Below are 57,671 nucleotides of genomic sequence, written 5' to 3'. Positions count from 1 at the left end.
CAGCTCCTCGCGTGGTGGCGGTGGCGGTGTGTTGTCCACGAAGCACTCGGCGGCCACGCTCGGACCCACCCGCTTGACGATGATCCGCGACACCACGAGAACCCTGTCGAAGCCGTTGGCCCGGATCCGCACCTCGTCGCCGGGCTTGATGGATTGGGCGGACTTGGCCCGTTCCCCGTTCACCCGAACGTGCCCGGCCCGGCAGGCTGCAGTGGCCTGCGAGCGGGTCTTGTACATCCGCACCGCCCAGGCCCAGCTGTCCACCCGTGCACTGCTCAACTCCATGCCTAGACTCTACGCGGGCCAGGGCTCTGGGTCAGCGCAGCACGACCCAGAGGATGAGCAGCATGGTCACCAGGAACCCCGTGAAGAAATTCAGCCGCAGGAACCGTTTCCAGCCGTTGTTGGCCCGTTCGGACTCGGCGTCGCTGATCGACCGGTACGGCCAGGCGGCGAGAACGTAGGGGATCACCAGCAGTGCGGCGAGCGGCCCCGGCCAGTCGGTGACCAGCATCAGCACCCCGGCCAGCAGCCAGAAACCGATGGCCAGGCGCACGGTCTGCGCGGCACCGAACGCCGTCGCGATCGAGCTGATACCGCCCTGCCGGTCGGGTTCGACATCCTGCACGGCACCGAAGGCGTGGCTGGCGATGCCCCAGAAGAAGAACGCCGCCAGCACCGCGACGAGGTCTGGCGTGACCAGGGCGCCCGCCACGGCGAGCCCGTACACTGCCGGGCTCACGAAGTGGATGCTCGAGGTGACCGAGTCCAGCACCGGCCGCTCCTTGAAGCGCAGCCGGGGTGCCGAGTACGCGACCACGGCGAAGAGGCTGATCATCAGCACCAGCCAGGACCCGGGGTTCGCGCCGGCGAGCACGAGCATCAGCAGGAGTACCGGCACCGCCGTCGCGACGCCCGAGATCAGCACCGTGCGGTGCAGGCTCTGTTCGAGCATGGCGCCCTCGACGCCGCCCTTCCGGGGGTTGCGAAGGTCGGATTCGTAGTCGAAGACGTCGTTGATGCCATACATGAGCAGGTTGTAGGGAATCAGGAAAAACAGGGTCCCCACCACCAGCAGCGCGTCGATGCGGCCCGTCGTGACGACGTAGGCGGCGGCGAACGGGAAGGCCGTGTTGATCCAGCTCAGCGGGCGGGACGACAGCAGCACCTGCCGAAAGGTGTGGCCGAGTCCGGCCGCCGCGGCGCCGGTGGGGGGAATCGACTCGGTCATTCGTCCTGCTCCGATCGTGGGGTGGTCCGGCGGCGTATGGGCGGCCGGGTGTCGCCGCCGAGCAGCGACCAGACGGCCGGAAGCAGCAGGGCCGCTGCCACCGGATACGCAAAGTCTTCCACTGGCGCGATTCCCACGAACACTCCGGAGATCAGGGCCGGGTCGTACGCGACGAGCCCCACCCCGATCATGATGTTATCGAAGACCGCGGTGAGCACGAGCACAGCGACCAGGGCGAGCCCGGATGCGGCGTAGAGCCGTCTGGAGGCCGGCCGCCGCCACAGGGCCGCGGCAGCCGCCAGCACCGCGAGGCCGAGGAAGATCGTGTTCAGCGTCAGGTAGTTCACGCGGGGTGCCGCCGCTCCAGCAGCATCCGCGCGCCCTGCAGGGCATTCATGAACAGGTAGCAGAGGAAGGTCAGGAAGAAGACCTCTTCGATCGGCAGCTCGGGGGCCACCTGCAGACCGGTCATGAAGACGGTCTCGCCGCGGTAGAAGATGCCGGTACCGATCCCGACCAGGTCCCAGGCCAGGAAGAACAGCACCCCCGCCGCGAGCACGACGGCCGCGGCGCGGGGCGCCCGCCAGAAGAACAGGCCGAACCGGCGGTCGAGCACGACCATCCCGGTCAACGACACCAGCAGGGCAAGCAGATACGCGAAACCCGGCATCAGTGCAGAACGGCGGCCAGGGGCTCGGGCAACGGCCCGGTGCTCACGTCCCCACGAATCCGCTTGAGCAGGATCTCGGCGCTGATCAGGCACATCGGCAGGCCGATGCCGGGGATGGTGGTGCCACCGGCGTAGTACAGGCCGTCGATGTGCTTGGACACATTGGTGCCGCGGAAGAACGCGCTCTGCTTGAGGGTATGCGCCGGTCCCAGCGCCCCGCCCTTCCACGAGTTGAGGTCGTCGGCGAAGTCGGCCGGCCCGATGGTGCGCCGCACCAGGATGCGCTCGGCGAGGTCGGGGATGCCGGCCCACTCGGCCAGCTGGCCGATCGCGGCATCCGCGATGCCCTCGACAGCGGCCGAACCGGCGCCGTCGATGCCACCGTGGCCGATGCCGGTGTCGGCGGGCACCGGGATGAGTAGGAACATGTTGCTGGCACCGTCGGGCGCCACCCCGGGGTCGGTAGCGCTCGGCAGGCAGGCGTAGAACGACGCCGGGTTGGGCACCGAGGTCTCCTTGCCGAAGATGCGGTCGAAATTGTCGGCCCAGTCCTCGGTGAAGAACAGGGTGTGATGAGCGAGCTTGGGCAGCTCGCCGCTCACGCCGAGCAGCACCAGCACGGCGCCGGGGCCCGAGGTGCGCTTCTGCCACCAGCGCTCCGGGTAGGTCTGCTTGGCCGGTTCGACCAGCTCGGTTTCGGTGTGGTGCAGGTCGGCGGCCGAGACGACCAGATCGGCATCCAGTCGCACCGTCGCACCGGCCGCGTTGGTGTATGTGACACCCTCGACGGCGGCCTTGGCGCGCCGGCCGGCAGGGGTGGGCCCGCTGCGGATGGCCTGCACGGTGGCACCGATTTCGATGGTGACGCCCTCCGCTCGGGCCAGATCCACGATGCTCTGGATGAGCCGGCTGAAGCCGCCCTGCGGGTAGAGCACACCGTCGGCCAGGTCGAGGTGGCTCATCAGGTGGTACATCGACGGGGTCCGGTCGGGCGAGGAGCCGAGGAACACAGCCGGGTAGCCGAGGATCTGGCGGATGCGCGGGTCGCGGAAGTAGCCGGCAACGAATTTGTCCAGCGGCTGCAACAGGAGGCGGCCGAGCCGGCCCATCCTGGAGAGCACGTCTTGCACCAGCAGGGGCTTGAACGAGGCGAAGCTCGTGTACAGAAACCTGTCCACGGCCATGTCGTAGGTTTCCTTGGCGCTGGCCAGGTACTTCTCCAGGCGGGCGCCGGCACCGGGTTCGAGGCTCTCGAACAGACGGATGTTGTCGGCCCGCTCCGTGCGCACATCCACGGGCTCGGTGTCCGATTCGAAGAACACCCGATAGCCGGGGTCGAGGCGGGTCAGCTGAAACTGCTCGGCCGCGCTCGTGCCCATCAGCCGGTAGAAGTGCTCGAACACCTCCGGCATGAGGTACCAGGACGGACCGGTCTCGAAGCGGAAACCTTCGGCCTCCCAGAAGCCGGCCCGGCCGCCGAGCGTGTCGTGGGCCTCCAGCAGGGTGACCTGGTGGCCCTCCCTGGCCAGGAGTGCCGCGCTGGCCAGGCCCGCGATGCCGCCCCCGATCACCACAGTCCTGGTCGGCGCGTGTGTGGCCGGCGCTGTTCTGGTCGGGGCGGGGCGGGGCTGGCCGGTCTGGCCGCTCACCGTCGCCACGCCTGCGGGCCGAGCGAGGACGAGAGGGCGATCATCAGTTTCTCCGGATCCGGCACCCGAACGCGGGTGCTCATCAAACTCTGGGCGGGGGTCTCCCGCAGTTTCGCAGACAACCGGGCGAATAGCCGGTGGGCGGCGGTGACGGCGCGGCGGCTGCCAGGAGGCAGGAGCGGCAGCACCCGCGCGGCGGCGTCGAGGTCGGCATCCATGTCGTCCAGCAGCAGGTTCTTCTGCGATTCGGTGAGCCGGGTGAGGTCGATACCCGGGAAGTAGTTGCGCCCCAGCGCATCCCGGTCGGCGGCCAGATCGCGCAGAAAATTCACCTTCTGGAACGCGGCGCCGAGGCTGCGGGCACCGTGTTCGAGGACGGCCCGCTCCTGCGGTGTCCGGGGGGACTCGCGCAGAAAGCTGCGCAGGCACATCAGCCCGACGACCTCCGCGGACCCGTAGATGTACTCGGCGACACCCGCCTCGGTGAACGGGGCCGGGTCGAGGTCTCGACGCATCGAGGAGAAGAACGGGCGGGTCAGGGCCGGGTCGATGCCGACCCGGCGGGCGGTGACGGCGAACGCGTGCACCACCAGGTTGGTGCTGAAGCCGCGCGCCATCGCGCGCTCGGTTTCGTGCTCGAGATCGTCGAGCAGCTCGCGCTGTCCGGCCAGGTCGATGCCTGCCCCGCTGGCGGCGCCGTCGACAATCTCGTCGGCGATGCGCACGAGCGCGTAGATGCTGCGCACCTCGTCGCGCCGTGCCGGGGCGAGCAGTCGGGCGGCCAGGCCGAACGAGGTGGAGTACTGGGCGATCACCGTATTCGCGCTGGCCAGCGCGGCGGCGTTGTAGCTGTCCAGGCCCGTAGTCTCCGCGCCGACCAGGGAACCGGCCGTGTCGCGGCTCATTTCTGCCGCGTCACGGCGCTGAGGGCGAGCTGGGTGAGGGTGGCGCGCAGCTCGTCGGGCATGAGCGGGCCCTGCAGAGCCTCAACCGCACGGCTGGCGTACTCCCGGGCGAGAGCATCCGCGGTGTCAGGGGCTCCGCAGTCGCGGAGGTGCCCGCGCACCAGTTCGGCCTCGGCCTCGGTGAGGTCGTCCTTGCCCAGGAACGGCGCGATCAGGGGCCACCGGTCGGTGGCGCCGGCGTGCGCGATCAGGGCGGTCTGCTTGCCCTCGCGGAGGTCCGCGAGAACGCTCTTGCCGGTCCTGGCGGGGTCGCCGAACACGCCCAGCAGGTCGTCGGTGAGCTGGAAGGCGACACCGATCAGGCGGCCGAACCGGCCGAGGGCGTCGATGGCCTCCTCCGGCGCGCCGGCCAGGACCGCGCCGGCCTGCAGGGGAGCCTCGAAGGAGTAGATCGCCGTTTTGTGTTCGAGCGTGGTGACGACCTGGTCGATCGTGAGGGGGTCCCGGCTGACGGTGTTGGTCACATCCGCGAGTTCGCCGGCTGCGGAGACGAACACGGCCCGGTCGAGCAGATCGAGCAGCCGGCCGCGCAGTTCGGCGGGAACCGGCAGCAGGGCCAGAGCGCGATGCGCCTCGCTCAGGGCCAGGTCGCCGGCGAGGATGGCCGCTGTGGCGGCCCAGGCCTCGGCCTGCCCGGTTGCCGCACCGTGCGCGATGGCACGTTCGGTGAACCGGCCGGCGATGTTGGCCATCCCGCGGCGGGACAGGTCGCGGTCGATCACGTCGTCGTGGATAAGGAACGCCGTGTGCAGGAGCTCGAAGCTCACCGCGACGGGTGTGGACAGGGTGCGGTCGGTGCCGCCGAAGCCGTCGTAGGCGGCCAGCACCAGGGCGGGCCGGACCCGTTTGCCGCCGCGGCTGGCCTGGTCCAGGGAATCCCAGAGCGCGACGTAGTGGTCGCCGTAGTCGCTGGCGCGCAACCGGGCCGCGGCGAAAAACCTGTGCAGTTCGGTTTCGACGCCCAGCGTCGCGATCTCATGCACGGAAGGTCTCCAGTTCGCGCATCTGCAACACCATCCAGGGACTGAAAGCGAACGGACTGGCCAGCACCGAGCGCCGCAGGGTCTCGGGCTGGGTCCAGGTGAATTCCATGACCTCGTCGGGGTTGGGCACCGGATCCGCGGATGCCCGCGCCAGGTAGACCGGGCACACCTCGTTCTCGACGATGCCGCTGCTGTCGGTCGCGCGGTAGCGGAACAGGGGCAGGGCCAGGTCGATGCGGTCGATGTCGAGGCCGAGTTCGAAGTCGGCGCGCCGGTGCACGGCGTCGGTGAGAGTCTCGGCCGGGGCCGGGTGGCCGCAGAAGGAGTTGGTCCAGACGCCGGGCCAGGTCTTCTTGGCCAGTGCCCGCCGGGTCACCAGGACCTCACCGCGAGCGTTGAACACGTAGCAGGAGAACGCCAGGTGCAGGGAGGTGTCGGCGCCGTGCACGCTGCTCTTGGCGGCGGTGCCGATCTCGCGACCCTCCTCGTTCAGCAGAACAACCAGATCGTCGGCAGGGGCGGCGTGCCGAGATTCGATGGTGTCGAATTCGATCGTGTGTTCTGCTGTGTGCATCACGGGACTTCCTCTCGTGCAGCCAAGATACCCGAAAAAGTACCTAACCGAGTTAGCGATATTCGAGGCTAGCATGGTGCCTATGCCTCCCGCCGTCATACCCGCCGCGGAGCCGAGTCGAGTCGGTTCCGACGCGTACTGGTACCCGGATGCCGCCGCCGGTGCCGGCCCGGAGCCGGTCACCGCGGTCGACGTGCTCCGCGCCGTGCGCAGGTTCCGCGCGGCCGACGTGGCGATGCGCATCCGGGCGCGCTCCGACATGGACATGAACGACTCCGACCTGGTCGCCCTGCGGCACCTGATCGCGGCAGAGGAGCGCTCGGAGCCGATCGGCCCGAAGGACCTCAGTGCCGTTCTCGGCATCACCTCGGCCGCCACGGCCAAGCTGCTCTCGCGGCTGGAGGCATCCGGTCGGCTGCGCCGGGAGCCGCACCCGAGCGACCGGCGTGCGCAGGTGCTGCACGCCACCCGGCGCGCTCACGACGAGATGCGGCGAACCCTGGGAGCGGCACACCAGCGGATGCTGGCCGCCGCCGAGAAGCTCACCGCGCCGGAGCAGCTCGCCGTGGTGCGTTTCCTCGACGAGCTCAGCGGAGCGATGGACGAGCCGGCCGACTCGGCCGCGCCCGACACCGACGCCCCCACCGCACCCTGACTCGCGGGTTTGCGGCGGCTGCCGGTGGCCGAGGGGCTAGGAAGCCGGGCGGTACCCTTGAGTACGTGATTATTCCCGCCGCCCAGCACGTGCACACCCTCCTCGCCTCGTATCCGGACTTCCCCCAACCCGGGATCCTGTTCCGTGACCTCAACCCGGTTTTTGCCGATGCCGTGGCCTTCCGAGCGATCATCGACGACCTGAGTGAGCGCTACCGGGGCCAGTTCGACGCCGTGGCCGGCATCGAGGCCCGCGGGTTCCTGCTCGCGGCCGGGATCGGTTACGCCGCCCAGTGCGCGGTCCTCGCGGTGCGCAAGGGCGGAAAGCTCCCCGGCACGGTGCTGACGGAGGAGTACGACCTGGAGTACGGCTCGGCACGCCTCGAACTGGAGGTCGGGCAGCTGCCCGCCGGGTCCCGGGTGCTCATCGTGGATGACGTGCTGGCCACCGGCGGCACCGTCGCGGCCACCGCGCGCCTCATCGAACGGGCCGGCTACCTGACGATCGGTGTCGGCGTGGTGCTTGAACTGGCCGAGCTCGACGGGCGTAGCCGTATCGGCGACGCACCCGTGCACACCATCGTCTCGGTCTAGCCGCGCGCTTTGTGACCCGTGTCGCACGGTTCCTTCGGCACGGGTCGTCTCCGATGGCACAGTTGTTGCTCGCGGCACGTGGTATTTCCGGCGGCCCGGGATAGAACGCAGGCCGCCGCGATTGCCACGTGCCGCCGGGGCTAACCCGCGCCACGACGCTCGTGGCGGGGTCAGGCTCGGGTACCGCTAGTAGGCTGCGGGGTTGGCCGACGGCTCGACGGCTGCGCCGGAGAGCACGGCCTTGCTGCCGGACACGCCGAGACGGCTCGCGCCGGCCTCGATCATGGCGAGGGCGTCGGCGTGGCTGCGCACCCCGCCGGAGGCCTTGACGCCGAGGGCATCGCCGACGGTTTCGCGCATCAGGCGCACGGCGTGCACGGTGGCGCCGCCGGCCGGGTGGAACCCTGTCGAGGTCTTGACGAAATCGGCGCCGGCGGCCACGGCCGCGCGGCACACGCCGACGATCTCGTCGTCGGTGAGGGCGGCGGACTCGATGATCACCTTGAGGATCAGGGGTGCGGGGATCTCGGCGCGCACGGCGCTGATGTCGGCTTCGACGAGATCGAACCGGCCGGCCTTGGCCGCACCGATGTCGATGACCATGTCCACCTCGTCGGTGCCCTGCGACACCGACAGGGCGGCCTCGGCAGCCTTGATCGAGCTGGCGTGCTTGCCGCTCGGGAAACCGCAGACCACGGCGACCTTGAGGTCGGCATCCGCGGGAAGGGTCAGCGGCAACATCGACGGCGACACGCAGACCGAGTAGACGCCAAGCTCAACGGCCTCGGCGATGAGGCCGGCCACGTCGGCCTGGGTGGCCTCGGGCTTCAGCAGGGTGTGGTCGATATAGCGGGCGAGGCCGGCGGCGTCGAGTGCGGGGGCGGGTGTGGAAGAGGTCATGCTCGTAAGTCCTTTGGGAGGGGCGGCGAGGTGTCCGCCTGGCTCGATCTTACCCGGCGAGCGGATGATGTTCCCTGGCGGGTGCGGCATGCTTGAGTTATGAGCGGGAGCGGTGATGCGTGGGTCTACGGCCCCGACGGTGCCAGGTTCTGGGGCCGGTACGGGGCGGCCGGTCTGCTCGTGCACCATCCGGACCTCGGGGTCCTTCTGCAGCACCGTGCCCTGTGGAGCCATCAGGGCGACACCTGGGGAGTCCCGGGCGGCGCCAGGCACGAGAACGAGAGCGCCCTCGACGCCGCGATCCGGGAGGCCGGTGAAGAGGCCGGTGTTCCCGCGCACCTGCTCAGGCTGAGCTTCAGTTCGGTGGTCGACCTCGGCTTCTGGTCGTACACCACGGTGGTCGTCCGAGCGCTGGAACCGTTCGACCCGATCATCAGCGACACCGAGAGCATCGCGCTGCGCTGGGTGGCGCCGGCCGAGGTGCAGCAGCTGCCGCTGCATCCGGGTTTCGCGGCCAGCTGGCCCGCGCTCAGGGACCGCCTGGTCTGACCGGGCCGTCGCCGGCGGATGCGCCCACCGAGTCGGGCGCCGGTCGGCGCGGCGGCCACGGCACGAGGGCGGAGACCTCGCGCTGATAGGCCCGATAGCCGGGATGCCTGGAGACCGAGATGCTCTCGGTGAAGGCGGTCGATCCCGCGAAGAGCAGGGTCAGCAACACCGCGCCGAGTGCACCCGGCTGCAGCCAGGTGCCGGCGGCGATGGCGCCGAAGCCGGCGATCACCCACCACTGGGCGATCTCGCAGAAATAGTTCGGATGCCGGGTGAACCCGAAGAGTCCGCTCCGCAGAAACCCCGGGTCGGCCCCGCCCCGCGCACGGAGCACGGTGCGGGAGCGTTGGAAGTCCCACTGCTGCTGATCGGCCACGGTCTCCCCGGCGAGGAAGGCGAGGAACAGCACGGTGGCGACCAGGTCGGCGGCGCCGAACGGTGTCTGTGGGTGCTGCAGCCCGATCCACGCGGGCAGGGTGATGAGCAGCAGCAACAGATTCTGGTAGCCGGAAATGAACGCCAGGTTGAACAGGGCGAACTGGCGCCGGCTCATCCTGCGCCCCAGCGCCACCCACCGATAGTCCTCGCCGCCGGGCCGGTAGCCGCCCTTCCGCGCGAAATTGAAGGTCAGTCGCAGGCCCCACAGCGTGCCGAGCACGGCCATGACGACCAGCCGGGGATCGGTGAGCCCGCCGGCGACGGCGAACACCCACAGATAGACCGGCGGCAGCACCGACCAGGCCCGGTCCACCCAGGAGTACTCCCGGGCCAGAACCGATAGCAGCCAGGTTGTGGCGATGGCGGCCGCACACAGGCTCAGGCACACCAGCAGGGCGGATGCGGCGGCGGTCATCGGGGCGCCGTCCCCTCCGGCACCGCGTCCGCCGGCATCGCCTCGTCGAGCACCACATCGCTGGGCGCTTTGTCTGGGCGCAGGCCCCGCCAGCTCGGGTGCCGCAGCCGGCCGGCCGGTGTCCACCCGGCGAACTCCACTTCGCCCACGAGCACCGGGCGCACCCACGCGGCGTCGGACGCCTCCTCCGACGGAACGTCGTCGAACGGGGTGTCCGTCGTGGGCAGCTCGTCGAGCCGGCGGCGCAGGCTCGTCAGGTCGCGGTCGCGGAAGCCGGTGCCGATCCGCCCGGCGTACCGCAGCCGGGCTGTGTCGCCGGCCGTTGGCACGCCCACGAGAAGCGAGCCGAAGGTGTCGCCGCGGTGCCCGTTTCCGGGCCGCCAGCCGCCGATCACGACCTCCTGTGCCCTGACGTGTTTGATCTTCACCCACCGGTCGGTGCGGCGTCCGCTCCTGTAGGTACTGCCGGTCTCCTTGGCGATCAGTCCCTCCAGGCCGAGTTGCCGGCTGGTGGCCAGCACCGTGGCGGCGTCGCCGGAGAAGGACGGCGGCACCTGCACGGTTCCGGTGGCCGTCACACCGGCCTCCAAGGCCGCCCGGCGCTCCGCGTACGGCTGGTCGACCAGAGCCGCGCCGTCATTCTCGAGCAGGTCGAAGACGAAATAGTGCACGGGGGCCCGCCGCTGCGCCCGGCGCACATCACCCTCATCGGTGAGCCCGAGCCTGGTCTGCAGCAGTGAGAAGTCGGGCCGGTTCGTGGTGTCCAGGGCCACGACCTCCCCGTCGAGCACGGCGCCGCCGGTTCCCACGGCCGTTCGCAGGTCGTCCACGAGCTCGGGGAAGGATGCCGTGACGTCGTTGCCGTTTCGGGTGAGGAAGCGCACCTTTCCGCCGCCGTCGAGGTAGGCCAGCATCCGGATGCCATCCCACTTCATCTCGTAGGCCCAGTCGGACTCCGCAGACAGCTCGCGCAGGCTGCCCAGCCTGGCGAGCATGGGGGAGTATCGGGCCTCGGCAGGACCCCCGCCGGCCGGGATCGATCGTTTCGGTTTCATCAGGTGGATCAGCCAGTTGCGCGACTCCGCACCGCCGGTCCGGATGAGCGCGAACTCGTGTTCGGCACCGCCCAGACCGCCGTCCGGTTTGCCGTGCAGGGTGACGATCACCTCATCGTCCCGCCATTTCTGCAGCGAATAGGTGCCGGAATCCCAGATCGACATGGTGCCGGCGCCGTACTCTCCCGCCGGAATATCACCCTGGAATTCGAGATACTCCAGCGGGTGATCCTCGGTGTGCACGGCCAGGTGGTTGTGGGTGGGGTCGGCGGGCACGCCCTTGGGCAGCGCCCACGAGACCAGCACGCCGCCCTGTTCCAGGCGCAGGTCGAAGTGCAGGGCCCTGGCGTGGTGCTCCTGGATCACAAACGATGCCCCGCCACCCCCGGAGGGCGCCGGCGGTGTCGCCGTCGGCACGGGCTCAGGGGTGCGCCGGGCGTCGCGCTTGCTGCGGTACTGGTGCAGGCGGTCCTCGTCGGTCCGTGAGGCCGAGCCGGCGCCCGCGTCGATGGCGTCCGCCACCGGGCCCAGCAGGTCGGGGCGTCGTTCCAGTCGCTTCAGCACCTGCCGGTAATCCAGCTGTTCCAGTCCGGGCGACTCCAGCTCCCGCCAGGTTCGCGGTGCCGCCACCAGCGGCCGCAGCAGTCCGCGCAGGCTGTACGGCGCGATAGTGGTCTTGTTCGCGCTGTTCTGGCTCCAGTCCACGAAGACCTTCCCGTCCCGCAGCGACCGGGTCATCGCGCTGAGCACCTCTCCTGGATGGTCCGCTTCCAACGCCCGCGCGAGTTCATGCGCCACCTGGCCCACCTGCTCAGAGGTGTGGCTACCGTCCAGCGCCGCATACAGGTGGATGCCCTTGCTCCCGCTGGTCACCGGCAGGGTGTCCAGGCCCATGTCCAGCAGCAGGGCCCTGGCCCACCGGGCCACCTCCGCGCACTCGGCGAGGCCGACGCCCTCGCCGGGGTCCAGGTCCAGCACCAGCCGGTCGGGGCGGGCCGGGGCGCCCGCCACGTCGAACCGCCACTGCGGCACGTGGATCTCCAGGGTGCCGATCTGGGCGAGCCAGGTGAGGGTGGCCAGGTCGTTCACCAGCGGGTACACGGTGGTGCGCGCCTTGTGAGCGAGTTCCCGGCGCTCCACCCAGTCCGGCGTGCCCTCGGCCAGGTTCTTCTGGAAGAACACCTGCCCGGGCTCCTGGGGCGTGCCCACGCCGTGCACCCAGCGCTTGCGGGTCGCCGGCCGGTCCCGCGCATGGCGGATGAGCGCATCCGCGACCGCCGCGTAGTAGCCCAGGATGTCGGCCTTGGTGGTGCCGGTCTCCGGGTACATCACCTTGTCCAGATGGGTGAGGGTGACCCGTCGGCCGCCCACCGTCACGACCTCCCGCTGGGCGCCGTCGGCGCTCACAGCGCCATTCCCCGCAGCCCCCGCGCCAGTTGCCATGTGCCCAGCTTGCTCCACGCCCGCCCGCCGGTCTAGCCTCACCCCATAGGACGGGTGTGTACTGGGCTCTGGAGGACGAACGATGCGATCAATCTGGAAGGGCGCCATCACGTTCGGGCTGGTCAACGTGCCGGTCAAGGTCTACAGCGCCACCGAAGACCACGACGTCGAACTGCACCAGGTGCACGACGCTGACGGCGGACGCATCCGCTACCAGCGCCGCTGTGAGGTCTGCGGCAAGGTCGTCGACTACGCGCACATCGACAAGGCCTTCACCGACGGCGACAAGACCGTCGTGATCACCGATGCCGATCTCAAGTCCCTGCCCGAGGAACGCAGCCGCGAGATCGACGTCGTCGAATTCGTGCCCAGCGACCAGCTCGACCCGATCATGTTCGACCGCAGCTACTTCCTCGAGCCAGACGGTTCCTCGCCCAAGGCCTACGTGCTGCTGCGGCGCACCCTGGAGCAGACCGACCGCACCGCCATCGTGCACTTCGCGTTGCGGCAGAAAACGCGGCTCGCCGCACTCCGGGTGCGCGACGGCGTTCTGATGCTGCAGACCCTGCTCTGGGACGACGAGGTGCGGGTGGCCGAGTTCCCGGCGCTTGAGCAGGCCGTGAAGATCTCCGACCGTGAGCTGGACCTCTCCGCGGCCCTGGTGGACTCCTTCGCCGCCGATTTCAGCCCGGGCGACTACACCGATGAGTACCAGGCCCAACTGCGCCGCCTCATCGAAGAGAAGCTCGAGAAGGGTGACGCGATCGACACCGAGGCCACCTTCGGCGGCGCCGACGAGGAGGCCGGCGGGGGAGAGGTGCTCGACCTGATGGAGGCGCTGCGCCGCAGCGTCGACCGCAGCCGGTCCGGGGACGGTGCCGCCAAGACCGGTTCCGCCAAGACCGCAGCAACCAAGACGGCAGCAACCAAGACCGGTGCCACCAAGACCAAGGCCGCCACGAAGAAGCCCGCCGCCAGGAAAGAAGCCTGAGCCTCTTCCGTGGCCGCTCGATAGACTCGTGTCGTGACCGGGCCCGTTCCACCTCACCTCAGCTCCAGGGTGCTGACGGTGCCGAATCTGCTCAGTTTCCTGCGACTGGCGCTCGTCCCGGTCTTCCTCGCCCTGCTGGTGAGCGGTGAAGACGCCTGGGCGCTCCTGGTCCTCGCGGTGGCCAGCCTCACCGACTACCTCGATGGCGTGATCGCGCGAAGGTTCAACCAGATCACCCGGCTCGGCCAACTGCTCGACCCGGCCGCGGACCGGCTCTACATCTTTGCCGCACTCGTCGGGCTCGCCTGTCGCGATCTGGTGCCGTGGTGGATCGTTGCCGTCGTCGTCGGTCGCGATGTATTCCTGCTCGGCCTGGGAGTTGTGCTGGCCAACCACGGTTTCGGCCCGCTTCCTGTGCATCAGCTGGGCAAGGTGGCCACGTTCTGCCTCTTTTATGCCCTCCCGATGATCCTGCTCGGCCAGGCGTTCCCCGAGCTGTCCTGGTGGTCGCAGCCCGTCGGCTGGGCGTTCGGTCTCTGGGGCGCCTACCTCTACTGGTGGGCCGGGGCCATCTACGCGATTGAAACGGTTCGGGTGATTCGGCTTCCGCGCGCTTGAAGGTCCGTTCCATCCGATACGATTTACCCAGTAGGAGGTGCACCGTGGTCGATCCCGACGACAAGAAAGAACCCGTGCGTAAGGTGGCGCCTGAGAATGCCACGGGCAACGTCGACACGACGATGACGTTCAGCCAGGAGTTCGCGGCGTCCTTGGCCGCGCTCGACGCCAACGTCACCGTCGAGGAGCAGGAGGCCATTGCGGCGCTGCCCTCAGGGTCAGCCCTCCTGGTGGTGCGCCGCGGTCCCAATTCGGGTGCGCGTTTCCTCCTGGATGCCGATGTCACCACGGTGGGACGACACCCGAATGCCGACATCTTCCTCGATGACGTCACGGTGTCGCGTCGCCATGCCGAATTCCTGCGCAACGGCCGCATCTTCCAGGTGAAAGACCTGGGATCGCTCAACGGCACGTATTTTGACGGCGAACGCATCGACCTGGCCGTCCTCACCGACGGATCCGAAGTTCAGGTCGGCAAATTCCGCCTCACGTTCTACGCCTCGCGGCTCGACCTCGTTCACCTGGCGAGCGACTAGTGTCGGCGTCCTCCGCCCAGGCCAGACTGCCGGGCGCGACGTCACTCTTGAGTATCGGCCAGGTCCTGGCCCGGTTGACACCGGAATTCCCGGACCTGACCCCGTCCAAACTGCGGTTCCTTGAGGAACAGGGGCTTGTCTCCCCGGCACGCACGGAGTCCGGCTACCGCAAGTTCAACGGCGGCGACGTTGACAGGCTGCGCCTGATTCTGTCGATGCAGCGCGACCACTACCTGCCGCTGAAGGTGATCCGCGCCTACCTCGACGACCTCGACGCGGGCCTGTCACCGGTTCTTCCCGGCGGCGGGGCACCCGGTCCGAGCATGCTCGTGATCGCGCGACGCTTCACCCGCGAGGACCTCCTGCGCGAGTCCGGAGCCTCCTCCACTCTTCTGCACGACGCCGTCACCGCGTCGATCATCGTGCCGGCCGAACACTACGGCGACGACGCCCTCAAGGTGCTCCGCGCCCTGGTCGACCTGCAGCAGAGCGGGATCGAACCCAGGCACCTCCGCGGCTTCCGCGGTGCGGCCGAACGCGAGCTCGGCCTGATCGAGAGCGCCCTGGTTCCGCTGGCCCGCCGCAAAGACGCCTCCAGCCGCGCCAAGGCGGCCGAAATGGCCGTGGAGATCGCCGGGCAGCTCGAAGTGATCCGTGGCAGCCTGATCCGCTCCGCCCTGGGCCGCCTGACCAAATAAGTCGTAGACTGAAAGTTCAACGCACCGAGAACCAGCGTTCTCTCGACACGCCGACACGTTCGGGCGGATGTCATCGCTAGGGGCCGCCGGTCTCGCTAACGTTGAAGTGCGGCCTGAAGGTTCGCATCCACCCCCGAGAGGCGTTCTGTATGAGTGAACTCAATCCCCGAGATGATTCGTCTCGGTACGGTCAGGGGCTGCTCTTCACCGACGGGATGCCCGAGCTCGACGAGAACTCCGGCTACCGGGGCGCCGTCGCGGCCCGCGCCGCGGGTATCAGCTACCGCCAGCTCGACTACTGGGCCCGCACCGAACTCGTGGAGCCCACGGTTCGCGGTGCGGCCGGCTCCGGCTCGCAGCGACTCTACGGCTTCCGCGACATCCTGGTACTCAAGCTCGTCAAACGTCTGCTCGACACCGGCATCTCCCTGCAGCAGATCCGCACCGCGGTCAACCAGCTGCGCGAATCAGGCGTCAACGACCTGGCCCAGACCACCCTCATGAGCGACGGCGCCAGCGTCTACCTCTGCACCTCCAACGACGAGGTCATCGACCTCGTCAGCCGCGGCCAGGGTGTCTTCGGCATCGCCGTCGGCAAGGTCCTGCGCGAGGTGGAAACCACCCTCGTCGAACTCGACACCCAGACGGCCGACCCGTCCGACGAGCTCGCCGCCCGTCGCGTCTCCCGCAAGGTCTCCTAGCCGCAGGAACTGTGAGAAAAGCCCCGAAAACGTTCGCGTTTCGGGGCTTTTCTCACAGCTCGAGAGCTCTTAGCGCGCGGGGACTTCCGCGTACTCGCCGATGCGTGCGGTGCGCAGGACCCGGTCCAGCAGCTGGTCGAAGTAGTGCGCCATCTCCTGGGCGCTGTCGCCCGGCCAGGTGTGCAGGGGCTTCGCGGCGCCCTGGGCCTGCTGCAGGCTGGTGCGCTCCGGAAGCTGCGGGCTGAGCACCAGCGGTCCGAACATGTCGCGCAGTTCCTTGATCCGGAACTGGTGCTCCAGTGACGCGGTGCGGGCGCGGTTGACGATGATGCCCAACGGCTGCAGCCGGGGGCTGAGGCCACGACGGATTTCCTCGATCGCGCGCAGGGCACGGTCGGCGGCGGCCACCGAGAACAGGCCGGGCTCGGTGACCACGGCAACCCGGTCGCTGGCGGCCCACGCGGTGCGCGTGAGCGCGTTCAGCGAGGGGGCACAGTCGATCAGCACGAGGTCGTAGTCCTTCTCCACCGTGGAGAGGGCCTCCTCGAGCTTCCAGATGTCCCGGATGCTGGGGTGCGGGCCGTCGAAATTAATGGCGGAGGGGCTGCCGATCATGACGTCGATCGTGCCGGGGCGACCGCGGGTCCAGCCGCTGGGCGCGATGGCGGCCCGAACGACTTTTTCCTTCGGCGAAGCCAGCACGTCGGCGACGTTGAGGTGGCCGGCGAGCTGGATGTCGAGCCCGGTAGAGACATCTGATTGCGGATCGAGGTCGACCACGAGGGTCCGAACACCGCGGGCGAAGGCGGCAGAAGCCAGACCAAGGGTTACCGTGGTCTTGCCTACCCCTCCCTTGAGGGAGCTAACGCTAAGTACGTGCACAAGTAGATACGTTACCTTCACTAGTCTTAGAGAACCTAACCGTCAGCTGTGTGCCGCTCCCGGATCGAAAGGTCTCTATGTTCACCAAAATCCTCGTCGCCAACCGTGGAGAGATAGCAATCCGCGCGTTCCGCGCCGCCTATGAACTGGGCGCGAAAACCGTCGCCGTCTTCCCGTTCGAAGACCGCAATTCACTGCACAGGCTGAAGGCCGACGAGGCTTACGAGATCGGCGAACCCGGACACCCCGTCCGCGCCTACCTCGATGTGTCCGAGATCATCCGGGTGGCCAAGGAGAGCGGCGCAGACGCCATCTACCCCGGCTACGGATTCCTCTCCGAGAACCCCGAGCTCGCCGAAGCGGCCAAGGCCGCCGGCATCACCTTCATCGGGCCGGGCTCGCACGTGCTCGAGATGGCCGGCAACAAGGTCACCGCCAAGGAACACGCCATCGCTGCCGGTGTGCCCGTCCTCAAGTCCAGCGCGCCGTCGCGAGACGTCGAGGAGCTCATCGCGGCCGCAGAGAAGATCGGCTTCCCCATCTTCGCCAAGGCCGTCGCCGGCGGTGGTGGACGCGGCATGCGCCGCGTCGCCTCCATGGCCGATCTGCGCGGTTCCCTCGAAGAGGCCATGCGCGAGGCCAACAGCGCCTTCGGTGACCCCACCATGTTCCTCGAGCAGGCGGTGCTCCGGCCCCGCCACATCGAGGTGCAGATCCTTGCGGACGCCACGGGCGAGACCGTGCACCTGTTCGAGCGCGACTGCTCGGTGCAGCGCCGCCACCAGAAGGTCATCGAGATCGCACCGGCCCCCAACCTGCCGGAGGAGATCCGTCAGCGACTGCACGCCGACGCCGTGGCCTTCGCCAGGTCGATCGGTTACGTCAACGCCGGCACCGTCGAATTCCTGCTCGACACCGTCGGCGAACGCGCCGGCCAGCACGTGTTCATCGAGATGAACCCGCGCATCCAGGTGGAGCACACCGTGACCGAGGAAGTCACCGACGTCGACCTCGTGCAGTCCCAGATCCGCATCGCCGCGGGGGAGACCCTGGCCGACCTCGGCCTGGGCCAGGACACGATCAAACTGCGTGGCTTCGCCCTGCAGTGCCGCATCACCACAGAGGACCCCACCGCGGGATTCCGCCCGGACACCGGCAAGATCACCACTTACCGCTCGCCCGGCGGCGCCGGCATCCGCCTGGACGGCGGAACCATCAACCCCGGCGCGCAGATCAGCCCGCACTTCGACTCGATGCTCGCCAAGCTCACCTGCCGCGGCCGCGACTACGCGTCCGCCGTCACCCGCTCCAAGCGCGCGCTGGCCGAGTTCCGCATCCGCGGCGTCTCCACCAACATCGCCTTCCTGCAGGCCGTGCTGGAAGACCCCGACTTCGCCAACGGCGACCTGAGCACCTCCTTCATCGACGAGCGTCCGCAGCTGCTGCGTGGCCGGGCCTCCAAGGACCGCGGCACGAAGATCCTCAACTGGCTCGCCGACGTCACCGTGAACCAGCCCAACGGTGTGCCCCTGACCCTGCTGAACCCCGCAGAGAAGCTGCCCAAGCTCGACCTGTCCATTCCGGCGCCGGAGGGTTCGCGGCAGAAGCTGCAGCTGCTCGGTCCGGTCGGCTTCGCCAGCGCCTTGCGCGCCCAAACCGCGCTGGCCGTCACCGACACGACCTTCCGTGACGCCCACCAGTCGCTGCTGGCCACCCGGGTGCGCACCAAGGACCTCGTCGCCGTGGCTCCCTACGTGGCCAGGCTCACCCCCGAACTGCTCTCGGTCGAGGCCTGGGGCGGTGCCACCTACGACGTGGCCCTCCGCTTCCTCGGCGAAGACCCGTGGGAGCGTCTCGGCGCCCTGCGCGAGGCCCTGCCGAACATCAACATCCAGATGCTGCTGCGCGGCCGCAACACCGTGGGCTACACCCCGTACCCCACCGAGGTGACGGATGCGTTCGTCCGCGAGGCCAGCGATTCAGGTGTTGACATCTTCCGCATCTTCGACGCTCTCAACGACGTCAACCAGATGCGTCCGGCCATCGACGCCGTGCTGAACACCGGCGACAGCGTTGCCGAGGTGGCGCTCTGCTACACCGGCGACCTGCTCGATCCTGCCGAGGACCTCTACACGCTCGACTACTACCTGCGCCTGGCCGACCAGATCGTGGCGTCCGGCGCGCACATCCTGGCCATCAAGGACATGGCCGGGCTGCTGCGGCCCGCCGCCGCCGCAAAGCTCGTCACCGCGTTCCGCGAACGCTTCGACCTGCCGGTGCACGTGCACACGCACGACACCCCCGGCGGCCAGCTAGCGACCCTGCTGGCGGCCTCCCAGGCCGGAGCCGACGCCGTGGACGTGGCCAGCGCCCCGATGGGCGGCACCACCAGCCAGCCGTCGGCGTCCTCCCTCGTGGCCGCGCTCGCTCACACCGAACGGGACACCGGCATCTCCCTCCAGAACGTCTGCGACCTCGAGCCGTACTGGGAAGACGTGCGCCGGGTCTACCACCCCTTCGAATCGGGCCTCCGCGCCCCCACCGGCCGGGTGTACAAGCACGAGATCCCGGGCGGGCAGCTGTCCAACCTGCGCACCCAGGCCATCGCGCTCGGCCTCGCCGATGACTTCGAGCTCATCGAAGACATGTACGCGGCAGCGAACGAGATCCTGGGCCGCGTGCCCAAGGTGACTCCGTCCTCCAAGGTCGTCGGTGACCTGGCCCTGTACCTCGCGGCCGTGAACGCCGACCCGGCCGATTTCGAAGCCAACCCTTCCAAGTACGACGTGCCGGACTCCGTGGTGGGCTTCATGGCCGGCGAACTCGGCGACCTGCCGGGCGGCTGGCCGGAGCCCTTCCGCAGCAAGGTGCTCGAGGGCCGCAGCATCCGGGTGAGCACGACCGAGCTGACCGACGAGGAACGTACCGCCCTCGACGCCGACAGCCCCACTCGACGCGCCATGCTCAACCAGCTGCTCTTCCCGGCTCCCACCCGGACCTTCCAACAGATCCGCGAACTCTTCGGCGACCTGTCCGTGGTCGACACTGTCGACTACCTTTACGGTCTGCGGCAGGGCACCGAACACTCGGTCGAGATCGACAAGGGTGTGCGGCTCTACGTCGGGCTCGAGGCGATCGGCGAGGCCGACGAGAAGGGCATGCGCACCGTCATGACCATTCTCAACGGGCAGCTGCGTCCGGTCTTCGTGCGTGACCGCAGCATCGCCGTGGTCAGTAAGGCGGCCGAGAAGGCCGACGCCAACCAGCCCGGCCAGATCGCCGCACCGTTCTCCGGTGTGGTCACCCTGCAGGTCGCCGATGGCGACCACGTGACCGCCGGCCAGAGCGTCGCGTCGATCGAGGCCATGAAGATGGAAGCAGCCATCACCTCACCCATCGCCGGCGTCGTCGAAAGGGTCGCGATCCCCGCCACCCAGCAGGTCGACGCGGGAGACCTGCTCGTAGTGGTGCGGCCACGCTAGGCTGAGGCCTGATTTGGGGCCCATTCGTGGCCCGCGAAAAAACGAGGAGTCTGCTGTGACAGATCGACGGACAGACGATGCCCAACCGCACGATGAAGGCGACGGCCAGCTGAGCCCGGCCCCGGCAGGGGCCGGGTCGCCGGAGTCCGGTGCTGCCAGAGCGCGACCGGGTGACGAGTATCACAGCGAACTCCCGCCGCACACCTTCGACAACCTCGCCGCCGCCTTGCCGGAGAGCTTCGTCTCGCTCGGCGCCGCCGGCCTGCCCAGGTCCGCGGTAGCGCCCCGCGCCGCGCACGACCCGGCCACCCCGACGGCGGGCGCACACCCCGGCACTCACACCATCGAGATCGTCACCCCGCAGCCGGCGCGGGGCGTCACAGCTCCGCTGGGCGCGAGCGGCACCGCAGCGGCAGCGCTGTCCCGCAACACCGGACCCACGAGCGCGGCAACGGCCAGCCGGCGCGACCGCACCCGAACGGACGCCGTCGCCCCGGAATCCGCATCGATGCTCACCTCCGACCGGCTGCTGGAGATCAACCGCAAGACCCGGCGCCCGCCGAACGGCAGCTGGAACCGGTTCGTCTACAACGCCACCTTCCACCTGGTCAACCTGGGCGATTCGGCCGCCGTGCGCGCGCACCGGGCCATGGACGAACGCATCCAGAAGCAGTTCGAGGGCGGCGCGAGGTTCGTCCCGATCCTCACCCGCAAGGGCGGCGTGGGCAAGACCACCGTCACCGCACTGCTCGGCATGGCCATGGCCGACGCCAGGGAAGACCGGATCATCGCCGTCGACGCCAACCCCGACCGGGGCACCCTGAGCGAACGGGTGTCCAAGCAGACCAGGTCGACGGTGCGCGACGTCGTGACCAAGGCCGCCTCCATCGGCGGCTTCACCGATTTCTCGGCGTTGGTATCCAGGGACGAGACCCGTCTGGACATCCTGGCCAGCGACACCGACCCGCTCCTGTCCGAAGCGTTCGACGAGAACGACTACAACGTCGTCGCCGACCTGGCGGCCCGGTTCTACTCGATCGTCCTGACCGACTGCGGCACCGGGATCGTGCACTCGGTCATGCGCGCGACCCTGCAGCGCGCCGATTCCATCGTGATCGTGTCCGGCGGCAGTGTCGATGAGGCCCGGTTGGCCTCCGAAACGCTGACCTGGCTCGAGGCCAACGGCTACGGTGAACTCGTTCGCAACGCCATCGTCGCCCTCAATACCGCGACCCAGGGCACCAACCTGGTCAAGCTCGAGGAGATCGAGTCGCACTTCCGGTCCCGGGTTCGCGAGATCGTGCGGATCCCGTACGACCCGCAGTTGGCCGCCGGCAGTGTGGTGTCCTTCAAGGACCTCAAGCCGATCACCCGACTGGCCGCGCGTACCCTCGCTGCCCTCGTCGTCGAAGGGTTGCCGGCCGAGCGCCGCGCCTGACTCCCTCGCACCGTATCCGTTCCATCCGTTCCATCCGATCCATCTGATCCATCCGTTCATCCTGAAGAGAGTTTCCCCGTGCCCGAACGCCAGATCCGCCTGCTGGGCGATCCCGTCCTCAAGACCCGCTCAGAGCCGATCGGCACCATCGACGCCCGGGTGCGCAGCCTCGTCGAAGACCTGGTGGACAGCGTGAAGCTGCCGGGCCGGGCCGGCGTTGCCGCGGCCCAGATCGGCGTGAACCTGCGTGCCTTCAGCTACAACATCGACGGGGACATCGGCTATATCCTCAACCCGGTTCTGGTGGAGCTGGCGGGGGAGCCGGCGATGGTCGACGAGGGTTGCCTGTCGGTGCCCGGCCTGTGGTACCCGACCAAGCGCTACCCGTTCGCCAGGGTTACCGGCATCGACCTGGCCGGCAACCCCGTCGCGGTATCCGGCGAGGGCCTGATGGCGCAGGCTCTGCAGCACGAGACCGACCACCTCGACGGGCTGCTCTACCTGGACCGGCTCGACAAGGAAAACCGCCGTGCGGCGATGAAGGAAGTGCGCGAGTCCGACTGGTTCTAACCTGTAGAGGTTGTAGCCGACACAGACGAACGAGCTGCCCCGCTGTAGCCGGGCAGCTCGTTCGTGTGTGCGCGCCTAGTCTTGTGCGGTCTCGCGCACCGGCACGGCTGCCGTCATCGGGTTCGCACCGTAGAGGTTCTGGATCTCGGCGGCGAAGTCCCGGAGGATCACGTCCCGCTTGATGCTCATCTTCGGCGTGAGGTAGCCGGCCGCCTCGGTGAGTTCGATGGGCAGCACCACGAACTTGCGGATGGACTCCGCCCTGGACACCGTCTCGTTGGCGTGGTCGATCGCCCGTTGGACCTCGGCAAGGACCTTCGGGTGCACCGACGCGTCCATGAGGGACATCCCGGCGTCTTCGTGGTTGTTGTTCAACCAGACCGGCAACATCTCGGGGTCGAGGGTGACCAGCGCCGCGATGAACGGTTTCTGGTCGCCGACCACGACGACCTGGCCGACCAGCGGGTTCGACCGGATCGGGTCTTCGAGGGCTGCCGGAGCGACGTTCTTGCCGCCGGCGGTCACGATGATCTCTTTCTTGCGCCCGGTGATCGAGAGGAACCCGTCGTCGTCGAGGGCACCGATATCACCGGTCTTCAGCCAGCCGTCGTCGAAGACGGCGGCGGTGGCTTCCGGGTTCTTCCAGTACTCGGTGAAGACGTTGACACCCTTGACCTCGATTTCACCGTCGTCCATCACCCGCACCGAGACACCGGGCAGCGCCGGGCCGACACTGCCGATCTTGGACTTGGTGGCCAGGTTCACCGTGGCGGGGGCCGTGGTCTCGGTCAGGCCATAGCCCTCGAGGATGACGATGCCCAGGCTGTGGAAGAAGTGGCCCAGGTGAGCACCGAGCGGCGCGGAGCCGGAGACGGCGAATTTGACGTTGCCGCCCATCGCGGTGCGCAGCTTGCTGTAGACCAGCCTGTCGAACAGCGCGAACTTGATCTTCATGCCCAGCGGGATCCGCTCGCCGGCCTCGACCAGCTTGGAGTGCGCCACGGCGACCTCGGAGGCGGCCTCGAAGATCTTCCCCTTGCCGCCGGCCTCGGCCTTCTGCTCGGCGGAGTTGTAGACCTTCTCGAAGACCCGGGGGACGGCGAGGAGGAAGGTCGGCTTGAAGCTGCCCAACGACGGCAGCAGCTGCCGAGTGTCCGGCTGGTGACCCACCCGGACGCCACCGTGCACGCAGAGCACCGCGATGAAGCGGGCGAAGACGTGCGCCGTGGTGATGAACAACAGGGTGGATGCGCCGTTCTCGTCGGTGAGAACGGGCTTGAGGGCGATCCCGGCGTTGCGGCTGGTCTCAACGAAGTTGGCGTGGCTGAGCACGCAGCCCTTGGGCCGGCCGGTGGAGCCTGACGTGTAGATCAGGGTGGCGATGTCGGAGCCGACGGCCAGACGACGGCGTCGCTCGATTTCGGCATCCGGAACATCGACGCCCCTGGCGGCGAGCTTGTCCAGGTCGCCCAGGTCGATCTGCCAGACCGTCTCAACGTCGGGCAGGTCGGGGTGCACCTCATCGAAACGGGCGAAGTGGTCCGCGGTCTCCACGATCAACGAAGTCGCGCCGGAATCGCTGAGGATCCACTGCACCTGGCTGGGCGAACTCGTCTCGTAGACCGGCACGAGCACCGCGCCGGCGAACCAGACGGCGAAGTCGATCAGGGTCCATTCATAGCGGGTTTTGCAGGTCAGGCCGATCTTGTCGCCGGGCTGAATACCGGCGGCGACGAACCCCTTGGCCAGGGCGACGACCTGGGCGTGGAAGGCGGCGGTCGTAACCGGAAGCCAACCGCCGTTCTCGGGCCGGGAGAACAGAACCAGCTGCGGGGTCAAGGCGAGACGGTCGACCAACAGGTCGGTGACGTTCGCGTTCGGGTCTGAGGGAACGACGGCGGGCTCATCGAACTGTTTCACGGTAACTCCTTTGGCACCGGACGGGTAAGTGCGACCACTCTAGCCGCTGAATCGACACGAACCTGCGATTCTCCCGGCGGCGTAGTCATTTACTACACTCTAGGGGGTGCCTTGCGTGGTCGATCAGGTCGCTGCGTGCCCCGTTCCCTTTTTGAGCCGACCTGAAGAACTTCCTGTTGCTCCACCAACGAAAGGTGCGCTCGTGCACGCCATTGGGATTGACATCGGCGGAACCAAGATCGCTGGTGCCCTCGTCGACGAATTCGGAACCATCATCAAATCGGATCGTCGACCGACCGACGCCGCGAACCCGAGCGAGATCGAAAACGCTGTCGTGGAGATGATCAAGGATCTCTCCGCCGGCGAAGACGTCATCGCTGCGGGTGTCGCCGCTGCCGGGTTCATCGACGCCGCCCAGTCGACCGTGTACTACGCCCCGAACATCAACTGGCGCAACGAACCGATGCGCGAGAAGCTCGAGTCGCGCCTGTCGCTGCCGATCATCGTCGAGAACGACGCCAACGCCGCCGGATGGGCCGAATTCTGCTTCGGCGCCGGCCGCCTGTACAGCGACATGGTCACCCTCACTATCGGCACCGGCGTCGGCGGCGCCATCGTCTCCAACGACCGCCTGTTCCGCGGTGGCTTCGGCGTGGGCGCCGAGCTGGGCCACATGCGCGTCGTTCCCGACGGCCTGCCCTGCGGCTGCGGCGCGCACGGGTGCATCGAACAGTACGGCTCCGGCCGTGCGTTGGCCCGCATCGCCAACGAGTTCGCGGATGCCGGCGGCATCGGCCTGGGCCTGGCCGCCGCCCGTGGCAAGCGCGGCAAGCTCACCGGCAAGGACATCGGCCGACTGATCCAGGACGGCGACCCAGGCGCCCTCGCGGCGCTGCGCCAGTTGGGCACCTCGCTCGGCCAGGCCTGCGCCAGCCTCGCCGCGGTGCTCGACCCGCAGGTGTTCGTCTTCGGCGGCGGTGTCGCCGCGGCAGGCGAGCAGCTCCTGGAGCCCATCCGCACCGCCTACCTGGCCAACCTGCCAGCCCGCGGCTATCACCCCGAGGCAGAGTTCGCGATCGCGGAACTCGTCAACGACGCCGGCGTCGTCGGTGCCGCCGACCTCGCCCGCCGACACGTCACCGGTGAGTAGGCTGGCTGTGTTTCTCCACCGCGTGTTGCGCGACTGCGCCGGCCGGCATCCGCTTATCTAAGGACACCGATGTTCTACTGGTTCATGAAGAATGTTGTGGCCGGACCGCTGCTACTCGGCCTGTTTCGGCCCTGGGTGATCGGGCTGGACAACATCCCCAAGGAGGGCGGTGTCGTTCTGGCGAGCAATCACCTGTCCTTCATCGACTCGGTCTTCCTGCCTCTGGTGGTGCCGCGCCGGGTGGTCTTCCTCGCCAAGAGCGAGTACTTCACCGGCACCGGCCTCAAGGGCTGGGCGACCAAGCAGTTCTTCAAGGCCACCGGCCAGCTGCCCATCGACCGCTCCGGGGGCAAGGCGTCGGAGGACTCCCTGAACACCGGCCTCGCGGTCCTGAACGGCGGGGGAGCTCTCGGTATTTATCCCGAGGGCACCCGCAGCCCGGACGCCCGGATGTACCGGGGTCGCACGGGTGTGGCCCGCATGGTGTTGGAGGCGGGCGTCCCCGTCATCCCCGTGGCCATGATCGACACCGAGAAGGCCATGCCCACCGGCACCCGCATCCCCAAGGTGCGCCGGATCGGCATCGTCATCGGGGAGCCGCTGGACTTCAGCCGGTTCGAGGGAATGGAGGGTGACAGATTCGTGTTGCGCTCCGTGACGGACGAGCTGATGTACGAACTGCGCCGCCTCAGTACCCAGGAGTACGTCGACGTGTACGCCACCAGTGTCAAAGAGAAGCGCGCCAGCCTTTCACGCTAGGCTCGAATATCGTTCATCCCAGACCCGCGCTCGTGCGGGCCGCATTAGAGAAAACAGGCTCAGTCCCGTGGTAGACCCCACCGAACCGGTTGTAATGGCAGACAAATCTGTGATCGCCGGACTGGACTATTGGCGCACCCTTCCCATCAAGCAGCAGCCGGCCTGGCCGGATGCCGATGCCGTCGCGGCCGCCTCCGCCGAGCTGGCCACCCAGCCGCCGTTGGTCTTCGCCGGCGAGGTGGACATCCTGCGCGACCGCCTGGCCGAGGCGGCCCGCGGCGAGGCCTTCCTGCTGCAGGGCGGTGACTGCGCCGAGACCTTCGGCGGCGCCACCGCGGAGCAGATCCGCAACCGGGTGAAGACAGTGCTGCAGATGGCTGTCGTGCTCACCTACGGTGCGTCGATGCCCGTGGTGAAGATGGGCCGCATGGCCGGTCAGTTCGCCAAGCCCCGCTCCAGCGACTTCGAAACCCGCGGCGGCGTCACCCTGCCGGCCTACCGCGGCGACATCGTGAACGGCTACGACTTCACCCCGGAGTCCCGCGAGGCCGACCCCGACCGGCTGGTGAAGGCGTACCACACGTCGGCGTCCACCCTCAATCTCATTCGCGCCTTCACCCAGGGCGGCTTCGCGGACCTCCGCCAGGTGCACAGCTGGAACCAGGGCTTCGCCAAGAACCCGGCCAACCAGCGTTACGAGGGCCTGGCCAAGGACATCGACCGCGCCATCAAGTTCATGATCGCTTGCGGGGCCGATTTCGAGGCCATGCGTCGCACCGAGTTCTACACCAGCCACGAGGGCCTGCTGATGGACTACGAGCGCCCCATGACGCGGATCGACTCACGCACCGGAACGCCGTACAACACCTCGGCGCACTTCGTCTGGATCGGCGAACGCACCCGGGAGATCGACGGCGCCCACGTGGACTTCCTGTCCCGCGTGCGCAATCCGATCGGCGTCAAGCTCGGCCCGAGCACCTCGATCGACGACATGCTGCGCCTGATCGACAAGCTCGACCCGAACCGCGAGCCCGGCCGGTTGACCTTCATCACCCGGATGGGCGCCGGCAAGATCCGCGACGCCCTGCCGCCGCTGCTCGAGGCGATCAAGGCCAGCGACGCCATGCCGCTCTGGGTCACCGACCCGATGCACGGCAACGGCGTCACCACGCCCACCGGCTACAAGACCCGTCGCTTCGACGACGTCGTCGACGAGGTCAAGGGCTTCTTCGAGGCGCACCGCGCCGTGGGGACGCACCCCGGCGGCATCCACGTGGAGCTCACCGGCGACGACGTCACCGAGTGCCTCGGTGGCTCGGAACACATCGACGAGGCCGCCCTGGCGACCCGCTACGAGTCGCTCTGCGACCCGCGGCTCAACCACATGCAGTCGCTCGAACTGGCGTTCCTGGTCGCCGAGGAGCTCGCGGCCCGCTAACCCGCACGACCAGCACCACCGAGTTGCCCCGTTCCGGACGAGCTGCTCCCGTATCCCGGGGCAACTCGTCCGTAGCGGGGCATCTCGCATCTGACGCCAGCAGGAGACGGTAGGTCTAGCCGAAGGGGTTGGTGGGGGTCAGGGTGATGGAGCTGCCCTTGGCCGCGAGGGTACCTGCCGCCGGATCCGTCGACTTGATGCTGATGATCGCCGCAATGGCATCCGCGGCCAGGTTGTAGTTCAGCTTGAAGCCGAGGTCGGTGAGCACCTGCTTGCCCTCGCTCCAGGCCATCCCCACCACATTAGGGATCTCCACCGGCTCTGGGCCGCGGGACACCGTGAGGATGAGAGTCGAGCCTGCCCGAATCGGACCCTCCTCGGCAGCGGCGACCGAGATGACGTCGCCCTCTGCGATGGTGTCGCTGTAGGTTTCCTCGCCTGCTGTGGCGACGAGGCCCTTGTTTTCGAGGATGCTGACGGCGTCATCGAGCGACTCCCCACCGACGTCGGGGATGGGTCCGAGCGACACCACGAGATTGACGTTGAGCCCCTCGAAATAATCACCGCCCGCCGAGATGTCGCTGCCGTCGCTCTCCCGGCTGGCCGAGAGCACCAGGCCCTCCTCGACGTCGCCGTTGAACACCTCGTCGACCTCACCGGGAACGGCCTTCGCTTCGGCGATGGCCGAGGCGGCGGCATCCGCGCTGAGACCGGCCAGCGGCGGCAGCGTGATCGGCGCGGGTCCCTGCGAGACGTTGAGGGTCACCGTGCTGCCCTGGGCAACTCGGGCCCCGTCGCCGGGGTCGGTGCTGACGATCAGCCCGGCCGGGATCTCGGTGCTGTATTCGGTGCCCTGCTCGGCGACGAGGCCGAGCCCTTCGAGTGTCGCCGTAGCCTCCTCCGGGCTCACCGAAACCAGGGAAGGAACCTGGACCTCCGAACCTGGACCGGCACCGAAGTACCAGCCGACACCGCCGGCCAGGGCGGCCAGGAACACGATCAGGGCGAACAACCAGTAACCCCGGCGGCGGCGCTTCGTGGCACTGCCCGCGAGCTGGGCGGTGTTGTCGGGTTCGTCGTCGTCTGCTGGCGTGACTGCGGCGGCGGGCGCGACAGCCAGAGGGCTGCGGCCGAGGATTTGGGTTTCGGCGTCGGCCGATGCGGCCGCGATGCCCCGGGGGAGCACCATGGTGGCCTGCATGGCTGTGTCGCCTTGGGGCCTCACGAGTTTTTCCACGTCGAGAAGCTGGTCGAGCATCACTCTGGCATCACGGGGACGCTCTTCGGGGTCGCGTGCCGTCGCCCAGAGCACGAGTTCGTCGAGCTCGGTGGGAGTGCCGGGCGCGACCAGGCTGGGCATCGGCACGGTGTCGTTGGCGTGCTGGTACGCCACCTGCATGGGAGCCTCACCGACATACGGCTGCTCGCCCGTGAGCATCTCGTAGGTCATGATGCCCAGGGCGTAGATGTCGCTGCGGGCGTCGGCGATGCCGCGGGTGACGAGTTCGGGGGAGAGGTAGGCCACGGTGCCGAGCAGGGCCTGACCGGTGGCGGTGTTGTTGTTCACGGCGCGGGCGAGCCCGAAGTCACCGATCTTGATGCGACCGTCGTCAGCGAGCAACACGTTCTCAGGCTTGACGTCCCTGTGCACGATGCCGGCCTTGTGTGCGGCTGCGAGACCCGAGAGCACCGCCTCGAGGATGTCCATGGTCTGCTCGGGCGTGAGCTTGCCGTAGTCCTTGAGCAGGTCACGCAGCGTGATGCCGGGCAGGTGCTCCATCACCAGGTAGGCGATGTCGGCATCCTGGCCCTGGTCGAACACGTTCACCACGTTGGGGTGGGCGAGTCGGGCCGCGGAGCGGGCCTCCTGGATGAAGCGACTGCGGAACGCGTTGTCGTCGGCCAGGTGGCCGTGCATGATCTTGATGGCCACCCGGCGCTCGAGGCGCAGGTCGGTGGCGAGATACACGGTGGCCATACCGCCGCGGGCGATCCGGGAGCGCACCTGATAGCGGCCGTCGATGAGACGGCCGATCATGGGGTCTGTGGGGCTTTCGGTCACCCGATGAGTCTACGGAAAAGTCGGGCGTTCCTCTGGACGGCCCGCAGCGCGGCGTGACACGATTCGGTCACTGATCCTTCGGATCGCCGGTTTCAGCCGAGGTCGGCAAGCCAACTGCGGGCGGATGCTTCCCAGTTGGCGTAGAGGTCGGGGTGTCCGGACAGCTGAACGGCCTGTGCTGCCTGGGTGACCGTCATGGCCTCCCAGCCCGGGATGTCCAGGAGTCCACGGGTGATGCCGGGGTTCGGGTTCACCGATCCGCCGAAGAAGGCCCGGGTGGCCCGCTCCGCGTCCATGACCTGCTCCTCGGTGCCCCAACCGGAACTGGGGCGCTGCTGGAAGAGGCCGAGCGAATCGCGGTCGCCGTAGTCGATGTTGCGCATGCCGGATTCCTGCGCGGCGGCGGCCAGAGCCACGACGAGGGCGGCATCGCTCGCGCCGGCGTCCCGTCCGACGGAGATGATCAGGCGGGCGTTCGCGGCCATGTCCGCTGTGAGGGGCGTCACGGTACCGCGGGCCGGAGCGGGTGTGATGACCACGGCGGGGACAGCGTTGAGGACCGGTGCGGTGCTTGTGGGTGCGGGGCTCGCGGATGCGGCGCCGGGGAGGGTCAGCACCTGGCCGGGGTAGATGATGCTCGAGTAGCCCAGGCCGTTGGCTTCGAGGATCGCCTGCACCGAAACGCCGGCGCCGGTGGCGACCTTGTCCACGGTGTCGCCGGCCACCACAGTGTGGCTGCCGGGCGTCGAGGCCCTGACAGTTGTCGAGGCGACCGTCGTGACGGGGGCAGCGGCCGAACCGGAGGCGGGCAGCACGATGACCTGGCCGGGGAAGATGATGCTGTTGCGGCCGAGACCGTTCACGCTGAACAGGGCGTCGGTGGGCACCCCGTGGGCGGCCGCGACGCCGCTGAGCGTGTCGCCGGACTTGATGGTGTACCTGGTGAGTTCGGTCGCGACAGGGGCAGGGGTGGCGGCGACGGCGATCGGCGCCGTGGACAGGGTGAGAACCTGGCCGGGGAAGATCACGGCGGACCAGCCCAGCCCGTTCAGGGCCAGGACCGAGGCCGTCGACAGGCCGAACTTGCCGGCGATGGCGCTGATGGTGTCCCCGTCGACGACGGTGTACTGGCTGGGTGCGGGCGTCGCCGTGGCCGGCTGAACGGCCTGCGCCGGCTTCACGGCGACCTGCGGCACCGTGGTGCGGCTCTTCAACGGCTTCTTGAGGGCGGTGGCGGCCTGGGCCGGTGATGCCAGGTTGAGCACGATCGCGAGGGTGCTCACCACAACAAGGGGAATGCTGGCGAAGGCGCCGATGGACCGCCGCATTCCGGTCGGAGCCGGACGGTGCCGTGCTGAGCTGGTCTCGACGGGGGAGTCCGGTCGGACCGTCCCCGTTTCGATCTTGCTGGCTCTAACCGACATGACGCTCCGCTCGTTGACTACTCGTCGACAGCTGTCTCCGTGAGAGCTGACGTGTCCTCAACGCTGACACAGATGGAATGCCGAGTCAATTAACCACGCGGGTACGCCGCAGGAAGTGTCAGGAATTGGCGACGAAGCAGGGGTTTGTCGGCGATGACGAATCATGGGAAGCTTGAGGAGTGACCGAATCGTCTTCTGTTCAAACATCCGCCTCCGGCCCAGACTGGCTCGACATTCCCGACCTCGTAGAGGTCCTCGGTATCAGCCACAGCCGGGTTCGGCAGCTCATCGAGGACAAGCACCTGCTGGCCGTCCGCCGCGACGGCAAGGTCAGCGTGCCCGCCTCCTTCATCCGTGACGGCGCGCCGGTCGGTGAGCTTCGCGGCACCCTGATCGTGCTCGCCGACGACGGTTTCACCGACGACCAGGCCATGGAGTGGCTGCTCGAGGTGGACGACAGCCTCGGAGTTCCCCCGATCGACGCACTTCTGGCCGGCCGCAAGGCCGAGGTCCGTCGCGTCGCTCAAGCCCTGGCCTGATCGCACTTTCGATCCACGCCCCCGCGCCCCGTCGTTAGACGAGGTGGCGGGGTGCTGAGACACGCGCCGCGCTACTAGAAGACGCGCCGCGTCACCGTCCCGGCAAAGTCGGTCAGCTCTGCCGCGACCCCGGCCGCCACGTCCGAACCGGTCAACGCCTCCAGCGCCTGGCCGACGTTCTGCTGGATGAGGGTCTCCACCCTGTCGACGGCTCCGCTGTCCACGATGATCTGTTGCAACGACAAGATCTGATCCGGCGTCAGGTCGGGCCGGCCGAGCAGCCGGTCGACGGTGTGCAGCGAGGACGTGTCCAGGCGCTCCCTCGCCAGAGCGATCAGGACTGTGCGCTTGCCCTCGCGCAGGTCGTCCCCGCTGGGCTTGCCGGTCACTGCTGCGTCCCCGAAGACTCCGAGCAGGTCGTCCCTCAGCTGATAGGCGATGCCGAGCGGCAGGCCGAAAGCACGCAGGGTGTCCAGCTGGTCGTCGGTGGCTCCAGCGAGAGCGGCGCCGATCACGAGGGGAGCCTGAACGCTGTACTTGGCCGATTTGAAGATGATCACCCGCACGGCGCGGTCGAGGAGCTCCGCCTCCGGCTGGGTGAGCCAGGCGCGTTCCTCGAGGATGTCCAGATACTGGCCGGCCGTGACCTCGGTGCGCATCAGGTTGAACTCCCGCCGCGCGCGACGGGCGCTGACCCGGTCGGGGGCGTCGTCGAGGCCCTCGTCGAGTAGCTCGTCGCTCCAGCCCAGCAGGAGGTCGCCGAGCAGGATCGCCGAGGCCCGGCCGAAGTCACCGGGGCTGCCCGCCCACCCTTCGGCGCCGTGCAGGCTCTCGAAGCGGCGGTGAGCGGATGGCGCACCGCGGCGGGTGTCGGAATTGTCGATGATGTCATCGTGCACGAGCGCCGCGGCGTGGAAAACCTCCAACGCCGAGGCGACCGACACGATGCCTGCGGTCCCGCCCTGCACACCGGCGGGAGCGCCCGCCGCAGGGTGCCCGGGGGAGGCCGTAACGCTCTGCCAACCGAGGTGGGCGAACTGGGCCCGGAAGCGCTTTCCGCCGCTGAGAAACTGCCGTGAGAAGTCGACCAGCACAGCCAGGTCGCCGCTGATGGTCGTCACAATTGACTCACGCGTATTGATGAATTCGTCGATACGAGAATGAACCAGATCGACCAGTCGAGTGCTTTCGGTCACCTGCCTAGCCTAGCCATCTCGGCGGGACTAGAATTAGGGTCTAATCCGCTCGATCCCCAATTGGAGGAATGAGATGCCGCTTTCAGAACAAGAGCAGCGACTCCTCGAAGAGATGGAGCGCAGTCTCTATCACAACGATGCCGAATTCGTGGCGAGCGTTGGAGGCACCCGCCTCCGCCCCAACTACCGTTCTATTGTGCTCGGAGTACTCGCCGGCGTCGTCGGGATAGCGACTCTTGTCGCCGGTGTCGCGGTGCAACAGCTGTGGCTGGGTATCGTCGGATTCATCATCATGTTCGGAGGTGTGCTCCTGGCCATCACGCCTGGCCGCACAGCTCGGGCGACGAGGCCGTCGTCCAGCCAGCCCCGCCGTCCGGCTCAAGCTCGCAGCCAGCAGGGCTTCATGGACAAGCTCAATGACCGCTGGGACCGTCGACAGGACGGCCAGCAGTAATCACTCAGCAGTAATCACTCAGCAGTAACCACTCAGCAGTAACCAGCAGCGCCCGCCCTCACCCAGACGGCGGGCGTTCTGCATTCCCCGGCTCCCGGCTCCCGTCGCCCGCCACCCCGAACCCTCCCTTTTCACCCACTTCGTCTCACCAAATAGGACCGGCCACCAGGTCGGTCCATTTTTGCGCCCAAAATGTCCCCAAACGGCCCCAAAGCGTGGGATTTTCCTCCACCCAATGATTCCCAGTGTTTTCAGGGAATAATCAAGCAAGTTCGCAGCAATATCGCGCGTTTTCCAGACGCGGTGGTTGATAGTGGAGTAAAGTGGAGCAACACCTGACCTTGGCCGGAAGAGAGGGGTGATGAATGTTCCTCGGGACCTATGCCCCCAAGCTCGACGAAAAAGGACGCGTCATCCTGCCGGCCAAGTTCCGCGAGGAACTCTCGACCGGCATCGTCATGACGCGCGGCCAGGAACGGTGCCTGTACGTCTTCACCTCGCGTGATTTTGATGAGGTGCACGAAAAGATCCGCCAGGCGCCCATCACGAGCAAAGAAGGGCGCGACTTCTTTCGTGTCTTCCTGTCCGGAGCCAGCGCCGAAACACCCGACAAGCAGAACCGGGTGACCATCCCCGCCAACCTCAGGGCCTACGCGGGCCTGGGCCGCGACCTCACGGTGATCGGCGTGGGCAACCGCGTGGAGATCTGGGATACCGAGGTCTGGGACCTCTACCTCATCGAGCAGGAAGCCTCGTTCGCCAACATCACGGAGGAGGTGATTCCGGGACTCTTCTAGCTCCTGGTTCCTGACTCCCAGCCGTTGCCCTCCTGACACACTTCCCCGGTGCCAGGCGGAACGGATGGGGATCAGGCTCCAGGATCCGGCCCCGGCAGCCATGAACAACAACAACAACGACACGAACAACGAGATGAACAGCGACAAGACCCCCGATGCCTCGGCCGAACGGCCGCAGCTCAACGAGATCCACACCCCGGTGCTGCTCGAGCGCAGCATCGAGTTGCTCGGCCCGGTCCTGGCCGCGCCCGGCGCGATCCTCGTCGACGCCACCCTCGGCATGGGCGGTCACGCCGAGGCCATGCTGACCCGGTTCCCCGGTCTCACCCTGGTGGGCCTGGACCGCGACCTCGACGCCCTGGCCATCGCCGAGGAACGCCTCAAGCCGTTCCGAGACCGCATCCACCTCGTGCACACCGTCTACGACGGAATCCTCGACGCGCTGGCCGGCCTCGGTATCAGCGAGGTGCAGGGCATCCTCTTCGACCTCGGCGTCTCCAGCATGCAGCTCGACCAGGTCGAACGCGGCTTCTCGTACTCCAAGGATGCTCCGCTGGACATGCGCATGGACAGCACGTCGCCGCTCACCGCCGAGCGGATCCTCGCCGACTACAGCGAGGGCGACCTCCGCCGCATCTTCCAGGAGTACGGCGAAGAGAAACTTGCCGGCCGATACGCCAAAGCGATCGTGGAGGCCAGGGCGACGACCCCGTTCGTGCGATCCGCCCAGCTTGTCGAGGTGATCACCAAGGTCACTCCGGTTGCCGTGCAGCGCATGGGGCACCCCGCCAAGCGGGTCTTCCAGGCGCTCCGCATCGAGGTCAACCAGGAACTGGCCGTCCTCGAACGCGCTATCCCCGCCGCGATGGAGGCGGTGGCCGTCGGCGGCCGCATCGTCTCGATGGCCTACCAGTCGCTCGAAGACCGCATCGTCAAGCGGATGTTCGCTGCCGCATCGCAGTCGAGCGCCCCTGCCGGCCTCCCCGTGGAACTCCCGGAGCACAAACCGCTGTTCACCCTGCTGATCCGGGGCGCCGAACTGGCCTCCGAAGAAGAAAAAGCCATCAACCCCCGTGCAACATCGGTTCGCCTGCGTGCCGCCGAACGACTGAGGAGAGCCGAATGAGCGACAACCTGGCCCGGGTGCTGACAACAGAACCGCTGCGCCCCGACTTCACCGAACGCAGCGGCGCCGACGAACGCCGCCACATCGAGATCGTGAGCCCCAGCACTCACACGCGTCCCCGCGTCGTCTACGCGCTGTCGGCGGTGGCCTGTGTCGGTGCCGTCATCGTGGCTCAGCTGTTGCTGAGCGTGGGGATCTCTCAGGGTGCCTATGAGATCTCGGCCCTGCGAGCCAGCCAGGTCGAACTCGGCCGCACCGCCGACAGCGTGAGTGAAGACCTCATCCGCGTGTCCTCGCCGCAGAGCCTCGCCGCCAACGCCGAAGCACTCGGCATGGTCAGCAACTCCACCCCGGCCTACCTGCGGCTGTCCGACGGCGCCGTTCTCGGGGCGCCGACCTCCGCCAGCGGCGGAGCGGCCGGCGCCGCCAGCCTCGTTCCCAACTCCCTGCTCACCGGGGTTCCCCTCGTCACCCAGCTGCCCGCCGGCGGCCAGGGAACCAGCATCGCCTCCGGCGCGCCTGCCGCCGGAACCGCCCCTGCGGCGGTTACGGTAGCCGACGGCCTGCCGTCGCCGACCACTCGATAGACACGGCAGTCCGATACGGGAGGACCACCACGTGGCGAGAACACACATGTCCAGCAAGCGCAGGATCGCGGCGACCATCGTTGTGCTCGTCGCCATCATCGGCGTGTTCGTCGTTCGCCTCGTCGATATCCAGGTGGTGCGCGCTGACACCCTCAGCGCCGACTCCCTCGGCAACCGGTCGGTCGAGAGAACCGTCTACGGCTCGCGCGGTGAGATCCTCGACGCCAACGGCGTGGTGCTGGCCGGGACCGTGATGCGGTACGACGTGGCACTGTCGCCCAAGAACGCCTCGCCGTTCACCCGCACCGTCGACGGGGTCGAAACCACGGTGCCGCTGGCACAGTCCGTGGCGGACATCGGCGCCATCGTGGGTATGCCCACCGAGAAGGTCCAGGCCCTCATCACCGAGGCCCTCGCCGACAACCCTAAATCGGACTACGCGCTCGTCGCCAGGCAGGTCGGCGTCGATGCGTTCCGGGCTCTGTCCGCCCTCGATATCCCGTGGCTCACCTTCCAGCAGAACCCGGGCCGGGTCTACCCCAACGGCGCCGTCGCCGGCAACCTCGTCGGCTTCGTCTCGTCGGCGGGCGAGGCTCAGGCAGGCCTGGAAGTGGGCCAGGATTCCTGCCTCGCCAGCAACAACGGCTCGGAGACCTACGAGCGCGGCGCCGACGGCGTGCGGCTGCCGGAAAGCACCGTGACCACCGAGCCCGCCTCCGACGGCAGCGACGTCATCACCACCATCGACTCCGACCTGCAATTTTTTGTGCAGAAGGTGCTCGCCGAGCAGGCCCAGAAGACCGGAGCAGCGTGGGGCAACGTCATCGTGCAGGAGGTCAAGACCGGCAAGCTCGTCGCCGTGGCCGACTACCCGAGTGTCGACCCCAACGATGTCAGCGCCACGACCAACCCAGAGGATCGCGGCTCCCGCGCCTTCACGGCCTCCTACGAGCCCGGCTCCACCTTCAAAGCCCTCACCGCGGCATCCGTGATCGACGCCGGCGTGGCGACGCCCGAATCCCAGGTCGTCGCCCCCTACCGTTACCTGCCGGAAAACGGCGCCAACATCAATGACAGCTCATCACACCCCGACCTCAACCTCACCCTCACCGGGGTACTGATCGAGTCGTCCAACACCGGCACATCGCAGTTCGGCGAGCGTCTGACCAATCAGCAGCGCTACGACTACATGACCAAGTTCGGGGTCGGCACCGAAACCGAGACCGGCTTCCCCGGCGAAGACCCCGGCATTCTGCACCCGGCCGACGAGTGGGACAACCAGACCCAATACGCCACAATGTTCGGCCAGGGCCTGACCACGACGGCCCTGCAGGTGTCGAGCATCTACCAGACCATCGCCAACGGCGGCGTCCGGATGCCCGTGCAGCTGGTCTCCGGCTGCCGCGCCGCAGACGGCACCCTCACCGACGTTCCCGCGGCGGAGGGCACCCAGGTCGTGTCAGCCGAGGCGGCCCGCGACACTGCGGACATCCTCGAAATGGTGTACCAGAAGGCCTGGCTGGCCGACACCTGGGAAATCCCGGGCTACCGGGCCGCCGCCAAGACCGGTACCGCACAGATGCCAGACGGCAACGGCGGGTACTCCAAGGGCTACCTGGTATCGGTCTCAGGCTTCGCTCCGGCCGACGATCCGCAGTACGTCGTTTCGGTGAGTCTGGCCGACCCTGTTAACATGAATTCGTCAGCAGCCCCCGCTCCGGTCTTTCAAGAGGTCATGAGTCAGGTGCTGAAAAAGTACCGGGCAGTTCCCTCGGGCGCCGCCGCGCCTGATCTCCCCGGTACCTGGTAAGAAAGTGAGCCTCGTGACCGATTTGGTACCCTCGGCTCTCCGTCCTCAGCATCCGGTCCCGCGATCGTTGTCCGGACTGGTCGATGAATTTGAGCTTGACGTCCGCGGCGACACCGCGGGCGTAGAACTGACCGGCGTGAGCCTCAGCTCGCGCACGGTGCAGCCCGGCGACCTGTTCGTCGGCGTGCCCGGACGGATGATCCACGGGGCATCCCACATAGGGGCGGCCCGCGAAGCCGGGGCCGTTGCCGTACTGACCGACGAGGCCGGTGCACTGCTGGCCGCCGATTGCGGCCTCCCGATCCTCGTGACGGCGGATGTCCGCGCCGCGCTGGGCACCGTGGCGGCCTGGATCCACCGCACAGTCGATAACCCTGCGGACCTGTTCGCCGTCACCGGCACCAACGGCAAGACCAGCGTCGTCTATCTGCTGTTCGCCATCCTCAGTCAGCTCGGTGTCGTCGCCGGGCTCACCTCCACAGCGGAACGCCGGATCGGCGACATCGCCGTGACCAGCTCCCTGACCACTCCGGAGGCCAGCGAACTGCACGCACTGCTGGCCCGGATGCGCGAAGCCGAGGTCCGGGCCGTCGGCATCGAGGTCTCCGCCCAGGCGATCAGCCGCCACCGGGTCGACGGCCTGGTCTTCGATGTCGCCGGGTTCACAAACCTCTCCCACGATCACCTCGACGACTACGCGTCCATGGAGGAATACTTCGAGTCGAAGTTGGAGCTCTTCCAGCCCGACCGCTCCCGCCGCGGAGTGGTCACGGTGGACTCCGAGTGGGGCCGCCGCATCGCGTCGGAGAGCCGGATCCCGGTCACTACCCTCGGCAACAACCCCGTGGTCGGGTCGGCCGACGCCGACCGCAGCCCGGCCGATGCTGACTGGCGCATGAACGTCGTGCGGACCGGTGCCCGCTTCACCGAATTCACCCTCGACGGCCCCGATGGCCGTCGGCTGCAGACCCGAGTGCCGCTGCTCGGCTGGTACATGGCCGCCAACGCGGCCCTGGCCATCGTGATGCTGGTGGAGAGCGGCTTCGACCTTGCCGCCATCGAGCATGCCCTCACCCGCGACGGCGGCATCAACGCCTACATCCCTGGGCGTGCCGAACTGATCTCCGGCGACCGGGGCCCGCTGGTCTACATCGACTACGGCCACAGCCCGGATGCCTTCCTCAACACCCTCGGGGCGATCCGCGACTCCACCGCCGGGCGCATCATCATGGTCTTCGGCGCCGACGGCGACCGGGACAAGACCAAGCGCGCCGCTATGGGCGCGATTGCCGCCCGCGGTGCGGATGCCGTCGTCATCACCGACTTCCATCCGCGATTCGAAGACCCGGCCACCATCAGGGCGACCCTGCTCGCCGCGGCACGGGAAGCCGTGCCAGAGGGGGAACTCTACGAGGTCCCCGACCCCGCCACAGCCTTCCGCCGCGCGCTATCGTTGGCCGCGGAGGGCGATGTCGTGCTCTACGCAGGGCCCGGCCACGAGAACTACCAGGAGGTAGCCGGAGTGAAGCTCCCGTATTCAGCCAGGGATGACGCCCGACTCGCACTGCAGGAAGCCGGGTGGCTGTAATGATCGCCCTGACCCTGGCGGAAATTGCCGCAGCCATGAACGGCACTCTGCACCTTTACCCCGGGCACCTCGTCGACCCGTCTGCCGCTGACGCCCTGACCAGCGAATCAGTCGTCAGCGGGACCGTGCACACCGACTCCCGCGAGGTCTCCGCCGGCGACATCTTCGTCGCCAAGCCGGGGGAGGAGACCGACGGCCATCTCTTCGCGCCGGCCGCCGTCGCAAGCGGCGCCGCCGTGATCATCGTCGAGCGGGTGCTCGACCTGCCCGTCGCCCAGGTGCTGGTTCCCGACGCGGTCGTCGCCCTGGGTGACCTTGCCACCACGGTGATCGCCAGAGTCCGCGCCGCCGGCCGACTGAAGATCATCGGCATCACCGGATCCAACGGCAAGACCACCACCAAGAACCTCCTGCGCGCCATCCTGGAAAGCGTCGGCCCCACCGTCGCCGCGCGCGCCTCCTTCAACAACGAGGTCGGCGCCCCGCTGACCATGCTCGAAGTCACCGGCGACACCCAGTTCCTCGTCGCAGAGATGGGAGCCAGTGCCGAGGGTGAAATCCGGCGCCTGGTCCGGATGGCCCGGCCGGACATCGGCATCGTGCTCAAGGTCGGCCTGGCCCACGCCGGCGGTTTCGGCGGCATCGAAGCCACGGTGCGCACCAAATCCGAGATGGTCACCGACCTCGGCCCCGACGACATCGCCATCCTGAACAGGGACGACGACAGGGTGGCCGGCATGGCCGCCGTCACCGCCGCCCGCGTGGTGTGGTTCGGTGAGAGCGACGGCGCCACCGTACGTGCCTCCGCCGTCCACGGCAGCCGAACCGGAACGAGCTTCACCCTGCACCTGCCCGGCGGCGAGAGCCGACCGGTGTCCTTCAGGGTCCTCGGCGAACACCACGTGATGAACGCCCTGGCCGCCGCCGCGGCCGCCGACGCCCTCGGGGTTCCCATCGACGACATCGTGACCGCGCTCGAATCCGTCACCGTCGCCGAACGCTGGCGCATGGAGGTCATGGGTGGACAGGACGACATCACCGTCATCAACGACGCCTACAACGCCAGCCCCGACTCGATGACCGCGGCCCTCAAGACCCTCGCCCAGATCCGGAAATCCGACGGCCGCAGCATCGCGGTGCTCGGCGAGATGAGCGAGCTGGGGGAGCTCTCCGGCGAGGAACACGACAGGATCGGACTCCTGGCGGTACGCCTCAACATCTCCCAACTGATCGTGGTCGGCCGTGCCGCCCGCCGCATGCACATCAGCACCATCAACGAGGGTTCCTGGGACGGGGAATCGGCCTACGTCGAGACCGCCGACGAGGCCTTCGACCTGCTGCGCGACACCGTGAAACCCGGCGACACCGTGCTCGTCAAATCATCAAATTCAGCCGGACTCCGCTTCCTCGGAGACCGACTGGGAAAGTTGTACTCGTGATAGCCCTTCTCCTGGCCGGAGCGATGTCCCTCGTCTTCACCCTGCTGCTCACCCCGCTGTTCATCAGGCTGTTCCACAAACTCGGCTGGGGCCAGTTCATCCGCGATGACGGACCCAAGAGCCACCACGCCAAGCGCGGCACGGCCACCATGGGCGGCATCATCATCATCGTCGGCGTCCTGGTCAGCTACTTCCTCGCGATGTGGTTGCAACAACGGCCGCTGACGGCGTCACCCCTCCTCGTGCTGTTCATGATGGTGGGCTTGGGCCTGGTCGGTTTCCTCGACGACTACCTCAAAACCCGCAACCAACGCAGCCTGGGCCTGGGCGGCTGGCAGAAGATCGCCGGCCAGGTCGTGGTCGCCGGCGCATTCGGCTGGATGGCGTTGCAGTTCCCCGACAAGTACGGTCAGACCCCGGCCTCCACGCACATCTCGTTCATCCGGGACCTGCCGCTGGACTTCATGAAGCTGGGCACCTTCATCGGCATCGCCGCGTTCATCATCTGGATCTGCCTGATCGTCGCCGCCACCTCCAACGGCGTCAACGTCACGGACGGTCTCGACGGCCTCGCCACCGGCTCCCTGGTCTTCGCGATCGGTTCGTACATCATCATCGGCTTCTGGCAGTCCAACCAGTCCTGCAACACCGGCGGATCCGACATCGCCGACATGTACAAGTGTTACGCCGGCCCGGACTCCTTCGACCTGGCCATCGTGGCCGCCGCCATCGTCGGAGGGCTCATCGGCTTCCTCTGGTGGAACACCTCGCCGGCGAAGATCTTCCTCGGCGACACCGGTTCGCTCGGCCTGGGCGGTGCGCTGGCCGCGCTGGCGATCCTCAGCCGCACCGAACTGCTGCTGGTGCTCATCGGCGGTCTCTTCGTGATCGAGGCCGGCTCGGTCATCGTGCAGCGCGCGTACTTCAAGGTCACCCGCGGCAAACGGATCTTCCTGATGAGCCCGATCCATCACCACTTCGAACTCAAGGGCTGGGCAGAGGTCACCGTCGTGGTGCGTTTCTGGATCATCGGCGGGCTGCTCGTGGCCGCCGGCGTCGGAACGTTCTACCTCGAGTGGCTGGCCCGCGTATGAGTGCCCACTCCTTCGACGACCCGACCACCGAACCCGATCGCCTCAACGCCCTGACCAGCTGGCACTCCGACTGGTCCGGCCTGCGGGTAGCCGTCCTCGGCCTCGGGATGACCGGATTCGCCGCGGCGGACACCCTGGCCGAACTCGGCGCGCAGGTTCTCGTCGTCGCCGGCCGCGCCCCCGACGAGCGTGCGCGCCTGCTCGAGGTCCTCGGCGTCCCCCTGGTCACCGCCGACCTTGACGCCGCGCCCCCGGCCCTGGTCGAGCACAATCCCGAGCTGGTCATCGTGTCGCCGGGATTCCACCCTGACCACCCGCTGCTGCTGTGGGCCGCCGAACAGGGCATCCCGGTCTGGGGCGACATCGAACTGGCCTGGCGGCTGCGCGACAAGGTCGGTCCCGCCGCGCCCTGGATCCTCGTCACCGGTACCAACGGCAAAACCACGACAGTGCAGATGACCGCGACGATGCTGGCTGCCGGCGGCCACAGGGTCGCCCCCTGCGGCAACATCGGCGTGCCCGTGCTCGACGCCATCCGCGACCCCCAGGGCTGGGACGTGCTCGTCGTCGAGCTGTCCAGCTACCAGCTGCACCACCTGCCGTTGACCGGCCCCGGCGCCCTGGTCCCGGTCTCCAGCGTCTGCCTCAACATCGCCGACGACCACATCGATTGGCACGGCTCCGCGAGCGCGTACCGCGATGCGAAGGCCAAGGTCTACTCGAACACCACCGTCGCCTGCGTGTACAACAAGGCCGACCTCGCCACGATGCGGATGGTCGAAGACGCCGACGTCAGCGACGGCGCCAGGGCCATCGGCTTCGGCCTGGGCGTGCCGGGACCCAGCGACCTGGGAATCGTCGACGGGATCCTCTGCGACCGGGCGTTCCTCGAGGACCGCTTCGACAGCGCCATCGAGCTCACCACCATCACCGACCTCGCCGCCGCCGGGCTGGCCGCGCCGCACGTGGTGGCCAACATCCTGGCCGCCGCCGCCCTCGCCAGGTCCTTCGACGTGCCGCCGGAGGCCATCCGGGCGGCCCTGGCCACCTTCAGTCTCGACGCGCACCGCATCGAGGTCGTGGCGATCCGCGACGGCATCAGCTGGGTCGACGACTCCAAGGCGACCAATCCCCACGCGGCGGATGCCTCGCTGGCGGCGTTCGACTCCGTCGTCTGGCTGGTCGGCGGCCTGCTGAAGGGCGTCGACATCGGTGACCTGGTGGCCAAGCACGCCGGCCGGCTGCGCGGCGCCGTCGTGATCGGCGTCGAGCGCGAGGAAGTGCTGGCGGCATTTAGACGACACGCCCCCGCCCTGCGCGTCTTCGAGATCGACTCGGATGACACTGGGGAGGTCATGCCGTCCGCGGTCGTTCTGGCCGCATCCCTCGCCACGGCCGGGGACGTGGTCCTGCTGGCCCCGGCGGCCGCATCCATGGACCAATTCGCCAGCTACGCGGAACGCGGGTCGAAGTTCGCCCAGGCCGTACACGATTATTTGGGAGGTGGGTCGCATGAAGACTCGTCCTCGTACCCGGGTGCCTGAGGCCGCCGAGAACCACAGTTCCCAGGACCGCGGCAGTAGCCTGACGCGGATCAACCTCGGCCGGGTGTTCCGGGCCGAATCCACCAACTACCTGCTCCTGCTGGGCACCACGCTCTTCCTGGTCGTCTTCGGCCTGGTCATGGTGCTGTCCTCCTCGTCGGTGGACTCCTACCTGGAAGACGCCGGATTCTTCGGTGGGCTGTTTCGGCAGGGAATCTTCGCGGTGCTCGGAATCCCGCTGATGCTCGTGATCAGCCGGCTACCCGTGACGTTCTGGAAACGCGTCGCCTGGCCGGCCCTCGGTATCTCCTGTTTCTTCCAGTGCCTGGTGATCTTCACCCCGCTCGGCGTCACCGTGGCGGGAAACACCAACTGGCTCTCCATCGCGGGTGTGCAGTTCCAGCCCTCCGAAGCCATCAAGGTGGCCCTGGTGATCTGGCTCGGCGTGATCCTCGCGCAGAAGAAAGACAGGCTCGACGACTGGCGACACGTGTACATCCCCGTGTTCGGCGTCGGCGGCGGCGCGGTCATGCTCGTGATGATCGGCGGTGACCTCGGTACCGTGATCATCATGGCCGGCATCCTGTTCGGCGCGCTGTTCTTCGCCGGGCTGCGACTGCGGATGCTCGCCCTGCCCCTGATCGTCGGTGCTGTCGCCGGCATCCTGCTCGCCATCAGCAGCGAGAACCGGATGACCCGCATCCTCAGCTTCGCCGCGGAGGGCTGCGACGAGCTGAAGGGCACCATCTCCGCCGCGTGCTGGCAGCCCCTGCACGGCACCTGGGCCCTGGCCAACGGGGGAGTGTTCGGCGTGGGGTTGGGCAACTCCAAGGCCAAGTGGTCTTGGCTGCCCGCCGCCGACAACGACTACATCTTCGCCATCATCGGCGAAGAACTCGGCTTGATCGGTTGCATCGTCGTCCTGCTGATGTTCGTCCTGCTGGCGTTCGCATTCATCCGCATCATGCGTGGTACGGCCAACATGCAGATCAAGGTCACCACCGCGGCCGTCATGGTCTGGATCATCGGCCAGGCCCTCGTGAACATCGGTGTCGTGCTGGGAGTCCTCCCGGTCCTCGGTGTGCCCCTGCCGCTGATCTCCGCCGGTGGCACGGCGCTGCTGACCACCCTCGCGGCGATCGGGGTGGTGCTGTCCTTCGCCAGAAGCGACCACAACCTGAGCGAGGACGCCAAGACCCGCGACCCTGCGGCCGCGCCCGCACGCCCGGCGCCCGTCGGTGCCGCACCGAAACGAGGAACCACCCGATGACCACATACCTGCTGGCCGGGGGCGGTACCGCCGGCCACGTCAACCCGCTGCTCGCGGTCGCCGACGCGCTCCGCCTGCGCGAGCCCGACGCGACGGTCCTCGTCCTCGGCACGGCCGAGGGCCTCGAGGCCCGGTTGGTACCCGAACGCGGCTACGAACTGCTGATAGTCCCGCGGCTGCCCTTCCCCCGGCGGCCCAACCGCGCGGCGCTCGGCTTCCCGCCGAGATTCAATCGCGCCATCAACGACGTGGTCACCATCCTGCGCGACCGCCGCGTCGATGTCGTCGTCGGCTTCGGCGGTTATGTCGCCACGCCGGCCTACCTGGCCGCGCGCCGGGCCGGCGTACCGATCGCCATCCACGAAGCCAACGCCAAGCCCGGGCTGGCCAACCGGGTCGGCGCCCTACTGACCCGTTCGGTCGGGGTCGCCTTCGCCGGTACCCGGCTGCGCCACGCCAGGGTCGTCGGCATGCCGCTGCGCCGGGAAATCGAGACTCTCGATCGGGCCGGCTCCCGCGCGGCCGGGTTGGCCTTCTTCGGCCTCGACGCCGACCGGCCGATCCTGCTGGTCACCGGCGGCTCGCTCGGCGCCCGCCGCATCAACCGCACCGTCGTGGATTCCGCGGCTGTCCTCACCGACGCCGGCTGGCAGGTACTCCACATCACCGGTAACTCCGCCGAGGTCGACAATCCGAACCTGCCGGGTTACCGGATGATCGCGTACTGCGACCGGATGGATCTGGCGCTCTCCGTCGCCGACTTCGCCGTCTCCCGCGCCGGAGCTGCCACGGTCTGCGAATTGAGCGCCCTCGGGATCCCCGCCGTGTTCGTGCCGTACCCGGTCGGCAACGGCGAACAGCGGTTCAACGCCGCCGACGTCGTGGCCGCCGGCGGCGGAATCCTCGTCGATGACGCCGCCTTCCTGCCGGGCTGGGTCCGGTCTGAATTGCTACCGGTCCTCGCCGAGCCCGAGCGCATCCACGGCATGAGCGTCGCCGCCCACTCCGCGGGCGTGCTCGACGGCACCGCGCGCACGATCGACCTCATCGACGAGGCGGCGGGTGCGACCACACCGCACTCCGCGTAACGTTGAACCCGCAGAACCTGCACCACCCCGCGCACCGCCAGCCAGAAAGACCTTCACGTGATCCAGCCTGACCTGACCCTGATAGTTCCCGAAGACCTCGGCATTGTGCACTTCGTGGGCATCGGCGGCTCGGGAATGAGCGGCATCGCCCGACTGTTCCTGGCCGCGGGCCACACCGTGACCGGCTCAGACTCACGCGACTCCGATAATGTGCACGCGCTCCGCGAGCTGGGCGCAACCATCACCATCGGTCACGACGCCGCCAACGTCGGCGACGCGGACAGCCTCGTCGTCACCGGCGCACTCTGGCAGGACAACCCCGAGTACGTCCTCGCCACCGAACGCGGTCTCCCGGTGCTGCACAGGTCCCAGGCGCTGGCCTGGCTGATCCGCTCGCACCGGCTTGTCTCGGTCGCCGGCGCGCACGGCAAGACCACCTCGACGGGCATGATCGTCACCGGCCTGCTCGGCATCGGCCAGGACCCCAGTTTCGTCAACGGCGGGGTGATCGAATCCCTCGGCGTCAGCGCCGGCAGCGGCGCCGACGACCTCTTTGTCGTGGAGGCCGACGAGTCCGACGGCTCGTTCTTGCTCTACAACACCGGCGTCGCGCTGATCACCAACGTCGACCCCGACCACCTCGACCACTACGGCTCGCTCGAGGCCTTCGAAGCGGCCTTCGTCGAATTCGCCCAGAACGCCGACGAATTCGTCGTGGTCTCCTCGGACGACCCCGGCGCCGTGCACGTCACCGCCCGGCTCACCGACAAGCGCATCATCACCTTCGGCGAGGCCGAGGGCGCCACGGCGCGGGTGCACTCCATCGGCACCAGCGGACCGGTGAGTTTCACCGTGACCTGGGACGGCGTCGACTACTCCGCCACCCTGCGCATCCCCGGCCGGCACAACGCCATCAACGCGGCGGGCGCCTTCGCCGTACTCGTGGGGCTCGGCTTCGAGCCGGCCGCCTCCCTGGCGGCGATCTCGGCGTTCGGCGGCACCGAGCGCCGGTTCGAGCTGCACGGCACCGTGCGCGGTGTGAGCGTCTACGACGACTATGCCCACCACCCCACCGAGGTCGCCGCGGCGCTGTCCGCCGCACGCACCGTGGTCGGAGCCGGCCGGATCATCGCCGTGCACCAGCCGCACCTGTACAGCCGCACCCGGCTGTTCGCCCAGGAATTCGCCGACACCCTGGAGAAATACGCCGACGAGACCATCGTGCTGGCGGTCTACGGCGCACGGGAAGACCCCGAACCCGGCGTGACCGGTGCGCTGGTCTCCGAACGCTTCCAGGACCCGGCCCACGTCGCCTATATCCCCGAGTGGCAGGATGCTGCCGACTACCTCGGCACCATCGCCAGAGACGGCGACTTCGTCGTGACACTCGGCTGTGGTGACGTGTACCGCATCGTTCCGCAGCTGCTCGAATCTCTCGCCGACGAGTCGGCGGCGGGTACGCGCGGATGAGTCACCGTCCAGGCGCTCGCGCATGAAGCGTCCCGCAGGCCCTGCGGCGCGACCAGCGGCACCGAAGCCCGCTGCAGCGAAACCAGCTGCGGCGACACCGCCGCGTGCCCCTGAGCCGCGCCAGCAGCCTGCCCGCGGGCCTAAACGGCCGGCCGCCGGCCCCGGCGCCGCGCCCACCCGTGCCGAGCCTGAGGCGCTGACCGAGCCCATCGTCCTGCCGGCCAGCGCTGCGTCCGACACCCCAGCGACGGATACCCCACCGACACGGCGGCGCCTCGGCGGCTTCAGTCTGCCTCAACGAGGCGTCAAGGCCGCCGCCGCACCGGACGCTCCGGAGACGTCGACTCCACAATCGTTGGGACAGGAGCCCCCGCTGACCGCGCGAGCGGCCCGGGCCCGGCTGCGAGCGGCGCGGCGAGCCCGGAAGCAGTACGAGCGCAACGAGGTGCGTCGCTTCACCTCCCGCTCCCGCCACCGCCGCAATCTCTGGCTCGCCGCCGGCGGCACCGTGGTCGCCCTGGTGGCCTTCGTCCTGGTCGGCGTGTTCTCCCCGCTGATGGCGTTGCGCACCATCGAGATCACCGGAACCAACCGCATCCCGGCCGCCGACGTGGCGCAGGCGCTCGAGGGGCAGCTGGGTACCCCGCTGCCGCTCCTCGACCTCGCCGAGGTGAAGGGGCAACTGAGCGAATTCAGCCTCATCCGCAGCTACGTCACGGAGAGCCGGCCGCCGGATACCCTCGTGGTGCGCATCGTCGAACGGGAGCCCGTCGGCGCTATCACGTCCGCCGCCGGCTTCGACCTCGTCGACGCGGCCGGTGTGATCATCCAGAGTGGACCGGACCGGCCGCAGGGCTACCCCCTCATCGACGCCGCTGGCGGTGCCAGCGGTGCCGGTTTCCAGGCCGCGGTCGCCGTGGTCGGAGCACTGCCAGAGGGCATCCGCGGCCAGTTGGACAGCGTGACAGCCGCCACCAAGGACGACGTGACGCTCACCCTGGGTGGGGGAGCGCGGGTCCTTTGGGGCAACGCTGAGCGCAGCGAGTACAAGGCGCTCGTTCTGGCGGCCCTCCTTGTGAGCCACCCCGTCGGCAGCGTGACCGAATACGACGTGTCATCGCCGGACAGCGCCGTCGTTCGCTGAAACCGACCGGGTATTCGCGACACGCGGGCGCGCCTCCCCAAGCCATCAGCGGTGGCACCTAACTTCGAATTTAGAATTGCATACTCAGAATAACTTTAAGCCTCGAGTAGAGGTTTAGGGTTCCACCGGAGGCCGGACGTGTCAACTAATCAGAACTACCTAGCAGTCATCAAGGTTGTTGGAATTGGCGGCGGCGGCGTGAACGCCGTCAACCGCATGATCGAGCTCGGCCTCCGAGGGGTCGAATTCATCGCCATCAATACGGATGCCCAGGCACTCCTGATGAGCGATGCAGACGTCAAGCTCGACGTCGGCCGCGACCTCACCAGGGGTCTCGGCGCCGGAGCGGACCCCGAGGTCGGCCGTCGCGCCGCCGAGGACCACGCCGAGGAAATCGAAGAAGCGCTGGCCGGAGCCGACATGGTCTTCGTCACCGCCGGCGAAGGCGGCGGTACCGGTACCGGTGGCGCCCCCGTCGTCGCCCGGATCGCCAAGTCCATCGGCGCTCTGACCATCGGTGTCGTCACCAAGCCGTTCGGCTTCGAGGGCAAGCGTCGTCAGGCTCAGGCCGAGACCGGTGTCGCCTCGCTCAAGAACGAGGTCGACACCCTCATCGTCGTGCCGAACGACCGCCTGCTGGAAATCAGCGACCGCGGCATCAGCATGCTCGAGGCCTTCGCCACCGCTGACCAGGTGCTCCTCGCCGGCGTGCAGGGAATCACCGACCTGATCACCACACCCGGCCTGATCAACCTCGACTTCGCCGACGTCAAGTCGGTCATGCAGGGAGCCGGCTCCGCCCTCATGGGCATCGGTTCCTCGCGCGGAGCGGACCGGGCCATCAAGGCGGCGGAACTCGCCGTTGCCTCTCCTCTGCTCGAGGCGTCGATCGATGGCGCCCACGGCGTGCTGCTCTCCATCCAGGGTGGCTCGAACCTCGGCATCTTCGAGATCAACGACGCCGCCCGCCTGGTGCAGGAGGCCGTGCACCCCGAAGCCAACATCATCTTCGGTGCCGTCATCGACGACACCCTCGGTGACGAGGTGCGCGTCACCGTCATCGCCGCGGGTTTCGACGGCGGTGAGCCCGGTGCCAAGGTTGCCGAGGTCCGTCGTTCCGACCTGGTCGCTGCCGGTGTGGCAGCGGGAGTCTCCGGTGGCGCCGCCGGTGCCATCGCCGGTGCCTCTGCCGCAACAGACAACGCCCCGGTCGCCGAGCCCAGCGGCTCGGTCTGGTCCAGCGACCCCGCTGCGAGCACTCCGGTCGCCGACCCGGCCTTCGAGGACGATTCAGACGACCTGGACATCCCCGATTTCCTGAAGTAATGAGCGAACCGGACCTCGCCCAAAGGCTGGCGAACGTGCGCGGCGGCATAGCCGACGCCGCACGGCTCGCCGGTCGCTCGGTGGGCGACATCACCATGGTCGTGGTGACCAAGTTCCAACCAGTGTCCCTGATCCGGGAGCTCCTCGAGCTCGGGGTGCGGGACCTCGGCGAGAGCAGGCACCAGGAGGCCCAGGCCAAGGCGGCCGAACTGGCCGGAGCCGGCATCCGCTGGCACTTTGTCGGTCAGGTGCAGGGCAAGAAGGCCCGCCAGGTGCGGGCCTACTCGTCGGTGATCCACTCGGTGGACCGGGAGTCCCTCGTGACCGGCCTTGCCACCCCGGTGGCGGAGCACACGGGCGCCCTCGAGGCCGGTGCCGAGGTGGACTGCTTCGTGCAGGTCAACCTCACCGAGGACCCGGCCAGGGGCGGGGTGTCGATTCCGGACCTCGCACCGTTGGTGGAGCGGGTTCTGTCGGCCCCGGGCCTGAGGCTGCTCGGGCTCATGGCCGTCGCGCCGCTCGGCGCGGAACCGAAGCGCTCCTTCGCCCTGGTCAGCGAGCTGGGCGCCCAGATGCGCGGCATCGCTCCCGACGCCAGGTACCTGTCGATGGGAATGTCCCAGGACTACGCGGCCGCCATCGCCGAAGGCGCGACACACCTGCGAATTGGCACCGCAATCACCGGGAATCGCCCGGCAGCGGTTAATCTGAAAACGTCGTAATACCAACACGGAGGTCGAGATGTCCAACCCGCTCAAGAAAACCATGGTCTACCTGGGTCTGGCAGACGAAGAGCTGGAATATGAGGCGCCGGCAGCGGCTCCCGTCTCCACTCTCCCCACCCAGTCAGCCCATGTCGCGTCGTCCCACGCTGCTCCGGCGAACGCCGGCCGCGCACCGGTCACGCCGTTGCACAAGACCTCCACCCCCAAGAATGTTGTCGTGTCCGAAATGAACGAGATCCTTACCGTCCACCCGCGCCAGTACCGCGACGCGCAGGTGATCGCCGAGTCCTTCCGTGATGGAATTCCGGTCATCATCAACCTCTCCCAGATGAGCGATGCCGATGCGCGCCGTCTCATCGACTTCGCCAGCGGCCTGTCTCAGGGCCTCTACGGCAAGATCGAGCGCGTAACGGCCAAGGTCTTCCTGCTGTCGCCGTCGCACGTCGTCATCTCCGGCGACAACGCCGTCGAGGAGGGGGACGCCGATTCCTCCTTCTTCGCCCAGTCATAACCCGACGTGTCCGTAGTCAACCTGGTCCTGGGGATCGCCTACTACTTCCTGCTGCTGTACTTCTTCGTCATGTGGGGCCGATTCATCGTCGACCTCGTCCGGGGAATCAACAGGTCGTGGCGGCCGCACGGGTTCGTCCTGGTTCTCATTGAGCTGGTCTACACACTCACCGACCCGCCGATCAATTTCTTCCGTCGGATCTTCCCGCCACTCCGCGTCGGCCCGATCGCGTTCGACTTTGGCTGGAGCCTGACCATGCTGTGCTGCATCATCGGCATGTGGATTACGGCGATTCGGTTCTGACACGCAGCCTCACCAGGGCCTCGGCATGTATTCTTGATCGATGACGGCCAACCGGCCCGGTACAACACCGAGTGCCAGTTGGTCGTAAGCACGTGTTCGCACAACTGTTCGCAATTAAGTTTTGAGGTGGAAAGCCATGGCGCTAACTCCGGAAGATGTAGTCAACAAGAGGTTTCAGTCGACCAAGTTCCGCGAGGGATATGACCAGGACGAGGTTGACGACTTCCTCGACGAGGTCGTTGTCGAGCTGCGACGCCTGACCCAGGAGAACGAGGACCTCAAGGCCCGTCTCTCCGGCGGCGAGGTCGCACCTGCTGCTCCGGTCAGTGCCGCCGCGGCCAAGACCGCTGAGCCCGTCAACACTCCTGAGCCCGTCGCAGAGCCCGTCGCTGCCGTCGTGCCCGAGCCCGTCGCTGCAGCACCCGTCGCCCCGGCGCCGGTTGCCGAGCCGATCGACGAGACCGCCGGCACGACGAACCTGTTGCAGCTGGCCCGCCGCCTGCACGAGGAGCACGTCAAGGAAGGCGCCGAGAAGCGTGACGCCCTGATCGCTGAGGGCCACGCCACGGCTGCCCGCGTGATCGCGGAGTCCGAAGCCAAGCAGCGCGCCCAGATCAACGTCCTCGACAAGGAGCGTGCCGTCCTCGAGAACAAGATCGAGGAACTGCGCACCTTCGAGCGCGAGTACCGCCAGAAGCTGAAGAGCTACATCGAGGGTCAGCTGCGCGACCTCGACTCCACGTCGCCCGTCGGCGCGGGTGCGGGCAAGGACTCGGGCAACTCGCCGAAGGCGAGCTTCCAGGGCTTTGGCGCGTAACAACCCGTCGAAGGTCAGCTACCGCGCACTTATCGTCCTGGCCCTCGTGGCCGTGGGCGGGTATGCGTTTGATCAGATCAGCAAGGCCCTCGTCGTCAGCTCGATGACCGAGGGTCAGACCGCCCGGGTTCTGGGTGATGTGCTTCAACTGCACTTCATCCGGAACCCCGGCGCGGCCTTCTCCTTCGCCACCGGCCTCACCTGGGTGTTCTCACTCATTGCGGCCGGTGTCGTCGTGTTTGTCGTGTGGTTCGCCCCACGCATCCGCTCGAGCCTGTGGGCGATCGTCTTCGGTCTCCTGCTCGGCGGTGTGCTCGGCAACCTGACCGACCGACTGTTCCGGGAGCCGTCTTTCGGCCTCGGGCACGTCGTAGATTTCATTTACACCCCGTGGATGATGCCGGCCATCTACAACATCGCGGACTGCTGCATCGTGGTGAGCATGGCGCTCTTCATGCTGCTCACCCTGCGTGGCATCGGCCTCGACGGCCGTCGCACCCCGACATCCGACCCGGATGCCGCCGAACCGGCCGTCAGCACCGTGCCCGCCGGCAGCGCCGCGCCCCTCACCCCCTCCAACTGAACGGCATCATGGAAAACCGAGCCCTTCCCCTGCCCGATGGTTTGGACGGTGTACGCGTTGACGCGGGCATCGCCAAGCTGTTCGGCTTCTCCCGCAGCTTCGCGGCCGAAATCGCCGAGTCCGACGGGGTCACCCAGGACGGCGTCGTGGTCGGCAAGTCGGACAAGCTGCGTGCCGGGGCCTGGCTCGACGTGAGTTGGGCGCCCAAGCAGGACCTCGTCATCGTGCCCATCGCGGTACCCGATCTCACGATCGTGCACGACGACGACGACATCGTCGTCGTCAACAAGCCATCCGGCGTCGCGGCGCACCCCAGCGTGGGCTGGACCGGCCCGACGGTGCTCGGCGCCCTCGCCGCCGCCGGCTACCGCATCGCCACCTCAGGTGCGTCCGAACGGGCCGGCATCGTGCACCGTCTCGACGTCGGGACCAGCGGCCTCATGGTCGTCGCGAAGTCCGAGCACGCGTACACGCACCTCAAACGGGCCTTCCACGACCGGGAGGTCGACAAGATCTACCACGCCGTCGTGCAGGGCCACCCAGACCCGTCCAGCGGCACCATCGACGCGCCGATCGGGCGCCACCCGCGCTCCGACTGGAAGTTCGCTGTGATCGCCGGAGGCAAGGACTCCGTCACTCACTACGAGACCCTGGAAGCCTTCCCCTCCGCGTCCCTGCTCGAGGTGCATCTGGAGACCGGTCGAACCCACCAGATCCGGGTGCACATGGCCGCCCAGCGGCATCCGTGTGTCGGCGACGCCATGTACGGGGCCGACGCGAAGATCTCGGCCAGGCTCGGCCTCACCCGGCAGTGGCTGGTCGCCAAGCAGCTCTCCTTCGATCACCCGACCAGCGGCGAATGGGTCACCTTCAACGCCGAGTACCCGGACGACCTGGCCAACGCTCTGCGCTTACTGCGCGGCGATTAGGCTGCGTTGATCAGGACAGGGGCGTCCTCCGGCGCTTAGGCTGGAAGACCAGCACCCCCCACTTCGTCATCAGATAAACCCCAGAGCAGCTGGAGCAGTCGTGTCGCCGCAGAATGATTCGTTCGTCCACCTTCACGTGCACAGCGAGTACTCCATGCTCGACGGCGCCGCGCGGGTCAAACCGTTGATCGCTGCGGCCGCTGAACAGAAGATGCCGGCCATCGCCGTCACCGACCACGGCAACGTTTTCGGCGCGTTCGATTTCTGGAAGACCGCCACGGATGCCGGGATCAAGCCGATCATCGGCACCGAGGCTTACATCACGCCGGGCACCGACCGTCGCGACAAGACCCGGGTGCGCTGGGGCACCAACGCCCAAAACCGCGACGACGTCGGCGGTAGCGGTGCGTACACCCACATGACCCTGCTCTCGGAGAACACCGAGGGAATGCACAACCTGTTCAGGCTCTCGTCCCTCGCGTCGCTGGAGGGCTACTACTTCAAGCCGCGAATGGACCGCGAACTGCTCAGCACCTATTCCAAGGGTCTGATCGGTACGACCGGATGCGTGGGTGGCGAGGTGCAGACCCGCCTCCGGCTCGGCCAGTACGACGAGGCCAGGCAGGCCGCGGGGGAGCTGCGGGACATCTTCGGGAAGGACAACTTCTTCTGCGAGATCATGGACCACGGCATCGACATCGAGCGCCGCACCATGACCGACCTGCTCAAGCTCGCCAAGGAACTCGACCTGCCGCTGGTGGCCACCAACGACCTGCACTACACCCACGCCCACGACGCGACAGCGCACGCCGCGCTGCTCTGCGTTCAGTCGGCATCCACCCTGGACGACCCCAACCGGTTCAAATTCGACTCCAACGAGTTCTACCTCAAGACCGCCGCCGAGATGCGGCACCTCTTCCGGGACAACCCAGAGGCGTGCGACAACACTCTGCTCATCGCCGAGCGGTGCGAGGTCAAGTTCAACACCTCCGCCAACTACATGCCCCGGTTCCCCACCCCGGACGGGGAGAACGAGGAAAGCTGGTTCATCAAGGAGACCGAACTCGGCCTCATCCGCCGCTACCCGAACGGGATCACCGCGGCCGTGCGCAAGCAGGCCGACTACGAGGTCGGCGTCATCACCCAGATGGGCTTCCCCGGCTACTTCCTGGTCGTCGCCGACTTCATCAACTGGTCCAAGGAGAACGGCATCCGGGTCGGCCCCGGTCGTGGCTCCGGCGCCGGCTCGATGGTCGCGTACGCCATGGGCATCACCGACCTCGACCCGCTGGTGCACGGCCTGATCTTCGAGCGCTTCCTCAACCCCGACCGTGTCTCCATGCCCGACTTCGACGTCGACTTCGACGACCGTCGCCGCGGCGAGGTCATCCACTACGTCACCGAGAAGTACGGCTCCGAGCGCGTCGCCCAGATCGTCACCTACGGCACCATCAAGGCCAAGCAGGCGCTGAAGGACTCCAGCCGGGTGCTCGGCTTCCCGTTCGGCATGGGCGACAAGCTCACCAAGGCCATGCCGCAGCCCATCATGGGCAAGGACATGCCGCTCACCGGCATGTTCGACAAGGACCACCCCCGCTACCGCGAGGCCGGCGACTTCCGCGCCGTCATCGAGACGGATGCCGAGGCACGCACGGTCTTCGACACCGCGCTCGGTATCGAGAACCTCAAGCGCCAGTGGGGTGTGCACGCCGCCGGCGTGATCATGTCCTCCGACCCGCTCATCGACATCATCCCGATCATGCGCCGCGAGGCCGACGGCCAGATCGTCACGCAGTTCGACTACCCGGCCTGCGAGAGCCTGGGCCTGATCAAGATGGACTTCCTGGGGCTGCGCAACCTCACCATCATCGACGACACCCTCGACAACATCGAAGCGAACCGTGGCCACCGCCCGGTGCTCGAAGACCTCGACCTCGACGACGTGCTCGCCTACGAACTGCTCGCCCGCGGCGACACCCTCGGGGTGTTCCAGCTGGACGGCGGCCCGATGCGCGCGCTCCTGCGCAGCATGAAGCCCGACAACTTCGAAGACATCTCCGCCGTCATCGCGCTCTACCGGCCCGGCCCCATGGGCGCGAACTCGCACACCAACTACGCGCTGCGGAAGACCGGTCAGCAGGAGATCATCCCGATCCACAAAGAGCTCGAGGAGCCCCTCAAAGACATCATCGGCGGCACCTACGGCCTCATCGTCTATCAGGAGCAGGTGATGTCGATCGCGCAGAAGCTGGCCGGCTTCACCCTGGGTCAGGCCGACCTGCTGCGACGCGCGATGGGCAAGAAGAAGAAGTCCGAGCTGGACAAGCAGTTCGAGGGCTTCTCCGGCGGAATGATAGCCAACGGCTACTCAATGGAAGCCATTACCACCGTCTGGAACATCCTTCTACCGTTCTCTGACTACGCCTTCAACAAAGCCCACTCCGCGGCCTACGGAGTGCTGTCCTACTGGACCGCATACCTCAAGGCGCACTATCCGGCTGAGTACATGGCCGCCCTGCTGACCAGCGTCGGCGATGCCCGCGACAAGCTCGCGCTGTACCTCAACGAGTGCCGCCGGATGGGCATCCAGGTGCTGCCGCCGGATGTCAACGAGTCGATCGGCTTCTTCGCCGCCGTCGGCACCGACATCCGCTTCGGCCTGGGCGCCGTGCGTAACGTCGGTTTCAACGTGGTGGAAGCCATCCGGGCCGCCCGCACCGAGAAGGGCGACTTCGAGTCGTTCCACGATTTCCTCCGCAAGGTCCCGCTGCAGGTCACCAACAAGCGCACCGTCGAATCCCTGATCAAGTCCGGCGCCTTCGACTCTCTCGGTGCCACCCGCCGCGCCATGTTCGAGATCCACGAGGGCGCCGTCGACTCCGCCGTCAAGATCAAGCGCGACGAGTCGCACGGAATGGTCGGCTTCGACTTCGACAGCCTCTTCGACGACCCTCAGGAGACCGATCAGGTGCCGGACCGGCCGGAGTGGAGCAAGAAGGAAAAGCTCGCACTGGAGCGCGACATGCTCGGCCTCTACGTCTCCGACCACCCACTGGCCGGCCTCGAGATTCCGCTGGCCAAGCACGCCAGCACCACGATCACCGATCTGATCAGTTCCGAGCACACCCAGGATGCCGACACCGTCACCGTGGCCGGCCTCATCACCAATGTGCAGCACCGAATCGCCAAGAAGTCGGGCAACCAGTACGGCATCATCTCGGTCGAGGACTTCGGCGGCGAGATCGACGTCATGTTCATGGGCAAGGCCTACCAAGAGTTCTCCCTTGACCTCGTCAGCGACTCCGTCGTGGTGGTGCGCGGCCGGGTGAGTATGCGCGATGACGGAATGAACCTGCACGCGTACAGCATCTTCGCGCCCGAGCTCGGTCAGGCGTCCGATCACGGCACCCTGTCGATCACTCTGTTCGAGGCGCGAGCCACCACCGATACCGTCACCCAGCTCGGCGAGGTGCTCAAGAGACACGGCGGCACCTCAGAGGTGCGCCTGAAGTTGATCAAGGGTGACACCGCCCGCGTCTTCGAGCTGCCGAGCCGGGTCACCGTGACCGCCGACCTCTTCGGCGAACTCAAGAGCCTCCTGGGCCCGTACTGCCTGACTTGACCCTCTGCCCGCTCCAGATGGATTCGGGCGGAGGCCCCGGTCAGAACGGTGGGTTCTCGGGTGCCGGTGGGGTCGGCTTCCGACTCGGCCGCTGCCGGGGCATCAGGTAACTGTCATCGGCGGGCCGCTTCCGGGTCTTGGGCCCCACGACCGGTGGCCGTGGCCGGGGTGGTCCCATCGGGTTGGCCGGGTCGGTGCGGTAGCTGCGTTTGCCGGGGGAAGTCCAGTGCAGGATCCCGCCGGTTTCCTGCGTGACTCGCCACTGGCTGAGGTGTTTGAGGCGGTGGTGGGGTTCGCAGAGGTGGGCGAGGTTGTCACTGTCGGTGTTGCCGCCGCCGGCCCAGGGGTCGGTGTGGTCGACGTCGCTGGTCACCGCGGGTCGGGAACAGCCCGGGAACCGGCAGGTTTCATCGCGCACCCGCAGGTATTTCTTCATGGCCTTGGTGTTCTTGTGCTGGGTTTTGCCCAGCGAGAGCACCACCCCGGTTTCCGGGTGGGTCAGCAGCCGGGTGAAGCTCGGTGCGTGCCCGGCGATCTCCCGCGCGGCCTCGGGTGAGATGGGCCCGTACCCCTCGAGGGTGGCGGGTTCCTCGTCCAAGCCCAGCAGGGTCAGCACGGGCACGGTGACCATGACGGTGCCGCGGATGCCACCACCCATCCCGTCGGGCGTGATTCCGTCCAGCAACAGGGCGGCGGCGATGTCGGCGCGGAGTTGGTCGAGGGTGCGAGTCGGGAGCTCTTCCGTGGCGTCCGGGCGGAGGCCGACTGCGGTGCCGCTTCCGCTGCCAGCGGTGTCGGACGCGGTGTTCCCATTCGGTGCGGGGTCGCCGAGGTGCTTGAGCTTCACGGCGATCGTGTTGATCCGGTCGTAGGCGGCCTTGGTGTCGTGGGCGGTGCCGTACCAGTGCAACCAGCCCATC

53 protein-coding genes (1 of these 53 running past the window's edge) are annotated in these 57,671 nt (G+C 67.8%); 36 read left to right on the top strand and 17 right to left on the bottom strand.

The window, feature by feature from the left end; genetic code table 11:
• From E3T19_RS13275 to idi, 8 genes are all read right to left on the bottom strand, one after another.
• On the bottom strand, positions 1-285 hold the 5' portion of the coding sequence (locus tag E3T19_RS13275) for an RNA-binding S4 domain-containing protein (RefSeq protein WP_088456025.1). Its footprint begins 84 nt before the window's first position; 285 of the gene's 369 nt are visible here — the first part of the coding sequence; its start codon is at positions 283-285; its stop codon lies beyond the left edge, outside the window.
• A 31-nt stretch (positions 286-316) separates the two neighbouring features.
• On the bottom strand, positions 317-1,231 hold the full coding sequence (locus E3T19_RS13270; protein WP_088456026.1) for a prenyltransferase: 915 nt from the start codon (positions 1,229-1,231) through the stop codon (positions 317-319).
• Positions 1,228-1,578: a lycopene cyclase domain-containing protein gene (locus tag E3T19_RS13265; protein WP_088456027.1), complete on the bottom strand. Its 351-nt coding sequence runs from the start codon at positions 1,576-1,578 to the stop codon at positions 1,228-1,230. The genes E3T19_RS13270 and E3T19_RS13265 overlap by 4 nt, the downstream gene beginning before the upstream one ends.
• On the bottom strand, positions 1,575-1,901 hold the full coding sequence (locus tag E3T19_RS13260) for a lycopene cyclase domain-containing protein (protein WP_134409054.1): 327 nt from the start codon (positions 1,899-1,901) through the stop codon (positions 1,575-1,577). Before E3T19_RS13260 ends, E3T19_RS13265 begins: the two co-directional genes overlap by 4 nt.
• The gene (gene crtI, locus E3T19_RS13255) at positions 1,901-3,475 is read right to left on the bottom strand and encodes a phytoene desaturase family protein (RefSeq protein WP_134409053.1); all 1,575 of its coding nucleotides are present in this window, start codon (positions 3,473-3,475) and stop codon (positions 1,901-1,903) included. Before crtI ends, E3T19_RS13260 begins: the two co-directional genes overlap by 1 nt.
• A gap of 71 nt (positions 3,476-3,546) precedes the next feature.
• Positions 3,547-4,455, bottom strand: a complete 909-nt coding sequence (locus E3T19_RS13250) for a squalene/phytoene synthase family protein (RefSeq protein ID WP_088456029.1) — start codon at positions 4,453-4,455, stop codon at positions 3,547-3,549.
• On the bottom strand, positions 4,452-5,498 hold the full coding sequence (locus E3T19_RS13245) for a polyprenyl synthetase family protein (protein WP_088456030.1): 1,047 nt from the start codon (positions 5,496-5,498) through the stop codon (positions 4,452-4,454). Before E3T19_RS13245 ends, E3T19_RS13250 begins: the two co-directional genes overlap by 4 nt.
• Positions 5,491-6,072, bottom strand: coding sequence for an isopentenyl-diphosphate Delta-isomerase (gene idi, locus E3T19_RS13240; RefSeq protein WP_088456031.1), 582 nt, complete (start codon positions 6,070-6,072; stop codon positions 5,491-5,493). Before idi ends, E3T19_RS13245 begins: the two co-directional genes overlap by 8 nt.
• An 82-nt stretch (positions 6,073-6,154) precedes the next feature.
• Between idi and E3T19_RS13235 the strand changes: the two genes are divergently transcribed.
• A complete protein-coding gene (locus E3T19_RS13235) occupies positions 6,155-6,727 on the top strand; it encodes a MarR family winged helix-turn-helix transcriptional regulator (protein WP_166788875.1) in 573 nt (190 codons plus the stop codon).
• Positions 6,728-6,792: 65 nt separating this feature from the next.
• On the top strand, positions 6,793-7,320 hold the full coding sequence (locus E3T19_RS13230; protein WP_088456033.1) for an adenine phosphoribosyltransferase: 528 nt from the start codon (positions 6,793-6,795) through the stop codon (positions 7,318-7,320).
• 186 nt (positions 7,321-7,506) lie between these two features.
• On the opposite strand, the gene deoC is transcribed toward E3T19_RS13230, so the two are convergent.
• A complete protein-coding gene (gene deoC / locus E3T19_RS13225) occupies positions 7,507-8,220 on the bottom strand; it encodes a deoxyribose-phosphate aldolase (RefSeq protein ID WP_134409052.1) in 714 nt (237 codons plus the stop codon).
• Positions 8,221-8,319: 99 nt separating this feature from the next.
• Here deoC and E3T19_RS13220 point away from each other — a divergent pair, with 99 nt between their 5' ends.
• On the top strand, positions 8,320-8,769 hold the full coding sequence (locus E3T19_RS13220; RefSeq protein ID WP_088456035.1) for an NUDIX domain-containing protein: 450 nt from the start codon (positions 8,320-8,322) through the stop codon (positions 8,767-8,769).
• On the opposite strand, the gene E3T19_RS13215 is transcribed toward E3T19_RS13220, so the two are convergent.
• Both E3T19_RS13215 and E3T19_RS13210 read right to left on the bottom strand, forming a co-directional pair.
• Positions 8,750-9,622, bottom strand: a complete 873-nt coding sequence (locus E3T19_RS13215) for a DUF1295 domain-containing protein (protein ID WP_134409051.1) — start codon at positions 9,620-9,622, stop codon at positions 8,750-8,752. The two genes, E3T19_RS13220 and E3T19_RS13215, sit on opposite strands and share 20 nt — an antisense overlap.
• Positions 9,619-12,120: an ATP-dependent DNA ligase gene (locus tag E3T19_RS13210; protein WP_134409050.1), complete on the bottom strand. Its 2,502-nt coding sequence runs from the start codon at positions 12,118-12,120 to the stop codon at positions 9,619-9,621. Before E3T19_RS13210 ends, E3T19_RS13215 begins: the two co-directional genes overlap by 4 nt.
• An 82-nt stretch (positions 12,121-12,202) precedes the next feature.
• Between E3T19_RS13210 and E3T19_RS13205 the strand changes: the two genes are divergently transcribed.
• The 5 genes from E3T19_RS13205 to E3T19_RS13185 all read left to right on the top strand — a co-directional run bounded on the left by E3T19_RS13205 (position 12,203) and on the right by E3T19_RS13185 (position 15,664).
• Positions 12,203-13,111, top strand: a complete 909-nt coding sequence (locus tag E3T19_RS13205) for a Ku protein (protein WP_134409049.1) — start codon at positions 12,203-12,205, stop codon at positions 13,109-13,111.
• A 33-nt stretch (positions 13,112-13,144) separates the two neighbouring features.
• A complete protein-coding gene (locus E3T19_RS13200; protein WP_241980218.1) occupies positions 13,145-13,729 on the top strand; it encodes a CDP-alcohol phosphatidyltransferase family protein in 585 nt (194 codons plus the stop codon).
• Positions 13,730-13,851: 122 nt separating this feature from the next.
• Positions 13,852-14,265, top strand: a complete 414-nt coding sequence (locus E3T19_RS13195; RefSeq protein ID WP_088457974.1) for an FHA domain-containing protein — start codon at positions 13,852-13,854, stop codon at positions 14,263-14,265.
• The gene (locus E3T19_RS13190; RefSeq protein ID WP_088456039.1) at positions 14,265-14,963 is read left to right on the top strand and encodes a MerR family transcriptional regulator; all 699 of its coding nucleotides are present in this window, start codon (positions 14,265-14,267) and stop codon (positions 14,961-14,963) included. Before E3T19_RS13195 ends, E3T19_RS13190 begins: the two co-directional genes overlap by 1 nt.
• Before the next feature lie 149 nt (positions 14,964-15,112).
• Positions 15,113-15,664, top strand: coding sequence for a MerR family transcriptional regulator (locus E3T19_RS13185; RefSeq protein ID WP_088456040.1), 552 nt, complete (start codon positions 15,113-15,115; stop codon positions 15,662-15,664).
• Between the two features lie 69 nt (positions 15,665-15,733).
• Here E3T19_RS13185 and E3T19_RS13180 read toward each other — a convergent pair whose 3' ends face one another.
• Positions 15,734-16,546, bottom strand: coding sequence for a ParA family protein (locus E3T19_RS13180; RefSeq protein WP_088456041.1), 813 nt, complete (start codon positions 16,544-16,546; stop codon positions 15,734-15,736).
• Between the two features lie 77 nt (positions 16,547-16,623).
• Here E3T19_RS13180 and E3T19_RS13175 point away from each other — a divergent pair, with 77 nt between their 5' ends.
• From E3T19_RS13175 to def, 3 genes are all read left to right on the top strand, one after another.
• The gene (locus tag E3T19_RS13175) at positions 16,624-20,028 is read left to right on the top strand and encodes a pyruvate carboxylase (protein WP_134409048.1); all 3,405 of its coding nucleotides are present in this window, start codon (positions 16,624-16,626) and stop codon (positions 20,026-20,028) included.
• A gap of 55 nt (positions 20,029-20,083) precedes the next feature.
• Complete coding sequence (locus E3T19_RS13170; RefSeq protein ID WP_240632444.1) at positions 20,084-21,466, top strand: MinD/ParA family protein; 1,383 nt, start codon at positions 20,084-20,086, stop codon at positions 21,464-21,466.
• A 78-nt stretch (positions 21,467-21,544) separates the two neighbouring features.
• Positions 21,545-22,036, top strand: a complete 492-nt coding sequence (gene def / locus E3T19_RS13165; RefSeq protein ID WP_088456043.1) for a peptide deformylase — start codon at positions 21,545-21,547, stop codon at positions 22,034-22,036.
• Between the two features lie 75 nt (positions 22,037-22,111).
• Here def and E3T19_RS13160 read toward each other — a convergent pair whose 3' ends face one another.
• Positions 22,112-23,956, bottom strand: a complete 1,845-nt coding sequence (locus E3T19_RS13160; protein WP_088456044.1) for a long-chain fatty acid--CoA ligase — start codon at positions 23,954-23,956, stop codon at positions 22,112-22,114.
• Between the two features lie 202 nt (positions 23,957-24,158).
• On the opposite strand from E3T19_RS13160, the gene E3T19_RS13155 reads away from it, so the two are divergent.
• From E3T19_RS13155 to E3T19_RS13145, 3 genes are all read left to right on the top strand, one after another.
• Positions 24,159-25,106, top strand: coding sequence for an ROK family glucokinase (locus tag E3T19_RS13155; protein ID WP_088456045.1), 948 nt, complete (start codon positions 24,159-24,161; stop codon positions 25,104-25,106).
• A 69-nt stretch (positions 25,107-25,175) separates the two neighbouring features.
• The gene (locus E3T19_RS13150) at positions 25,176-25,865 is read left to right on the top strand and encodes a 1-acyl-sn-glycerol-3-phosphate acyltransferase (protein WP_088456046.1); all 690 of its coding nucleotides are present in this window, start codon (positions 25,176-25,178) and stop codon (positions 25,863-25,865) included.
• Between the two features lie 94 nt (positions 25,866-25,959).
• Entirely contained in the window at positions 25,960-27,303 is a 1,344-nt protein-coding gene (locus E3T19_RS13145) for a class II 3-deoxy-7-phosphoheptulonate synthase (RefSeq protein ID WP_088456047.1), read from the top strand.
• 115 nt (positions 27,304-27,418) lie between these two features.
• Here the strand turns inward: E3T19_RS13145 and pknB are convergent, their stop codons facing one another.
• Positions 27,419-29,365, bottom strand: coding sequence for a Stk1 family PASTA domain-containing Ser/Thr kinase (gene pknB / locus E3T19_RS13140; protein WP_134409047.1), 1,947 nt, complete (start codon positions 29,363-29,365; stop codon positions 27,419-27,421).
• 92 nt (positions 29,366-29,457) lie between these two features.
• Positions 29,458-30,789, bottom strand: a complete 1,332-nt coding sequence (locus E3T19_RS13135; protein WP_240632445.1) for a LysM peptidoglycan-binding domain-containing protein — start codon at positions 30,787-30,789, stop codon at positions 29,458-29,460.
• Between the two features lie 179 nt (positions 30,790-30,968).
• Between E3T19_RS13135 and E3T19_RS13130 the strand changes: the two genes are divergently transcribed.
• Positions 30,969-31,328, top strand: a complete 360-nt coding sequence (locus tag E3T19_RS13130; protein ID WP_103431709.1) for an Rv2175c family DNA-binding protein — start codon at positions 30,969-30,971, stop codon at positions 31,326-31,328.
• 74 nt (positions 31,329-31,402) lie between these two features.
• Here E3T19_RS13130 and E3T19_RS13125 read toward each other — a convergent pair whose 3' ends face one another.
• On the bottom strand, positions 31,403-32,524 hold the full coding sequence (locus E3T19_RS13125; RefSeq protein WP_088456051.1) for a polyprenyl synthetase family protein: 1,122 nt from the start codon (positions 32,522-32,524) through the stop codon (positions 31,403-31,405).
• Between the two features lie 73 nt (positions 32,525-32,597).
• Here E3T19_RS13125 and E3T19_RS13120 point away from each other — a divergent pair, with 73 nt between their 5' ends.
• The 21 genes from E3T19_RS13120 to dnaE all read left to right on the top strand — a co-directional run bounded on the left by E3T19_RS13120 (position 32,598) and on the right by dnaE (position 56,751).
• Positions 32,598-32,978 carry a DUF3040 domain-containing protein gene (locus E3T19_RS13120; RefSeq protein WP_088456052.1) on the top strand — a complete coding sequence of 127 codons (381 nt, stop codon included), beginning with the start codon at positions 32,598-32,600 and terminating at the stop codon, positions 32,976-32,978.
• Between the two features lie 365 nt (positions 32,979-33,343).
• Positions 33,344-33,775: a division/cell wall cluster transcriptional repressor MraZ gene (gene mraZ / locus E3T19_RS13115; protein WP_088456053.1), complete on the top strand. Its 432-nt coding sequence runs from the start codon at positions 33,344-33,346 to the stop codon at positions 33,773-33,775.
• A 133-nt stretch (positions 33,776-33,908) separates the two neighbouring features.
• Positions 33,909-34,901 carry a 16S rRNA (cytosine(1402)-N(4))-methyltransferase RsmH gene (rsmH, locus tag E3T19_RS13110; RefSeq protein ID WP_088457976.1) on the top strand — a complete coding sequence of 331 codons (993 nt, stop codon included), beginning with the start codon at positions 33,909-33,911 and terminating at the stop codon, positions 34,899-34,901.
• Positions 34,898-35,488: a hypothetical protein gene (locus E3T19_RS13105; RefSeq protein ID WP_088456054.1), complete on the top strand. Its 591-nt coding sequence runs from the start codon at positions 34,898-34,900 to the stop codon at positions 35,486-35,488. The genes rsmH and E3T19_RS13105 overlap by 4 nt, the downstream gene beginning before the upstream one ends.
• Positions 35,489-35,519: 31 nt before the next feature.
• On the top strand, positions 35,520-37,298 hold the full coding sequence (locus tag E3T19_RS13100; protein ID WP_240632446.1) for a penicillin-binding protein 2: 1,779 nt from the start codon (positions 35,520-35,522) through the stop codon (positions 37,296-37,298).
• 13 nt (positions 37,299-37,311) lie between these two features.
• Positions 37,312-38,886 carry a Mur ligase family protein gene (locus E3T19_RS13095; RefSeq protein WP_134409046.1) on the top strand — a complete coding sequence of 525 codons (1,575 nt, stop codon included), beginning with the start codon at positions 37,312-37,314 and terminating at the stop codon, positions 38,884-38,886.
• A complete protein-coding gene (gene murF, locus E3T19_RS13090) occupies positions 38,886-40,325 on the top strand; it encodes a UDP-N-acetylmuramoyl-tripeptide--D-alanyl-D-alanine ligase (RefSeq protein WP_134409096.1) in 1,440 nt (479 codons plus the stop codon). Before E3T19_RS13095 ends, murF begins: the two co-directional genes overlap by 1 nt.
• Positions 40,322-41,419: a phospho-N-acetylmuramoyl-pentapeptide-transferase gene (mraY, locus tag E3T19_RS13085; protein WP_088456057.1), complete on the top strand. Its 1,098-nt coding sequence runs from the start codon at positions 40,322-40,324 to the stop codon at positions 41,417-41,419. Before murF ends, mraY begins: the two co-directional genes overlap by 4 nt.
• Positions 41,416-42,963 (top strand): UDP-N-acetylmuramoyl-L-alanine--D-glutamate ligase, encoded by a 1,548-nt coding sequence (gene murD, locus E3T19_RS13080; protein ID WP_134409045.1) that lies wholly within the window; start codon positions 41,416-41,418, stop codon positions 42,961-42,963. The genes mraY and murD overlap by 4 nt, the downstream gene beginning before the upstream one ends.
• Positions 42,932-44,233 (top strand): putative lipid II flippase FtsW, encoded by a 1,302-nt coding sequence (gene ftsW / locus E3T19_RS13075; protein ID WP_088456059.1) that lies wholly within the window; start codon positions 42,932-42,934, stop codon positions 44,231-44,233. The genes murD and ftsW overlap by 32 nt, the downstream gene beginning before the upstream one ends.
• Positions 44,230-45,321, top strand: coding sequence for a glycosyltransferase (locus E3T19_RS13070; RefSeq protein WP_134409044.1), 1,092 nt, complete (start codon positions 44,230-44,232; stop codon positions 45,319-45,321). The genes ftsW and E3T19_RS13070 overlap by 4 nt, the downstream gene beginning before the upstream one ends.
• Positions 45,322-45,378: 57 nt before the next feature.
• Positions 45,379-46,791: a UDP-N-acetylmuramate--L-alanine ligase gene (murC, locus tag E3T19_RS13065; protein WP_134409043.1), complete on the top strand. Its 1,413-nt coding sequence runs from the start codon at positions 45,379-45,381 to the stop codon at positions 46,789-46,791.
• A gap of 22 nt (positions 46,792-46,813) precedes the next feature.
• Positions 46,814-47,935, top strand: a complete 1,122-nt coding sequence (locus E3T19_RS13060; protein WP_134409042.1) for an FtsQ-type POTRA domain-containing protein — start codon at positions 46,814-46,816, stop codon at positions 47,933-47,935.
• Between the two features lie 138 nt (positions 47,936-48,073).
• Complete coding sequence (ftsZ, locus tag E3T19_RS13055) at positions 48,074-49,261, top strand: cell division protein FtsZ (RefSeq protein ID WP_088456063.1); 1,188 nt, start codon at positions 48,074-48,076, stop codon at positions 49,259-49,261.
• Positions 49,261-49,983, top strand: a complete 723-nt coding sequence (locus E3T19_RS13050) for a YggS family pyridoxal phosphate-dependent enzyme (RefSeq protein ID WP_134409041.1) — start codon at positions 49,261-49,263, stop codon at positions 49,981-49,983. Before ftsZ ends, E3T19_RS13050 begins: the two co-directional genes overlap by 1 nt.
• 19 nt (positions 49,984-50,002) lie before the next feature.
• Positions 50,003-50,497 (top strand): cell division protein SepF, encoded by a 495-nt coding sequence (locus E3T19_RS13045; protein ID WP_088456065.1) that lies wholly within the window; start codon positions 50,003-50,005, stop codon positions 50,495-50,497.
• A 6-nt stretch (positions 50,498-50,503) separates the two neighbouring features.
• Positions 50,504-50,800, top strand: a complete 297-nt coding sequence (locus tag E3T19_RS13040; RefSeq protein ID WP_088456066.1) for a YggT family protein — start codon at positions 50,504-50,506, stop codon at positions 50,798-50,800.
• A 136-nt stretch (positions 50,801-50,936) separates the two neighbouring features.
• The gene (locus E3T19_RS13035; RefSeq protein WP_088456067.1) at positions 50,937-51,617 is read left to right on the top strand and encodes a DivIVA domain-containing protein; all 681 of its coding nucleotides are present in this window, start codon (positions 50,937-50,939) and stop codon (positions 51,615-51,617) included.
• Positions 51,607-52,200: a signal peptidase II gene (lspA, locus tag E3T19_RS13030; protein ID WP_088456068.1), complete on the top strand. Its 594-nt coding sequence runs from the start codon at positions 51,607-51,609 to the stop codon at positions 52,198-52,200. Before E3T19_RS13035 ends, lspA begins: the two co-directional genes overlap by 11 nt.
• An 8-nt stretch (positions 52,201-52,208) precedes the next feature.
• Complete coding sequence (locus E3T19_RS13025) at positions 52,209-53,129, top strand: RluA family pseudouridine synthase (RefSeq protein ID WP_088456069.1); 921 nt, start codon at positions 52,209-52,211, stop codon at positions 53,127-53,129.
• 154 nt (positions 53,130-53,283) lie between these two features.
• A complete protein-coding gene (dnaE, locus tag E3T19_RS13020) occupies positions 53,284-56,751 on the top strand; it encodes a DNA polymerase III subunit alpha (RefSeq protein ID WP_134409095.1) in 3,468 nt (1,155 codons plus the stop codon).
• A 40-nt stretch (positions 56,752-56,791) separates the two neighbouring features.
• Here the strand turns inward: dnaE and E3T19_RS13015 are convergent.
• Positions 56,792-57,671 (bottom strand): HNH endonuclease signature motif containing protein (locus tag E3T19_RS13015; RefSeq protein ID WP_134409040.1); only part of this gene is annotated, 880 nt, incomplete at its 5' end.

It is taken from the genome of Cryobacterium sp. TMT4-31 (genome assembly GCF_004403385.1).
Taxonomy (GTDB): domain Bacteria; phylum Actinomycetota; class Actinomycetes; order Actinomycetales; family Microbacteriaceae; genus Cryobacterium; species Cryobacterium zongtaii.
This window is presented reverse-complemented; position numbering and strand designations above follow the sequence as displayed.

Bases quoted from the DNA above. Each gene is read 5' to 3' on its own strand.
- E3T19_RS13105 (WP_088456054.1), top strand. From the start codon at position 34,898: ATGAGCGACAACCTGGCCCGGGTGCTGACAACAGAACCGCTGCGCCCC.
- E3T19_RS13220 (WP_088456035.1), top strand. From the start codon at position 8,320: ATGAGCGGGAGCGGTGATGCGTGGGTCTACGGCCCCGACGGTGCCAGG.
- dnaE (WP_134409095.1), top strand. From the start codon at position 53,284: ATGCTCGACGGCGCCGCGCGGGTCAAACCGTTGATCGCTGCGGCCGCT.
- E3T19_RS13175 (WP_134409048.1), top strand. From the start codon at position 16,624: ATGTTCACCAAAATCCTCGTCGCCAACCGTGGAGAGATAGCAATCCGC.
- E3T19_RS13205 (WP_134409049.1), top strand. From the start codon at position 12,203: ATGCGATCAATCTGGAAGGGCGCCATCACGTTCGGGCTGGTCAACGTG.
- E3T19_RS13025 (WP_088456069.1), top strand. From the start codon at position 52,209: ATGGAAAACCGAGCCCTTCCCCTGCCCGATGGTTTGGACGGTGTACGC.
- E3T19_RS13235 (WP_166788875.1), top strand. From the start codon at position 6,155: ATGCCTCCCGCCGTCATACCCGCCGCGGAGCCGAGTCGAGTCGGTTCC.
- E3T19_RS13060 (WP_134409042.1), top strand. From the start codon at position 46,814: ATGAAGCGTCCCGCAGGCCCTGCGGCGCGACCAGCGGCACCGAAGCCC.
- idi (WP_088456031.1), bottom strand. From the start codon at position 6,072: ATGCACACAGCAGAACACACGATCGAATTCGACACCATCGAATCTCGG.
- E3T19_RS13260 (WP_134409054.1), bottom strand. From the start codon at position 1,901: ATGCCGGGTTTCGCGTATCTGCTTGCCCTGCTGGTGTCGTTGACCGGG.
- E3T19_RS13210 (WP_134409050.1), bottom strand. From the start codon at position 12,120: ATGGCAACTGGCGCGGGGGCTGCGGGGAATGGCGCTGTGAGCGCCGAC.
- murD (WP_134409045.1), top strand. From the start codon at position 41,416: ATGAGTGCCCACTCCTTCGACGACCCGACCACCGAACCCGATCGCCTC.
- rsmH (WP_088457976.1), top strand. From the start codon at position 33,909: ATGAACAGCGACAAGACCCCCGATGCCTCGGCCGAACGGCCGCAGCTC.
- E3T19_RS13050 (WP_134409041.1), top strand. From the start codon at position 49,261: ATGAGCGAACCGGACCTCGCCCAAAGGCTGGCGAACGTGCGCGGCGGC.
- E3T19_RS13045 (WP_088456065.1), top strand. From the start codon at position 50,003: ATGTCCAACCCGCTCAAGAAAACCATGGTCTACCTGGGTCTGGCAGAC.
- E3T19_RS13195 (WP_088457974.1), top strand. From the start codon at position 13,852: ATGACGTTCAGCCAGGAGTTCGCGGCGTCCTTGGCCGCGCTCGACGCC.
- E3T19_RS13215 (WP_134409051.1), bottom strand. From the start codon at position 9,622: ATGACCGCCGCCGCATCCGCCCTGCTGGTGTGCCTGAGCCTGTGTGCG.
- E3T19_RS13120 (WP_088456052.1), top strand. From the start codon at position 32,598: ATGCCGCTTTCAGAACAAGAGCAGCGACTCCTCGAAGAGATGGAGCGC.
- mraZ (WP_088456053.1), top strand. From the start codon at position 33,344: ATGTTCCTCGGGACCTATGCCCCCAAGCTCGACGAAAAAGGACGCGTC.
- E3T19_RS13270 (WP_088456026.1), bottom strand. From the start codon at position 1,231: ATGACCGAGTCGATTCCCCCCACCGGCGCCGCGGCGGCCGGACTCGGC.
- E3T19_RS13150 (WP_088456046.1), top strand. From the start codon at position 25,176: ATGTTCTACTGGTTCATGAAGAATGTTGTGGCCGGACCGCTGCTACTC.
- murF (WP_134409096.1), top strand. From the start codon at position 38,886: ATGATCGCCCTGACCCTGGCGGAAATTGCCGCAGCCATGAACGGCACT.
- E3T19_RS13135 (WP_240632445.1), bottom strand. From the start codon at position 30,789: ATGTCGGTTAGAGCCAGCAAGATCGAAACGGGGACGGTCCGACCGGAC.
- E3T19_RS13185 (WP_088456040.1), top strand. From the start codon at position 15,113: ATGAGTGAACTCAATCCCCGAGATGATTCGTCTCGGTACGGTCAGGGG.
- E3T19_RS13035 (WP_088456067.1), top strand. From the start codon at position 50,937: ATGGCGCTAACTCCGGAAGATGTAGTCAACAAGAGGTTTCAGTCGACC.
- E3T19_RS13070 (WP_134409044.1), top strand. From the start codon at position 44,230: ATGACCACATACCTGCTGGCCGGGGGCGGTACCGCCGGCCACGTCAAC.
- ftsW (WP_088456059.1), top strand. From the start codon at position 42,932: ATGAAGACTCGTCCTCGTACCCGGGTGCCTGAGGCCGCCGAGAACCAC.
- deoC (WP_134409052.1), bottom strand. From the start codon at position 8,220: ATGACCTCTTCCACACCCGCCCCCGCACTCGACGCCGCCGGCCTCGCC.
- E3T19_RS13145 (WP_088456047.1), top strand. From the start codon at position 25,960: ATGGCAGACAAATCTGTGATCGCCGGACTGGACTATTGGCGCACCCTT.
- E3T19_RS13250 (WP_088456029.1), bottom strand. From the start codon at position 4,455: ATGAGCCGCGACACGGCCGGTTCCCTGGTCGGCGCGGAGACTACGGGC.